This window comes from Pseudomonas sp. HMSC067G02, assembly GCF_001813485.1.
GTDB classification, from domain to species: domain Bacteria; phylum Pseudomonadota; class Gammaproteobacteria; order Pseudomonadales; family Pseudomonadaceae; genus Pseudomonas; species Pseudomonas aeruginosa.
In genome coordinates this window covers 34,504-87,443 of sequence record NZ_KV812685.1, presented here as the reverse complement: position 1 = coordinate 87,443, position 52,940 = coordinate 34,504, and the positions used below count along the sequence as shown (strand labels likewise).

The following is a 52,940-nucleotide window of genomic DNA, read 5'->3' as shown; positions in this document are numbered from 1 at the left end:
GTCCGCAAGACCTCGCCGAGCGGCGGCTCGTTACATCCGGTCGAAGTCTATCCGATCGTCCTCAACGTCGACGGCATCGAGAGAGGGATCTACCACTATTCCGTTCGCCGCCACGGCCTGGAGCGCCTGTGGACGGGGGATGCACACGAGTGGATCGCCAAGGCCTGCGGAGACCAGGAATGGGTTCGGGAAGCCGCCGTCATCTTTCTCTGCTCCGCGTTCCTTCCGCGCACGGCCTGGAAATACGACTTTTCGCGCGTCGCCCGGGCCGTGATGGCCGAGATCGGCTTCAGCGGGCAATCGCTTCTGCTCACCGCGTCATGGCTAGGCCTTGGCGCCTTCACCACCATTGCCCTGCGCGATGAACTGTTCGAGGACCTGCTCGGCTTCGACCCTCTGCGCGAACCGGTATTCGCCGTCTTCGGAGTCGGTGCCCTGGAACCGGACATCGTCGACCATTCGCGTCCTCGAACGGAAAACCAGGACGAAGCGGGCGCCCTGTAGAAGATGGACATCGTGCATTCCCATGGACACGACCCGGGCGTACTCGATCCCCGGACCGATCGCCTGTTCGTCGTCGCGCTCAGCCAAAGCCCAGCCAAGGTCATGCTGCGCGCGGCGGATGGCGCGCACCTGGAAATAGCGCTGCCGGCAAGCGGAGCTCCGGACAGACCGGCCGGGACGCGCTGCTACATGAATCTGGAACGCACGGTGGTGGAGCTTCGCGAACGCTTGAAGCCGCGTGATTGCGGCGCGGCGGTGATCGATCGGGTCAACGCCTATATCTCTCCGCCAGGATGCGGAGCGCCGCTGCATTTCGACATTCGTACCGTATGGATCGTGCAACTGTTCGGCTGCAAGACCTGGAGGCTGGGCGACAAGCCCGCGGTGGAACAGCCAAGCCACAACTGCGTCCTGCCCAATGGCGAGCGCCACGTCATCTACGACGGGCGGGAGCTCGAGGCGCCGACGCGGATGCGAACCTATAACCTGTTTCCGGGCGACTGGCTTCTGGTGCCAAAGGGCGTATGGCACGAAACGACAACGACCGCAGGCTCCGTGTCGGCCACCCTCGCGGCGCCGGAAGGCAGCTAGCCGACGCCTGCTGGGAGGATGTCCTCACCGGGTCGTCATCGGCAGACGCGTCACACCGTGCTCGGTGGTCACCGGACCGCTCGCCACGAAACCGAACCTCTGGTAGACCGGCACAGCCCCCAGCGCCGCGCTGACAGTGAAGACACCCGAATATCCCGCCTCGAGACAAGCCTCGCGCGCACGTGCCCAGAGGGCACGCGCCAGCCCCTGGCCCTGGGCCTCTTCCGCGACGAATAGCATGAGCAGATGATGGTCGTCGCGAGTGGCGACGACGCCAAGCATTTTCCCCCGCTCCTCGGCGACGAAATAGCGGCAGGTTCCACGCATACCCTCCAGGATTCGCGGAGTGCCAAGGGCTCGCTGAAGGAAACGCCGCCCCTGTGGAGGGAAATCACGGGCAACATGCTCGCGAGTCAGCCGGCGTACGAACGCGCCGATCATCTCTGCGTCCTCCACCCGGGCCAGGCGAATATTCACCCGATTGGCAGACATGCCCGCCCTCCCGTCGGTCGTCGGCAAACCATGTTTCCACAGTATTGCCCAGGCGACGCCGGCCTGCCATGCCGGCAGGCCGGACAGCGCAGGCATGGCGCCTGGAGGGAGGCAAGGTAAAGAAAGAAGGTGGCGTCCCCGACAGGAATCGAACCTGTACCGACCCCTTAGGAGGGGGCCGTTCTATCCATTAAACTACGAGGACGAATCGCGCCGGTGCTTTTTGCCATGCCGGCTTTCGACAGAAAGACCATCTCCATCGGAGTCCAGCGGCGCAATGCACGATGCGCTGACGGGGCGGCATGTTAACGGCAGAGAAAGCGTTTGTCATGCCACTGCCACCAAGGCTGCGCATAATTTTCCGCAACCCTGGAGGTGCAGCATGAACCAGACCGTCGCCATTCCCGCCGCACAGGACCTGCCGGACGCCCCGCGCCAGCCGCGGATACCGGACTCCCCCTTCGCCAGCTTCGATGTGCGGATCGCCAGCGAGCACGACGCGCCGCGCCTGTCGTTGCTGCTACAGCAACTCGGTAGCGCCGATCCGCGCCCGGACCCGGCGTTGCTGGCCATCCAGCTGCAACGACCGCGCGACGACCGGGTCACCCTGGTGGCCGAGCGCGGCGAGCGCCTGCTCGGCACCTGCACCCTGCATCTGATCGAACACCTGGCGCACGATTTCGCCCGCTCGGCAATTCTCGAAGACATGGTGGTCGACCGCCACGCCCGCGGCCAGGGCGTAGGCCGCGAACTGATCGGCCGGGCCGTGGAGCGAGCGCGCAGTTGGGGCTGCTACAAACTGGCGCTTTCCAGCCACCAGGACCGGGAAACCGCGCAGCGCTTCTATGCCGCGCTGGGATTCACCAGCCACGGCGTAAGCCTGGCGCTGCATCTGGGCTGACCTCATCATGCATTTTGCAATCGGCAAAATGCCAATCCTTGCAAAGTGCATGTCAGAGAGCCCCATACACATATATAGACCATTGATTTAAAAGGATTTTTTATAGGAAAAAGTTGGCACAACCGCTGCTACAAGACCCTCAGGATCAAACCTTGGCCATCTGCCTGGCAAAGCTACGAAATGGAGGTGAACATGAGCAGCTCACGCAACCTGGTCGGCACCGGACTTCTTTCCCTGCTGGCTCTCGTAGTCTTCCAGAACAGCGCACTGGGCGACGAGGACAGGACGCAGGAACGCAACGGCGAAAGGCCGGTAGTGCTGGACAGCAACGCAACGCCGCAGTGGGCACCCGCTGCGCAGCGACTGGTGATCCAGGTGCCCGAAGAATCCCCGCGCATCGTCACCGTAGGCGAGGACGAGCGCGGCACGGCGCTGGTAACCGCGGCCGACGAACAGGCCTGGACATTCTGACGAAGCAAGCGCCGGGAGACCGGCATCCAACGACGCTACACCGCCGCACAGGTCCCCGGGATGCTGGCGGGCGGAAGGGAGAAAGAACATGTGGATCCTGGCTTTGCCGCTGACCGCCCTGGCCCTTTCGGTCGGCGTCTACGGGCTGCTCTGGCTGATAGAGCGCGGAGGAGAAGAATATCCAGCGAGGCTTCCGCTGAGCGACAAGGGCGCCACGGAACCTCGGCGCCACTGAGCCGGCACAAGGAACAGCGAGCCCGACGGAGAGGGCTCCGGGAGTGAAACCATGTCACGATCCGCCGTCATTCTTCTGTTCGTGGTGATCGCCAGTGCGATCCTGGCGCTGAGCCTGCCGCCCGATGCCACCCTCCTCGCCTGGTGCGCCTGGGGACTGCTGGGCATATCCGGCGCCTGGCTGCTGTTTGCGCTGGTGGTAGGTCGGCGAATCCGCTTCGATCCCAGCCTGGACTGATTTCGCCCACAACACCTTGCCGGGCGCTACAGCGTCGCTCACAGCGGCAGGCACATGCCGTCGTGTGCCAGTTCCACCCCCTCGGGCAACGCAGCGGGGTGGTCCAGCAGCCAGGCGTCCAGCGCATGCCCGACGTGAGTCAACACGGCCCGCCGGGGACGCAGCGATTCGATGCACTCCAGTGCCCGCGTCAGGTCGTTGTGGTTGCGCGGCGGCCGCTCCTGCGGCGGCATCGAGCAGTCCAGCACCAGCAGGTCCAGCGGCGCCGCGAGCAATCGCGAGGCGCTGTCCGCCGGCAGCCCGACGGTATCGGTGAGGTAGGCCAGACGCCGTATCGTTCCTTCCTCGGAAGCCCCCTCCAGCAAGTAGCCGAAGGTCGGCTTCGAGTGGACCAGCGGTAGCGCGGTCGCCGCCAGCGCGCCCCACTGGCGCCGCTCGAAGGCGCCGAAGGGCTGGCTGAAATCGAGGATGCCCGGATGCTTGTAGAGGTCGGCGAGGCCCTCCGGGTCGGCCGGGCCATGCACCGGGATCACCAGGCCCTGGCCCCAGCGCAGGTGCAGCAGGCCTTGGGCGTGGTCGGCGTGGTAATGGGTCTGGAGGATGCCGTCGAGGCTATGGGGCGGGAAGCGCTCGCAGAGATCGACCAGGCCGCTGTCGATCAGCCAGCGCTGGCCGGCGCACTCCAGCAGCGCGCTACAGGGACGGCGACGCAGGCCGGCGTCGGCGCGGGCGTTGCGACAGGCCGGGCAATCGCAACCGTAGACCGGCACCTGGCGGGCATCGCCGGTGCCGAGCAGGGTCAGGCGCATGCGCGGTCGCTGCCGAGACGGGCCAGGAGGCTGCGTAGCGTGTCGTCGAGGTCACCGGAGTTGTCCAGTTGGAACAGCGGGCCCTCCAGGCCGGCGGCGAACTCGGCGTTGCGCGCCAGGCGCGCCTCGATTTCCTCGGGGCTTTCCCGGCCGCGCGCCAGCAGGCGCTGGCGCAGCACCTCGGGTTTCACCCCGAGCAGGACCGCGAGCAGATCCGGATAGCGCCGGCGGGCCTGCGCCAGGTAGCCGCGCGAGCCGTTCACCAGCACGTCGTAGCCCTGCGCCAGCCACTCGTCGATCTGCACCGGAATGCCATAGCAAAGGCCGTTGGCGCGCCAGCTCATGGCGAACGCCGAGGCCCGCTCGAGGGTGTCGAACTGCGCCGGGGTCACCGCCTGGGCGTCCTCCCCCACCGCTTCCGCGGAGCGCGTGATCACCCGCCGCACGATACGGCAGCCGCGCAGCGCCAGGGGCTCGCGCGCGGCCTGCAACAGGCTGTCCTTGCCCGAGCCGGAAGGCCCCATCAGATAAATCAGTCTGCCTGTCATCAGAACACTCTCTGCCCGCCGCGCCAGACTTGACGCACCACCGGCTGGTTGTTGCCGAGCGCCCGCGCCTGCAGCAGATCGGCGCGCAGGCCGACGCGGATTTCGCCACGATCGGTCAGCCCGGCGGCCAGCGCCGGGGTACGGCTGACCATCGCCACCGCGCGCGGCAGGTCGTAACGGATCGCATCATACTCGCTGTGCTCGCCGGCGAGCAGCAAGGCCGCATGCAGCAGGCTGGCCGGATAGTAGTCGCTGGAAAGGATATCCAGCACGCCGATTCCCGCCAGTTGCGCCGCCGCCACGTTGCCCGAGTGGGAACCGCCGCGGACCACGTTGGGCGCGCCCATCAGCACCTGCAGGCCGTGCTCGTGGCTGGCCCTGGCGGCCTCCACGGTGGTCGGGAACTCGGCGATGGCCATGCCGTAGCCGGCCGACTCGCGGACATGCGCGAGGGTCGCGTCGTCATGGCTGGCCACCGACAGGCCGCGTCCCTGGCAGACATCGACGATGGCCGCACGGGCGGCGTCGCTGTAGCGCTCGGAGTTGGCTACCTGCTCGACGATGAAGGCGTCCATCTCGGCATCGCTCAGGTGGTACTTGCCCTGGTAGTACTCGCGGTACTTCTCCAGCCTGGCGAACTGGCGCTGGCCGGGGGCGTGGTCCATCACCGAGACCAGTTGCACCAGCGGATGCTCGACCAGTTCGCGGAACACCTCCAGCGTCTGCGGATGGCTGACCTCACAACGCAGGTGCAGGCGATGGTCGGCGCGCGCGTCGCCGCTGGCGGCGGCCTCGCCGATGGCCTCGAGCATCTTCGGCAACTGCTGCATGCGCTTGCCCTTGGGGTTGACGTCGCCGATGGACAGCGCGTCGAACACCGTGGTGATCCCCGCGGCGACGATCTGCGCGTCGTGCGCCAGCACCGCCGAGGCCGACGGCCAGTCGACGCCGGGACGCGGGGTCATGTGCTTCTCCAGGTTGTCGGTGTGCAGCTCGACCAGGCCGGGCAGCAGGTAGTCGCCCCCCAGGTCCTCGGCCCCGGCCAGGTGACTGCGGCCTTCGTCGACCGCGGCGATCAGGCCGTCGCGCAGCAGCACGCTGCCGACGAAGACCCGCTCGGCGCTGACTACCCGGGCATTGCTGAGAACGCGTTCAGACGACATGGGCTTGCTCCTGGCGGGAAAGCTCCTGGCTCATGTCCAGGTAGCGGCTGGCCACCGCCTCGCGGGCGGCGCGGTCGTGGAAGATGCCGATCAAAGCGGCGCCGGCGCCCTTGGCTTCGCCGATCAGTTCCAGCACTACCTGGCGGTTGGCTTCGTCGAGGGACGCGGTCGGCTCGTCGAGCAGCAGGATCGGCCACTCGACCATGAAGCCGCGGGCAATGTTGACGCGTTGCTGCTCGCCGCCGGAAAAGGTGCCCGGCGCCAGTTGCCAGAGGCGTTCCGGGATGTTCAGCCGGGCCAGCAGGCTGCGCGCCCGCAGTTCGGCGCTGTCGCGGCTCCAGCCACGGGCCAGGGCCGGCTCCATGACCACGTCGAGGGTCGCCACCCGCGGGATCACCCGCAGGAACTGGCTGACGTAGCCGAGGGTCTGGCGGCGCACGGCGAGCACCTCGCGAGGCTCGGCGCCGACCAGTTCCAGCCAGTCGCCGGCGTGGCGCAGGCGGATGCTGCCGCCGGCCGGCAGGTAGTTGCCGTAGAGCGTGCGCAGCAGGGTGCTCTTGCCGGCGCCGGAGCGTCCGTGGAGCACCAGGCATTCGCCGCCGGCGACATTGAAGTTGAGCCCGCGCAGCACATTGAGCACTACGCCCTGTTGCTGGTGCAGGGTGAAGGTCTTGCTGAGGTCGCGGACCTCGATCAGGTTGTTCATCGCTACTTCTCCGGGCGCCCGTCGCGCGGACCGGCGCCGACGCTTTCGGCTCAGGGTTGCAGGACCGACGACACCAGCAATTGCGTGTACGGATGCTGCGGGTCGTCGAGAATCTGGTCGGTGAGACCGGCTTCCACCACCCGCGAACGGCGCATGACCATCAGGCGGTCGGCGAGCAGGCGCGCCACCGCCAGGTCGTGGGTGACGATCACCACCGCCAGGTCCAGCTCGCGCACCAGGCCGCGCAGCAGGTCGAGCAGGCGCGCCTGCACCGACACGTCGAGGCCGCCGGTGGGTTCGTCCATGAACACCAGGCGTGGCGCCGAGACCAGGTTGCGGGCGATCTGCAGGCGCTGCTGCATGCCGCCGGAAAAGGTTCGCGGCAGGTCGTCGATGCGCAGCGGATCGATCTCCACCTGTTCCAGCCAGTCCAACCCGGCCTGGCGCAGCCGACCGTAGTGGCGCACGCCCTGGGCCATCAGCCGTTCGCCGATGTTGGCGCCGGCGGACACGCCCATGCGCAGGCCGTCGCGCGGGTTCTGCTCGACGAAGCCCCACTCGGTGCGCAGCAGGGTGCGCCGCTCGGCTTCGCTGGCGGCGTAGAGGTCCAGCCAGCGGTCGCCGTCGTCGCGGTAGGCGACCGTGCCGGCGTCCGGCGGGCAGCGCCCGGAGAGCAGCGAGAGCAGGGTCGACTTGCCCGAGCCGGACTCGCCGACGATGCCCAGCACTTCGCCGGGGTAGAGATCGAAGTCGACCTCCTGGCAGCCCTTTTCCGGCCCGTACAGGCGGGTCAGGCCGCGCACCGAGAGCAGCGGCCGGTCGCGTGCGTCGAGGCTCGCATCGATGGATTCGCAGACCGCGTTCATTGCGCGTCCTCCCCTTCTTCCTGGCGGGCACGCCGCTGCGTGCAGTAATCGGTGTCGGAACAGACGAAGCGCTTGCCGCCACGGTCGTCGACGATCAGTTCGTCCAGGTAGGACTCGTGGCTGCCGCAGAAGGCGCAGCTTTCCTCCCAGCGCTGGACCTCGAAGGGGTGGTCCTCGAAATCCAGGCTCGCCACCCGGGTGAACGGCGGCACCGCGTACAGGCGCTTCTCGCGACCGGCGCCGAACAGCATCAGCGCCGGGTTCATGTCCAGCTTGGGGTTGTCGAACTTGGGAATCGGCGAGGGATCCATCACGTAGCGCTCGTCCACCGTCACCGGGTAGGCATAGCTGGTGGCGATGTGGCCGAAGGTGGCGATGTCCTCGTAGAGCTTCACGTGCATCACCCCATAGTCGTTGAGCGCATGCATGGTCCGGGTCTCCGCCTCGGAAGGCTCGATGAAGCGCAGCGGCTCGGGGATCGGCACCTGGTAGACCATGATCTGCTCGCCGCTCAGGGCGGTTTCCGGTATCCGGTGGCGGGTCTGGATCACCGTCGCCTCCGGGGTCCGTTCGGTGGTGGCGACCCCGGCGGTACGGGCAAAGAAACGCCGGATGGATACCGCGTTGGTGGTGTCGTCGGCGCCCTGGTCGATCACCTTGAGCACATCGTCGGCACCGAGGATGGCCGCGGTCACCTGCATGCCGCCGGTGCCCCAGCCGTAGGGCAGCGGCATCTCGCGGCCGCCGAAGGGCACCTGGTAGCCGGGGATCGCCACCGCCTTGAGCAGGCCGCGGCGGATCATGCGCTTGGTCTGCTCGTCGAGGTAGGCGAAGTTGTAGCCCTGCTCCGGCGCGGCGCTGGCTTGCGGGGAAAGGCTCATGCGCGCTTCTCCTGGACAGTGGGTTGCGCGGATTCGGCGACGCCGGGACGACGCAGCTTGCGAATCAGCTCCAGCTCGGACTGGAAATCGACGTAGTGCGGCAGCTTCAGGTGCGAGACGAAGCCACCGGCCTCGACGTTGTCGCAGTGCATCAGGACGAACTCTTCCTGCTGCGCCGGCGACACCACCTCCTCGCCGTATTCCTCGGCGCGCAGGGCGCGGTCGACCAGGGCCATGCCCATCGCCTTGCGCTCGGCGTAGCCGAAGGCCAGGCCGTAGCCACGGGTGAATTGCGGCAGCTCCTCGCGGGAACCGACGAACTGGTTGACCATCTCGCACTCGGTGACCTCGATCTCGCCCACCGGCACCGCGAAGCCCAGTTCCTCGGGCTCCAGCCAGACCTCGCAGGCGCCGATGCGGATCTCCCCGGCGAACGGATGGTTGCGGCCGTAGCCGCGCTGGGTCGAATAGCCCAGGGCGAGAAGGAAGCCCTCGTCGCCGCGTGCCAAGGCCTGCAGGCGCTGGGCGCGGCCGGTGGGGAAGTCGAGCGGCTCGCGGGTGATATCCGGCACCGCGCCGGGCAGTTCGTACTCCGGCGTCATCAGGCCTTCCCGGTCGAGCAGGCCGAGCACGCGCGGACAAGGCTCCAGGGACGCGCCCCGCTCCACTTCGGGGCCGGGGTAGTCGCCCTCGGCGAGCAGGCTGAAGTCGAGCAGGCGATGGGTATAGTCGAAGGTCGGACCGAGCAGTTGCCCGCCCGGCAGGTCCTTGTAGGTCGCCGAGATCCGTCGTTGCAGGCGCATCCCGGCGGTATCCAGCGGCAGGCTGGCGGCGAAGCGCGGCAGCGTGGTGCGGTAGGCGCGGAGAAGGAAGATCGCTTCCATCAGGTCGCCGGCCGCCTGCTTGATCGCCAGTGCCGCCAGTTGCTCGTCGTACAGCGAACCCTCGGTCATCACCCGCGACACGGCCAGCGGCATCTGCTGGCGGATCTGCTCCACCGACAGCTCCGGCAGCGCGGTATCGCCGCGGCGCTTGCGCGCCAGCAGGCGATGGGCGTTGTCGATGGCCTTCTCGCCACCCTTGACGGCTACGTACATCAGGCCACCTCCTCGACGGGTTCGCTGACCCGGGTACTGCGTGGCAGGCCGAGGATGCGCTCGCCGGCGGCGAAGAAGGCATCCAGGCCCCTGGGGAATTCGGTGCGTGCGGCGCGCTGCGCCCAGAACCCGGCGCTCACCGGCAACGCCACCTGGCGCACCTCGGCGATACCCGGTCCGCGCCACTCCAGCGAGTCGCCACCATCGAGGCCGGCGAGCTGGATCAGCAGGGTGCAGGACTGGTCCGGATAACGGTCGCTGCCGCTGTCGAAGCCGCTCAGGTCGTCCAGCTCGCCTTCGTCGAGCAAGGCGAACAGCGCCTGCTCGCGCTCGGCGACGATCGGGCAGCCGCAATGGAAGGCCAGGTTGGCGCGCAACGTCGGGCTGTCGAGACCCGGCGCCAGCCACAGCGGGGTGTCGGAGTCGAGGAAGCTCAGGCACAGCGCGTAGCTGGCCGGTTGCAACGCGGCCAGCGCCGGTGCGCGGTCGAGGTTGCGTACCAGCCCCGGTTCGGCGAGGGCCTTGAGCGCCGCGCGGAAACTCCGCTGGGCGTCCAGGACCGGGTCCTGGAACGCCGGTTGCAATAGCGCGGCGGTATCCGCCGGGCTGGGAAGCGAAGCGCTGGTCATCAATCTTCTCCTCGGACCAGGGTGAAGAACTCCACCTTGGTAGTGGCGATTTCCGCCTCCTGGGCGGCACGGCGCTCGGCCTGGGTACGGGCCAGCGGTTCGATCAGGCGCGCCTGCCAGGCCGCCGCATCGGCGCCCTGCAGGTGCGCGTCGGCCAGGGCGGCCAGTTCGGCGTGGCGCTTGTCGCGCCCGGCGACATAGCTGTAGCCGGTACGTCCGTCAGCGAGGCGGACCACGCAGCGGGTCACGGTCATCTCGCCGAGGTTGAACGGGCTGCCGGTGCCACCCATGCGTCCGCGCACCAGGGTCATGCCGGTCTCGGCGGCGCGCAGCAGGTGATAGTCGGCATCGCGCAGGGCGTCCGCATGGGCGTCCAGCTCCTCGCGACGGGCGCGGGCGAGCACGCCCATCCAGCGCTGTCGTGCGGCGATGGTGGGATCGGAATGCAAGGCGGTCATGGGCTTCTCCTAGGGGGCGACCTGGTACTGGAAGCGATCGGCGCGGCTGATCGACTGGGCCAGTTCCACCGGTTGGCCGGTACGGTCGCGGGACAGGGTGAGGACGGTGAGCAACGGCGCATGGCGGGGCATCAGCAGGCGCGCCGCCTCCTCGCGATTGGGCAGGCGCGCACCGATCAGGCTGTAGGTGCGGGTCAGCGGCAGGCCTTTGTCGGCCAGGTAGCGACGCAGCGAACCGCCCTGGTAGTCGGCGAGCAGCTCGCTGCGGGAAACGGCGTAGCAATGGCGGATCAGGCTCACTGGCTGGCCGTCGAGGTAACGCAGGGTGGTCAGTTCCAGCACCCGCCCGCCCTCGCCGATCCCCAGGTGGGTGGCCTCGGCGGCGCCGGCCGGACGCTGGCGCGCCTCCAGCAGCCGGGCCTCGACCCGGTGGCCCTGGGCCGAGAGCGACTCGGTGTAGGCGTTGGCGGCGCCCATCGGGTAGATCGTCGGCGCCTCCAGGACCTGGGTGCCCTTGCCCTGGCGCCGCAGCACGCGGCCTTCGAGCACCAGTTCGTCGAGCGCCCGGCGCAGGGTATGGCGGTTCACCGCGAAGCGCTGGGCCAGCTGGATCTCGCCGGGCAGGTAGTCGCCGGGGCGGTAGGCCAGCAGTTCCTGGCGCAGCCGTTCGGCCAGTTCGCGGTACAGCGGTTCGCTTTGTCTAGACAAGTGCATGGTTTGGAAAGGGCGCACCAGGCGCCCTCCTCGCGTCGTCAGATGAACAGCTTGCGCAGGCGTTGTGACAGAACGTCGATCAGGCTCACCACCACGATGATCACGATCAGCACGGCGCAGGTCTGGCCGAACTGGAAGCCGCGGATGGCCTCCCAGAGGATCACGCCGATGCCGCCGGCGCCGACCATCCCGACCACGGTGGCGGAACGCACGTTGGACTCGAAGCGGTACAGCGAATAGGAGATCCACAGCGGCAAGACCTGCGGGATGACCCCGAAGATGACCTCCTGCAGGGCGCTGGCACCGGTGGCGCGGACGCCTTCGACCGGACCGGGGTCGATCGCCTCGACCGCCTCGGCGAAGAGCTTGGCGAGCACCCCGGTGGTGCTGATGAACAGCGCCAGCACGCCGGCGAACGGGCCCAGGCCGACGGCGACCACGAAGAGCATGGCGAAGACCATCTCGTTGATCGAACGGCAGGCATCCATCACCCGCCGCACCGGCTGGTAGACCCACCAGGGCACGATGTTCTCGGAGGCCAGGATCGACAGCGGGATGGCGCAGACGATGGCCAGCACCGTGCCCCAGAGGGCGATCTGCACGGTGACCAGCATCTCGCTGAGGTAGAGCTTCCAGTTGCCGAAGTCCGGCGGGAAGAAGTCGGCGGCGAAGGTCGCCATGTTGCCGGCGTCGCGGAACAGCACGGCCGGGTTCATTTCCGCGCCCTTCCAGGACCAGGCGAGGATGGCGAGGAACAGGCCCCAGCCGACCAGGCGACCCCAGGATGGCTTGCCGGTGGCGGCCGCCGCGGCGGTGGTGCTCAGAGTGCTCATATCGGGAATCTCGACAGCGGTATTGGCGAATCGGGTGGGCGCGGCGCCGGCCGCGCCCGGGGTGGATCAGCCGGCGTTGGCGGCGGTCTTCTGCTCGCGCTCGGCCATGCGTTTCTCCAGCTTGGCCAGCTCCTCGTCGAGGGCCTTCAGCTTGGCGGCCTTCTCCTCGGCGCCGAGGTTGGCGTTGTTCGCCACGTCGGTGCGCTGCTTGAACAGCTCGAGCTGGCGGATCGGCAGCAACTGGTCGTCGTCGGAGGGCTGGAACTTCGACCATTGCAGGTCGGCGAGGACCTTCTTCTGCTCGGCGTTGGCGCCGTACTTGAAGAAGAAGTCGCGCAGCTTGTTCTTCTGCTCGTCGCTCAGGTTGTTGCGCCACACCAGCGGGTCGCCCGGGATCAGCGGCGACTTCCAGATCACCTTGAGCTGCCTGGCCTTCTCCGGCTGGGTCAATTCCAGGCGCTCCATGCCCTCGGTATTGAAGGTGGCGACGTCGACCTGCTTGTTGGCCACCGCCAGGGCGTTGACCTCATGGCTGGAGTTGAGGGTGCGCTTGAAGGCCTTGACCGGGTCGACGTTGTTCTTGGCGAACACGTAGTAGCCGGGCACCAGGTAGCCGGAGGTGGAGTTCGGATCGCCGTTGCCGAAGGTCAGGCTCTTGGCGTTCGCCAACATGTCCTCGACGCTGTCGATCTTGCTGTCCTTGTTGGCGATCAGCAGGCTCCAGTAGCCCGGCGCGCCGCTGGCGGCGACGGTCTGGGCGAAGATCTCGCCGTGGGCGCGATCCACCGCTTCCATGGCGGCCTTGTTGCCGTACCAGGCGATGTCGACCTTGTCGAAACGCATGCCCTGGATGATCCCGGCGTAGTCGGGGGCGAAGAAGGCCTTCACCTGGTAGCCGGTCTGCTGGCTCATGTCCTTGAGGAAGGGCTCCCAGATGCTCTTGAGGTTCTGCGACGACTCGGTGGAGATGATCCCGAAATTGATCACCGGCTGGTCGGCGTGCGCCATCCCGGCAAGGGAGCCGGCGAGCAGGGCGGAAGCCGCGAGCACACGACTGAAGCGTTTCAACATGGAGAGAACTCCTGGGCAGGGTTTGGCGGGTTTTTATGCGGTTCGAATGACGTCAGGCGCGCGCGAGGGTCAGTTCCCGCTGGCTCTCCGCCCCGCGCCGGGCACGGTCGGAAAACAGCAGCGGGGTATCCCCTTCGGCGCCGTAGAGTTCGTTGAGGAAGCCTTCGGAAAGGTGCTCGCTGCTGCCGTCGAAGAGGATCCGGCCGCCCTTCAGGGCCACCGCGCGCGGGCAATAGCGCAACGCGTAGTCGACCTGATGCAGGGTCACCACCACGGTCTTGCCGTCGTGGCGGTTGATGTCGGCGAGGATGTCCATCACCTTGCGCGCCGACTCCGGGTCGAGCGAGGCGATCGGTTCGTCGGCGAGAATCACCTCGGCCTTCTGGGTCAGGGCGCGGGCGATGGCTACGCGCTGCTGCTGGCCGCCGGAGAGGGTCGAGGCGCGCTGCCCGGCGAGATCGGCCAGGCCGACCCGCGCCAGCGCTTCCAGGGCCTGGCGCTTCTGCTCGGCGCTGAACAGCCCCAGCGAACCGCGCCAGCGCGGCATGCGACCGAGGAAGCCGAGCAGGACGTTGTCCAGCACGCTGAGGCGGTTGACCAGGTTGAACTGCTGGAAGATGTAGCCGATGTCGGCGCGCAGGCGGCGCACTTCGCCGCTCAGGCGACCGGACGCCTGCAGGCGGCGACCCAGCACGTCGATGCTGCCGCCGTTGTCGCGGTCGCAGCGGGCGAGCCCGGCGACGTGACGCAGGAGCGTGGATTTGCCGGAGCCGGATGCACCGATCAACGCCACCATCTCGCCCGCCTGGATCTCCAGCTTCAGGTTGAAAAGCGCCTGCTTGCGGGCAAAGGTCTTGTTCAGGCTGTCGACACAGATCACCGCGCTCATCGTTCTCCCCTCCAATCGGTTGCACGAAGACGCCAGCGGCGCCATCTGGTGTAGACCAAGATAGGAGGAGACTGTGTCAGACCGGTGAAGTGACGATGACAGTCGAGTGACAATCCATTGAACGACCGGTGGTCAGAAGGCCATCATCTAACCCCAGTAGAAAACTAGGCTTTTGTTGAATCGCTCGCATTTCAGATAGCTGGTACTGGCAAAACGCCGTCACGCAACGCACAATTGACGTCAACTAATTGTTGTTTCCGAAATAACAGACTGAACGGCTGGCGGAAATCGTGGTCATAGGCCCGAGAACAATGAACGCTTCCTCGGCACCGCTTTTCCCTGACTCTACAGGTTCAATGTATGCGCCCACTGAAACAGGCAACTCCTACCTACTCCAGCCGTACCGCTGACAAATTCGTCGTTCGTCTGCCCGAGGGCATGCGTGAGCAGATCGCAGAAGTCGCTCGCAGCCATCACCGCAGCATGAACTCCGAGATCATCGCCCGACTCGAGCAGAGCCTGCTCCAGGAAGGGGCGCTGCAAGACAATCTCGGTGTTCGCCTGGACAGCCCGGAACTCAGCCTGCACGAGCGCGAGCTGCTGCAGCGTTTCCGCCAGCTGACCCACCGTCAGCAGAACGCGCTGGTCGCCCTGATCGCACACGATGCGGAGCTGGCCCAGGCCTGAGCGCCGAAGCCCACGCGTAGCGCTTGAAATGGCCGGCATTCGCCGGCTTTTTCTTTATGGATGGCCCAACCATGGGCGAGTAACCGCAAGGCGGTTATCCGCCGGCCCCTGTAGCGGTGGCGTTATCCCTCCAACGCCACGAGGGAGAGCCGAATGAGCTATCGCCTGGCCGCCGATGCCCTGGTCTGGCTGCACCTGGGCTTCATCCTGTTCGTCCTGTTCGGCGGCCTGCTGCCGTTGCGTTGGCCACGCCTGGCCTGGCTGCACCTGCCGGCGGTGGCCTGGGGCTGCGCCGTTGAGTTCCTCGGCCTGCCCTGTCCGCTGACCCCGCTGGAGAATCGTCTGCGCCGGGCCGCCGGGGACGCCGGCTACAGCGGCGGCTTCGTCGAGCACTACCTGTTGCCGCTGATCTATCCCGCCGGCCTGACCCCGGCGGTGCAATGGATCCTTGGCGCCATCGTTCTGCTGGTCAACCTGATCGCCTACCTGTATCTGTGGCATCGCCGCAGTAGCCGCTGAGCCACGGATGCCACGTCATTCCGTATCTGGATAGTGCTGCGCCGGCAGCGAGGCGAATCGTAGGCTGATCTCCCCTGCCCAGCCCGGAGTGTTTCCCATGCATCCCTATTTCAGCCTCGCCGGCCGCGTCGCCCTGGTCACCGGCGGCAGCCGCGGCATCGGCCAGATGATCGCCCAGGGTCTTCTCGAAGCCGGCGCCCGCGTCTTCATCTGCGCACGTGACGCAGAGGCCTGCGCCGACACCGCCACACACCTCTCGGCCTACGGCGATTGCCAGGCGATCCCTGCCGACCTTTCCAGCGAAGCCGGTGCCCGGCGCCTGGCGCAGGCGCTCGGCGAACTCAGCGCGCGGCTGGATATCCTGGTGAACAACGCCGGCACCAGTTGGGGCGCAGCGCTGGAAAGCTATCCGGTGTCCGGCTGGGAAAAGGTCATGCAGCTCAATGTCACCTCGGTGTTTTCCTGCATCCAGCAACTGCTGCCGCTGCTGCGCCGCTCGGCCAGCGCGGAAAATCCGGCGCGGGTGATCAACATCGGCTCGGTGGCGGGCATCAGCGCCATGGGCGAACAGGCCTATGCCTACGGGCCGAGCAAGGCCGCGCTGCATCAACTGTCGCGGATGCTGGCGAAGGAACTGGTCGGCGAGCACATCAATGTCAACGTGATCGCTCCCGGACGCTTCCCGAGCCGCATGACCCGTCACATTGCCAATGACCCGCAGGCACTGGAAGCGGACAGCGCGTCGATTCCCATGGGCCGCTGGGGTCGCCCGGAGGAGATGGCGGCGCTGGCGATCAGCCTGGCCGGCACCGCCGGCGCCTACATGACCGGCAACGTGATCCCCATCGACGGCGGTTTTCATCTCTGAGCGCCGCCAATCCGGGTAACATGACGCCCCCGACCGCTCGCCTCGTCCCGCCATGACCCACAGCGTTTCTCCCATCGGCTACATCCGCTCCTGCTTCATGGAGAAGTTCGCCATCCCGCGCCAGCCGCTGCTCGCGCCGGCGGCGCGGGGGACCCTGGAACTGCTGCCGCCGTTCGACCAGGCGGAAGCGCTGGAGGGCCTGGAGCAGGTCAGCCATGTCTGGCTGCTGTTCCTCTTCCACCAGACCCTGGAAGACAAGCCGCGGCTGAAGGTGCGCCCGCCGCGCCTGGGCGGCAACCGCTCGCTGGGAGTCTTCGCCACCCGCGCCACCCATCGGCCGAACGGCATCGGCCAGTCGGTGGTGCGCCTGGAGGGCTTCGAAGCGGGGCGCCTGTGGCTGTCCGGGATCGACCTGCTCGACGGCACCCCGGTACTCGATATCAAGCCCTACGTACCCTACGCCGACGCCGTGGCCGACGCCCGCAACGGCATCGCCGACGCGCCGCCGCCGGGCATCGCCGTGGAGTGGAGCGAGCAGGCGCGGCGCCAGGCCCATGAGCACGGCCAGCGGTTGCGGCAGCCGGTGGCCGAGCTGATCGAGCAGTGCCTGGCCCAGGACCCGCGTCCGGCCTACCAGAAGCCGGAGCCCGGGCGCCGCTACGGGGTGCGCCTGTGGGACCTCGACGTGCATTGGCACTACCCGCGCCCGGACCTGATCCGCGTGCTGGACGTCGCCCGCGGCGACTGAACCTTCTCAGCGCAGCGGATTGAGCGCCAGCGCGTCGCTTTCGAAGACTTCCTGTTCGAGGATCAGCGGCTCGACCAACGGCCGGCTGTCGCGGAAATGCGCGGTGCGGGTGTGCGCCTCGTAGGCCGCGTCATCGCGATAGATCTCGTAGAGATAGACCAGGTCAGGGTCCTGTCGGTCGCGGGAAACGTCGAACACCAGGCAGCCGGGCTCGGTGGACACGGAAGCGGCGGCGTTGACCTGGATGGCATCGATGAAAGCCTCGGCGCAGCCGGGCCTGAGGCGGGTCTTGATAAAGATGCAGTACACGGAAACTTCCTTTTGTTTTAGATTTACAAAATTATTGTATACAAAAAAAGGAAGCAAGCCCATGTCCGACCGCCCTGCCCGCCCCTCCCGTCTCAACGGCCTGCGTCACCTCGCCCTGCTGGTGCCCAACCTGGAAGAATGCGAGCGCTTCTATGTCGACGTGCTGGGCATGGAAGTGCTGAACCGCGCCAACGAAGACCTGGTGTATCTCACCTGCGGCAACGACAACCTTTCCCTCGGCCGCGCCCACGCCGCCAGCAACGGCCTGCAGACCATGGATCACTACGGCTTCGTCGTCGACAGCGTGGAGGAACTGGAAGCCTGGTACCGTTACCTGAAGGCGCTGGGCGTGACCCTGCTCGACCAACCCTTCGACCACGGCGACGGCGCGCGCAGCTTCCACCTGCTCGACCCGGCGGGCAACAAGGTGCAGCCGCTGTACCATCCGGCGGTATCCGGGCAGCGCCTGGCCTGAGCCTCGGGCAGCCCTCTCCCCCTCTCCCTGAAGGGAGAGGGGCGACTCGGTACACTCAGTGCCAGCAACCTCGCTGGCTCCTCATCTCCACTTCTTGACTTTCATCAAGCGCGTTCCGCCCCCGCTCCTCCTAGCATCCGGCAACGGAAGCGATTCCACCGCCAGGCGCAGACCCCACCGCAGCGCGGCGTCCCTTTTTTCGCCGGTAGCCAGTAGTAGATGGAACCTATGCGCGCCCTTCGTTTTTCCGCCGGATCGTGGCGGTGTGTCTTCGCCTGGATGCTCCTGCTGGTCGGCCTCGCCGCCCAGGGTGCCGAACTCAGCGAGTTGGAGCGTCTGCGCATCGCCCAGGTATTCCCCGCGGTCGAGCGGATCGGCGACCCCGAAGGCGACTACGGCGTACGCCGCCTGAGCAAGGGCGAGGAAACCCTCGGCTACGCCTTCCAGACCCTCAGCGTCACCGACATCCCGGCCTACTCCGGCAAGCCGATCAACCTGCAGGTGATCCTTGATCCGCAGGCGGTTATCCGCGACGCCTACGTCCTCGAACACCACGAACCGATCCTGCTGATCGGCATCCCGGAAGAGAAGCTGCACGCCTTCAGCGCCAGGTACGACGGCGTGCGCGCCGACCAGCGGGTGGTGGTCGGCCGCTCCAGCGACCCGCAGGCGGTTACCGTCGACGCGGTGAGCGGCGCCACGGTGACGGTGATGGTGGTCAACGAGATCGTCATGCGCGCCGCGCATACGGTGGCGGTTGCCCTCGGCCTGATCGAGGACCGCGGCAATGTGCGGCCCAAGCCGGCGCAGGTGCGCCAGCAGCCGGCAGCGACGGCGAGCTGGAGCGAATTGCTCGGCAACGGCGCGATCCGCCGCCTGCAGTTGAGTCGCGGGCAGATCGACGACGCCTTCAAGGGCAGCGAGGCCGAAGGCATCGGCGAGGCCGACGCGGCGCACCGCGACGAGCCGTTCATCGATCTCTACAGCGCCCTGCTCAACCCTCCCGCGGTGGGCCGCAGCCTGCTCGGCGACAACCAGTACCGCGAACTGATGGCGTCGCTGAAGCCAGGCGAATACGCCTTCGTCGTGCTCGGCGACGGCGAGTATTCCTTCAAGGGTTCCGGCTACGTGCGCGGCGGCATCTTCGATCGGGTCCAACTGCGCCAGTTCGGCGACATCATCAGCTTCCGCGACCTCGACTACCAACGCCTGTCGGACGTCTACGCCGAAGGCATGCCGGAGTTCCGCGAGATGGCGATCTTCGTCGCCCGCGCCAGCCAGCGTTTCGATCCGGGCTCGCCCTGGACCCTGGAGTTACTCGTGCGGCGCCAGACTGGCCCGGTGGCGGGGGTATTCACCAGCTTCGAGCTGGCCTGCCAGACGCCCGAGGAATACCTGGAGCGGCCGCAGCCGACCGCGGAGGAACTGGCCGCCCTGGAAGAGGCTGCCCGGCCGCTGTGGCTGCGGGTCTGGTACCAGAAGAGTTTCCAGATCGGGGTCCTCTGTACCGCCCTCGTCCTGCTCCTGGCGATCCTCTTCCTCCAGGACCGCCTGGTGCGACGGCCGCGCCTGATGCAGCGACTGCGCACCGGCTACCTGGCGTTCACCCTGGTCTACCTGGGCTGGTACAGCCTCGGCCAGCTATCGGTGGTCAACGTGCTGACCTTCGTCCACGCGCTGTTCGAAGGCTTCCGCTGGGAGCTGTTCCTCAGCGACCCGCTGCTGTTCATCCTCTGGACCTTCACCGCAGCCAGCCTGCTGCTCTGGGGCCGCGGCGTGTTCTGCGGCTGGCTGTGCCCGTTCGGTGCGCTACAGGAACTGCTCAACGAACTCGCGCGCAAGCTCCGCGTGCCGCAGTTCCAGGTGCCGTTCGCCGTGCACGAGCGGCTCTGGGCGATCAAGTACATCATCCTGCTGGTGCTCTTCGGTCTCTCCCTGGAATCCCTGGCGCTGGCCGAGCAGGCCGCGGAGGTGGAGCCGTTCAAGACCGCCATCACCCTCGGCTTCGACCGCCAGTGGTGGTTCGTCGCCTACGCCGTCGCGCTGCTGGTGGTCAACCTGTTCACCCGCAAGGTCTATTGCCGCTACCTCTGCCCGCTGGGCGCGGCCCTGGCGATCCCGGCCAAGGCGCGCCTGTTCGACTGGCTCAAGCGCCGCGCGGAATGCGGCAAGCCGTGCCAGCTCTGTGCCCGCGAATGCGAGATCCAGGCGATCCATCCGGACGGCCGCATCGAGGCCAACGAATGCCACTACTGCCTCGACTGCCAGATGACCTACCACGACCAGGACAAGTGCCCGCCGCTGGTGAACAAGCGCAAGAAGCGCGCGAAGAGCGCGCCGGCGGACAACGCGCGAATACCCGCGGAGAACCTCTGACCTGGCTCCCTTTCCCCTGACTGCCCTTGAGGACGACACGAGATGAGCGACGACACGAAAAGCCCCCACGAAGAAACCCACGGCCTGAACCGCCGCGGCTTCCTCGGCGCCTCGGCGCTGACCGGAGCCGCCGCCCTGGTTGGCGCCAGCGCCCTGGGCAGCGCGGTGGTCGGCCGCGAGGCCCGGGCCGCGGGCAAGGGCGAGCGCAGCAAGGCCGAGGTCGCCCCCGGCGAACTGGATGAGTACTACGGGTTCTGGAGCGGCGGACATTCCGGCGAAGTACGCGTGCTCGGCGTGCCGTCGATGCGCGAGCTGATGCGCATACCGGTGTTCAACGTCGACTCGGCCACCGGCTGGGGCCTGACCAACGAGAGCAAGCGGGTCCTCGGCGACGGCGCACGTTTCCTCAACGGCGACTGCCACCATCCGCACATCTCGATGACCGACGGCAAGTACGACGGCAAGTACCTGTTCATCAACGACAAGGCCAACAGCCGGGTCGCGCGCATCCGCCTGGACGTCATGAAGTGCGACCGCATCGTCACCATTCCCAACGTCCAGGCGATCCACGGCCTGCGCCTGCAAAAGGTGCCGCATACCCGCTACGTGTTCTGCAACGCCGAGTTCATCATCCCCCATCCCAACGACGGCTCGACCTTCGACCTGTCCGGCGACAACGCCTTCACCCTGTACAACGCCATCGACGCCGAGACCATGGAAGTGGCCTGGCAGGTGATCGTCGACGGCAACCTCGACAACACCGACATGGACTACAGCGGCAGGTTCGCCGCCTCCACCTGCTACAACTCGGAGAAGGCCGTCGACCTCGGCGGCATGATGCGCAACGAGCGCGACTGGGTGGTGGTGTTCGACATCCCGCGCATCGAGGCCGAGATCAAGGCGAAGCGCTTCGTCACCCTCGGCGACTCGAAGGTGCCGGTGGTCGACGGCCGGCGCAAGGACGGCAAGGACAGCCCGGTGACCCGCTACATCCCGGTACCGAAGAATCCCCACGGGCTGAACACCTCGCCGGACGGCAAGTACTTCATCGCCAACGGCAAGCTCTCGCCGACCTGCACCATGATCGCCATCGAGCGCCTCGGCGACCTGTTCGCCGGCAAGCTGGCCGACCCGCGCGACGTGGTGGTGGGCGAGCCGGAACTGGGCCTCGGCCCGCTGCACACCACCTTCGATGGCCGAGGCAACGCCTACACCACGCTGTTCATCGACAGCCAGTTGGTGAAGTGGAACCTCGCCGACGCGGTGCGCGCCTACAAGGGCGAGAAGGTCGACTACATCCGCCAGAAGCTCGACGTGCAGTACCAGCCGGGGCACAACCACGCCACCCTGTGCGAGACCAGCGAAGCCGACGGCAAGTGGATCGTGGTGCTCAGCAAGTTCTCCAAGGACCGCTTCCTGCCCACCGGTCCGCTGCACCCGGAGAACGACCAGTTGATCGACATTTCCGGCGAGGAAATGAAGCTGGTCCACGACGGTCCGACCTTCGCCGAACCGCACGATTGCATCCTCGCCCGCCGCGACCAGATCAAGACCCGCAAGATCTGGGACCGCAAGGACCCGTTCTTCGCCGAGACGGTCAAGCGCGCGGAAAAGGACGGCATCGACCTGATGAAGGACAACAAGGTCATCCGCGAGGGCAACAAGGTCCGCGTCTACATGGTCTCGATGGCGCCCTCCTTCGGCCTCACCGAGTTCAAGGTGAAGCAGGGCGACGAAGTCACCGTGACCATCACCAACCTCGACGAGATCGAGGACGTGACCCACGGCTTCGTCATGGTCAACCACGGCGTCTGCATGGAGATCAGCCCGCAACAGACCTCGTCGATCACCTTCGTCGCCGATAAGCCCGGGGTGCACTGGTACTACTGCAGCTGGTTCTGCCACGCCCTGCACATGGAAATGTGCGGGCGGATGCTGGTGGAAAAGGCTTGATCCACTCAGCGCGGTCGATGGCCGGGCGCCGGGCGGGGCCGCTCCTCGCCCTGCTCCTGCTCGGCCTCGCCACGGCCCGCGCGGAGCCGGTCGACGGCCTGCCGCTGCGGGCCGACGGCGATGGCCGCTGGAGCCTGGCGGCGGGCCGCTACGCCGGCAACTTCGTCATCGACCGACCGCTGCACCTGCGCTGCGAGGCCGGCGCCGAACTGGACGGCGGCGGCCACGGCAGCCTGCTGACCCTGACCAGCCCCGGGATCACCGTCGAGGGCTGCCGGCTGCGCAACTGGGGGCGCAACCTGACCGAACTCGACGCCGCGATCTTCGTCGGCAAGGCCGCCAGCGGCGCCGTGATCCGCGGCAACGACCTGCGCGGCGCGGGCTTCGGCGTCTGGCTCGACGCCACGGCGGGCGCGCAGGTGCTCGACAACCGCATCGAGGGCGACGAAAGCGTGCGCTCCCAGGATCGCGGCAACGGCATCCACCTCTATGCGGTGAAGGACGCCCTGGTCCGCGGCAACCGGGTCAGCCACACCCGCGACGGGGTCTACATCGACACCTCCAACGACAGCAGCATCGAAGCCAACCGCTTCGAGGACCTGCGCTACGGCGTGCACTACATGTTCACCCACAACAGCCGGGTGACCGACAACCTGACCCGGCGCACCCGCACCGGCTACGCGCTGATGCAGAGCCGCAAGCTGACCGTGACCGGCAACCGCTCCATCGACGACGAGAACTACGGCATCCTGATGAACTACATCACCTACTCGACCCTGGCCGGCAACCGCGTCGAGGGCGTGCGCAGCGGCAGCACCGGTGACGCGATGATCTCCGGCGCCGAGGGCAAGGCGCTGTTCATCTACAACTCGCTGTTCAACCGCATCGAAGGCAACAGCTTCGCCGACAGCGCCCTGGGCATCCACCTCACCGCCGGCTCGGAGGACAATCGCATCGCCGGCAACGCCTTCATAGGCAACCGCCAGCAGGTCAAGTACGTCGCCAGCCGCGAGCAGGAGTGGTCCGCCGACGGCCGCGGCAACTACTGGAGCGACTACCTGGGCTGGGACCGCGACGACGACGGTCTTGGCGACGTCGCCTACGAGCCCAACGACAACGTCGACCGGCTGATCTGGCTGTACCCGCAGGTACGCCTGCTGTTGAACAGCCCGAGCATCGAGTTGTTGCGCTGGGTCCAGCGCGCCTTCCCGGTGGTGCGCTCGCCCGGCGTGCGCGACAGCCATCCGCTGATGCGGATGCCCGCCGCGGAGCCGAGGCCATGAGCCTGGTCGAGATCGACGGCGCGACCCTGCGCTACGGCGCCCTCACCGCCCTGAGCGGGCTCGACCTGCGCCTGGAGCCCGGCGAGGTGCTCGGCCTGCTCGGCCACAACGGCGCCGGCAAGACCACCACCATCAAGCTGGTCCTCGGCCTGTTGGCCCCCAGCGAAGGCCGCGTGCGGGTCCTCGGCCACGATGCAAGAAGCCTGGAGGCGCGCCGCCAGCTCGGCTACCTGCCGGAGAACGTGACCTTCTACCCGCAGCTCAGCGGCGCGGAAACCCTGCGCCACTTCGCCCGCCTCAAGGGCGTGGCGCCGGCCGAAGCCGCGCGCCTGCTGGAACAGGTCGGCCTCGGCCATGCCGCCAGGCGGCGCCTGAAAACCTACTCGAAGGGCATGCGCCAGCGCCTCGGCCTGGCCCAGGCGCTGCTCGGCGAACCGCGCCTGCTGCTGCTCGACGAACCGACGGTGGGCCTCGACCCGCTGGCCACCGTCGAGCTTTACCAATTGCTCGACCGCCTGCGCGGCCAGGGTACCGGGATCGTCCTCTGCTCCCATGTGCTGCCCGGCGTCGAGACGCACATCGACCGCGCCGCGATTCTCGCCGGCGGCCGCCTGCAAGTGGCCGGCAGCCTCGCCGAACTGCGCCGCAAGGCGGCTCTGCCGACCCGCGTGCGCCTGGCCAGCCCACATAACCCGCAGTGGCTCGAACGCTGGCACCGGGCCGGCCTGGCGGCGCGGAGACTGGACGGCCAGCGCATCGAGGTACTGCTGGACGATGCCGAGCGCGACGGCGTACTGGAAGCGCTGCTGGCCGCGCGCGAGTTCGAGCTGGAGATCCTGCCGCCGTCGCTGGAGGACCTCTATCGCCACCACATGTCCCCCGCCCCCGCCGGAGCCACGCCATGCCCGTAGTCTGGACCATCGCCCGCAAGGAACTGGCCGACGGCCTGCGCAATCGCTGGCTGCTGGCGATCAGCCTGCTGTTCGCCCTGCTCTCGGTGGGCATCGCCTGGTTCGGCGCCGCCGCGGCCGGCCAGGTCGGCTTCACCTCGGTGCCGGCGACGGTCGCCAGCCTGACCAGCCTGGCCACCTTCCTGATGCCGCTGATCGCCCTGCTGCTGGCCTACGACGCCATCGTCGGCGAGGAGGAAGGCGGCACCCTGCTGCTGCTCCTGACCTACCCGCTGGGGCGCGGCCAGTTGCTGCTCGGCAAGTTCCTCGGTCACGGCCTGATCCTCGCCCTGGCCACCCTGATCGGCTTCGGCAGCGCGGCGCTGGCGATCCTCGTGCTGGTGCCGGAGGTCGAGGCGGCCATCCTGCTGGGCGCCTTCGGCCGCTTCATGGGTTCCTCGCTGCTGCTCGGCTGCGTGTTCCTCGCCCTGGCCTACGCCCTGAGCAGCCGCGCCAGCGAGAAATCCAGCGCCGCTGGGCAGGCGCTCGGCCTGTGGTTCTTCTTCGTCCTGCTGTTCGACCTGGCCCTGCTGGCGATCCTGGTCCTCAGCCAGGGTCACCTGAGCCCGCGGCTGTTGCCCTGGCTGTTGCTGCTCAACCCGACCGATCTCTACCGGCTGATCAACCTGTCCGGCTTCGACGCAGCCGCCGCCGGCGGGGTGGTTCCCCTGGCCAGCGACCTGCCGGTGTCCGCCAGCGCCCTCTGGCTGGCCCTGGCCCTCTGGGCCTGCGCTGCCCTGGCGCTGGCCCACGGCCTGTTCCGCCGCCGCCCCATCTGACTCACGAGGTTCCGCCATGCAACGTCATACCCTCCCCCTGCGCCCTCTGCTCGGCACGCTCCTGCTCGGCCTGCTGCTGGCCGGCTGCGATGCGTCGCGGGACGACGCCACGGCACTCGGCCCGGTGCCGATCGCCAGCGGCGACGAATGCCACGTCTGCGGCATGCTCATCGAGGAAATGCCCGGTCCCAAAGGCGAGGCGGTGCTTCCCGGCGCGGTGCGCAAGTTCTGCTCCACCGCCGAACTGTTCGGCTGGTGGCTGCAACCGGAAAACCGCCAGGGCCAGGCGCGCCTGTATGTCCACGACATGAGCCAGGCCGACTGGCGGCACCCCGACGACGCCCGCCTGATCGACGCCACCCGCGCCTACTACGTGGTCGGCATCCAGCGGCCGGGCGGCATGGGCGCCACCCTCGCCTCGTTCGCCGACGAAGAGGCCGCGACGCGCCTGGCGGCCGAGGAAGGCGGCCGGGTACTGCGCTTCGACGAGATCGACCAGGCGGTGCTGCAAGGCGTGGGCGGCGACCACCCGCACCGGCACCCGGCGCACTGAGCGGGGGCCGGAAAGCAGAAAGCCCCTGCCGCGGATACGGCAGGGGCTTTCTTCGCCTGGCGCGACGAGGCGCGGCGGAGGCCTACTTCTCGACGAAGGCGCGCTCGATCAGGTAGTCGCCCGGCTCGCCCATGCGCGGCGAGATCTTCAGGCCGAAGCTGTCGAGCACGGCGCTGGTCTCTTCCAGCATGCTCGGGCTGCCGCAGATCATCGCACGGTCGTCCTGCGGATTCATCGGCGGCAGGCCGATGTCCTCGAACAGCTTGCCGCTGCGCATCAGGTCGGTCTGGCGGCCCTGGTTGCGGAACGGCTCGCGGGTCACCAGCGGGTAGTAGATCAGCTTCTCTTTCACCTGGTCGCCGAAGTACTCGTGTTCCGGTAGGACCTTGGTGATGAAGTCGGCGTAGGCCAGTTCGCTGACCCAGCGCACGCCGTGGACCAGGATCACCTTCTCGTAGCGCTCGTAGGTTTCCGGGTCCTGGATCACGCTGAGGAAGGGCGCCATGCCAGTGCCGGTGCTGAGCAGGTAGAGGTGCTTGCCGGGCAGCAGGTCGTCGTGCACCAGGGTGCCGGTCGGCTTGCGGCTGACCATCAGCTCGTCGCCTTCCTTCAGGTGTTGCAAGCGCGAGGTCAGCGGGCCGTCCGGGACCTTGATGCTGAAGAACTCCAGGTGCTCTTCGTAGTTCGGGCTGGCAATGCTGTAGGCGCGCATCAGCGGGCGACCGTCGACTTCCAGGCCGATCATCACGAACTGGCCGGTCTTGAAGCGCAGACCCGGGTTGCGGGTGGTCTTGAAGCTGAACAGGGTGTCGTTCCAGTGGTGCACGCTGAGAACGCGCTCGGTGTACAGATTGCTCATCAAAGACTCCTAGGAAAACGCGGGCGCACACCAACAGCAGCAGACGTGACGCAGTTGCGCGGCATTTTATCGGTTGCCAAAATATCCGCAAAATGAATTGTCTGGATAATGCTTATCCAGAATATGGATATGGGATAACACGATATCGGTCGGCCGCCGGCCGCCGAGGGCTCCCATCGCTCCCGCGGACGGGGCGCAAGGATAACCGAGCCAACCCCGCCGACGGAACGGCAAAATGTCGCGGGGCCTTTCGCTCTAGACGAGGAAGCCTGGATGAAATTCACCCTCCGCCAGCTCGAGGTGTTCGTCGCCGTGGCCCAGCAGGAGAGCGTCTCCCGTGCCGCCGAGGGGCTGTCGCTGTCGCAGTCGGCGACCAGCACCTCGCTCGGCGAGCTGGAGCGGCAGTTCGACTGCAAGCTGTTCGACCGCGCCGGCAAGCGCCTGACCCTCAATGCCCTCGGCCGCCAACTGCTGCCGCAGGCGGTGGCGCTGCTCGACCGCGGCGAGGAAATCGAGAACCTGCTCAACGGCAAGACCGCCTTCGGCTCCCTCGACCTCGGTGCCACCCTGACCATCGGCAACTACCTGGCCACGCTGCTGATCGGCGCTTTCATGCAGCGCCAGCCGGACTGCCGGGTGCGCCTGCACGTGCACAACACCGCCCAGGTGGTGCAGCAGGTCGCCCACTACGAGCTGGACCTGGGCCTGATCGAGGGCGACTGCCGGCATCCGGACATCGAGGTGCAACCCTGGATGGAGGACGAACTGGTGGTGTTCTGCGCCCCCCAGCATCCGCTGGCGCGGCGGGGCGGCGCCGATCTGGAACGGCTGACGCGGGAGGCCTGGATCCTCCGCGAGCAGGGCTCCGGCACCCGCCTGACCTTCGACCAGGCCATGCGTCATCACCCGCGGCCGCTGAACATCCGCCTGGAGCTGGAGCACACCGAGGCGATCAAGCGTGCCGTGGAGTCCGGCCTGGGCATCGGCTGCATTTCCCGCCTGGCCCTGCGCGACGCTTTCCGCCGCGGCAGCCTGGTGCCGGTGGAAACGCCCGGCCTGGACCTGCGCCGGCAGTTCTACTTCATCTGGCACAAGCAGAAGTACCAGACTGCGACCATGCGCGAGTTCCTCGACCTGTGCCGCAGCGAGACCGCCGGGATCAGCCGCAGCGACGAGATCGTGCTGCCGCTGATTCCCTGACTCAGTTGGCCAGGTACAGGTTGCCGTCGCGGTACTGGCGGTACGAGGTATAGGGCAGCGCGAGGGTGTCGATCACCCCGGACAGCGCGAAGTCGAGGGCCAGCACCTCGAGGATGCCGTCGGCTTGCGCCGGCGCCACCGGCGATCCGGTCTTCACGTTGAGCCGGCAGAAGGTGTAGCTGACCCCGCTGTACACCCGCGGCAGGCTGGTGCAGGCGGTCGCCTTCAGGCGCAGGTCGTGGGCGGCGCTGGCGTCATCGCGTACCAGCGTGTTGACGGAACCGCACCCGCCGAGCGTGGCGAGCCCCAGAAGCACCAGCAAAGAAAGCCCCGAACGAAACATTCCTTCATCTCCCTGTGCGAACGCCAGCCGAGTATGGCCGGCCTTGCGCCGCTTCACCAACCCTTGACGTTGTCCCAGCGCCAGTTGCGGTACTGGTACAGCAGCGTACCCAGCAACGCATAGGTGGCGGCCATGCCCAGCAGCACCAGGGCATGGTCGCTGACTTCGCGCAGCGGCAGGTCCATCTGGTTCATCTCGGCGATGGCGCGGATCGCCCAGGTCGAGGGGATCGCGTCGGCCAGCCAGCGTACCCAGTCCGGCATGGCCTGTTCCGGCCAGCTGTAGCCGGCCATGTAGAACAGCGGCAGGGTGATGAAGGTCATGGTCAGGTACACCGATTCCTCGGTGGGCAGCAGCTCGGCGATGAACTCGCTGAGGGCGATCACCGCGATCAGGAACGGCAGGACGATCCCCAGCAGCATGAAGAACGAGGCCGACTGGCGATAGCCCAGCAGGTGCGGCCAGATCACGTAGAAGAGCATCGCCAGCACGGTCCAGATCAGCAGTTGCGCGCTGTAGCGGCCGAAGCGGGTCGACAGCGGCTGGCGCATGTAGCGCGGGGTGCCGCCGCGCAGCATGATGTTGCCGCGGGTGCAGCCGAGCAGCAGGCTGTGTTGCAGGATCAGCGACAGCAGCCCCGGAAGAACGATCGCGGCGAAGCTGATGCCGGGGTTGAACAGGTCGGTCAATTGCCCTACCAGCGGGCTCAGCACCACCTGCGCCTGGGTCGCGGTGAAGCCTTCGCGTTCCAGCAGGGCAGCGTTGTAGCGGTTGGTCAGCGCGCTGTAGACCGCCGAGATGTCCTGCTGGATCTGGCCGTTGGCCATGCGGTTGGTGGCATCGCCGAAGTACGGGATCACCAGCGCCTCGCCGCGCAGCAGGCGCTTCTCGAAGTTCAGCGGGATCACGATGATCGCGTACAGCTCGCGCCAGGCCAGGTCGCGCTTGGCCTGCGGCAGGCTGTCGTAGCCGACCACGGCGACCTTCGGCGCCGAATCGAGCAGCCGGACCAGCTCGCGCGACACGTCGCTGTGGTCCTCGTCGACCACCGCCACCGGCAGGTCGAGGGCGGTGTGGTTCATGTACGGCAGCGAGGTGATGCACACCGAGGCCACGACCATCAGCCACATCGGCTTGGACAGCATGGCCTTCAGGGTTTCCCGGAGGATCTGCAGGTAGTTCTTCATATCGGGCTCAGGTCCAGGCGACTGCGCAGGCGCATCTTGGCGATCATGTAGGCGATCAGCGGGTACAGCGCCAGCTTGGCGCAGGTGTAGAGCGCCGAACTGGGCGGCGCCTGGCGCAGGAACTGGTCGAACAGGCCGTGCAGGGTGTGGGTCAGCGGCTCGGCCTCGGCGATCACCCGCGCCAGGGTCGGCATCGCCAATTCCGGGATCAGCACTCCCGAGTAGGTCTGGGCGACGCCGATCAGCATGCCCACCAGCGAATAGGCAGTGAAGCGGTTGGCGGTGAAGACGAACAGCACCAACCCGACGCTCTGCGCGGCAATCACGTAGAACAGCGTGATCATCAGCATCGCCAGCGGGCTGCCGTTGATGCGCGCGCCGGAGAACGCCACCAGCAGGAAGATTTCCAGCATCAGCAGCGCGGTGAACAGCAGCGTGTAGGGCGCCAGTTTGCCCACCAGGCGTACGCCGAGGGCCTTGGCCCGCAGGATGTGCGGCGAGGAGGCGCGCAGTTCCGGCGCCTCGCGGGCCAGCACATGGACCATGGTGACGATCACGAACAGCTGTAGCAGGTGCACGATGGCGGCGAACTGCTGGTAATAGATGTAGTTGCCGCTGGCATTGAACAGGCTGTCGTAGGACACGCTGATGCTCGCCAGGTGCGGCAGCGCCGCCGGCATCCCGGCGGCCAGGCGCGGACGCAATTCGCCGTTGAGGCTGGCGACCAGCGCCGAGAAGTCCTGGGTGGCGGCGTAGCCGGCCGAATACAGCAGCGCGTTGTAGTACAGCTCGGCCTTCGGCGCGCGCCCGCCGAGCACGTCGGCCTCGAAGTCCGGCGGGATGTAGAGCAAGGCGTAGGCATCGGCCCGACGGATCGCGTCGAGCCCCTCCTGGACGCCGGCGGGAACGGTGATCACCTGGGCGTGGGAGGTCGCGTCGAGTTCGCGGATCAACTTGCGCGACAGTTGGCTATGGTCCTTGTCGATCACCGCCAGCGGCATGTCCAGCAGGGTACCGGCCTGGTAGACGCCGCTGATCACGCCGAACAGCAGCAGCGGCCAGCACCAGCCGAGCCAGTGGATGGTCCAGCTGCGGCAGGCGATCCGCGTCTCGGTGTTGAACGCCTGGACGAAACGGCTGGCGTTGCGCTTCAGCGCGGCCCACGCCATCGCTCAGTTCGTCCAGCGCCACAGCGCGCTCATGCCCGGGCGCAGGCCGGGTGTCGGCTGCAACGGGTAGAAGCGGGTCTCGAAGGTCTTCAGGTCGAAATCGCCGGTGGCGCGGGTCGCGCGCCTGGTCGAGAAATCGCCCAGCGGGGCGATGTAGCGCAGCTCGGTCTCGACCTCGGCGCCGCCCAGGCCGGGCACCTGCATGACGATGCGGTCGCCCTTGCGCACCTTGGCCAGGATGTCCTCGCGCAGGTTGAAGACGAAGTAGCTGTCGTCCAGCCGCACCAGCGTCAGCAGCGGACTGTAGGCGTTGATCAGTTCGCCCTGTTCGGCGGGGATCGGCCCGACCTCGCCGTTGACCGGCGCGCGCACCTGCAGGTCGTCGATCTGCGCCTGTAGCTCGGCGATCTGCGCGTCGGCCCGGCGCACCGCGGCCTGCAACGCCTGGCGGCGCTCCTCGCGGTCGCCCTTGAGGCCTTCGTCGAGATTGGCCCGCGCCTCGGCGACGCGGTCGCGGGCGACATCGCGCTCACGCCGCGAGAGGTCGAACTGGGTCCGCGAGAGGAAGCCGCGCTCGACCATCTGCTGGTTGCGCTGGAAATCCGACTCGGCGTTGCGCAACTCGGCCTCGGCCTGTGCCAGGCTGGCCTTGAGCGCGCGGATGCTCTCCTCGCGGGTACCGTGGAGCGACTCATCGAGCTGCGCCTGGGCCTGGTTGCGCGCCGCGTGCAGGGCATCGAGCTGGGCTTCCAGCTCGGGGCTGTCGAGGCTGATCAGCAGGTCGCCCTGCTTCACCTCGTCGCCGCGCCGCACGTGCAGCACCTGGACCCGGCCCTTGGCCTTGGAGGAAACGATGACGTTGGTGGCGTCCGCCTCGCCCTGCAACAGCAGGGGCGGATTGTGCAGGCGCAGGTAGAGGGTGATGGCGACGATCGCGAGGATCAGCAACGGGGTAAAGAGTTTCCATCCCTTCATGGGGCAGGCTTCCTGAACACGACCGGGCGATGGTAGTACATTGCCAGGCCGTTGCGCTGGCCGGCGCGCCGGGCGGAAGCGCGCCGGAGACTGGCTCCGGCGCGGCGACGAATCAGGCTTCCCCTTCGGCGTCCTCGCTCGCCACCCGCCGCGCGGCGGCGCCGTCGGACTTCGCCGAAGGGAAGCGCGCCGAGGCGAAGCGCACCACCAGGATCGCCAGCGCCAGCAGGAGCAACGCCACCGAGACCAGGATGATGCCATCGTCCGGCGTATGGTTGTGCTGGATGTCGGCGATCATCAGGCGGGTCAGCGCGGTCATCGCCACATAGATCAGGAAGCGTACCGGCATGTGGTTGGTCTTAAAGTAGATACCGACCATCGCGCCCAGCTCGAGGTAGATGAACAGCAGGAGGATGTCATCGATCGACGCATGCCCCTTGTTCACCATCCCCAGGAAGGCCGCGCCCGCCGCCCAGAACACCGTGGCGCCGATGGCGAACAGGGCCAGGTAGTGGAACGCCTCCACCAGCAGGTTGCCGAGGCTCTCCGCCTGGTGGTGCATGCTTGCGCGCAGGCGCTCGGCCCAATTCTGTTTCATAGCTTCTCCCGACAAAGACGGCGGCCACCTGGCCCGAAGCGTGCAAGGCCCAGGCCAAGGCACGTGCGCAGATAGACGTCCGCACGTCGGCGCAGGGTACAGCCCGGCGGTGACAAAGAACTTTCCGGGCGGCACCCAGTCCCAACCAGCACGACAGCATTCAGGTGGTCCGCCATGACCGACAGCAGCCCTTTCCAGCTCCTCACCGAGGCCTTCCAGGCCGAGTACCGGGTCAACCTCAGCCTGGAGCGGCCGGACGGCAGCATCGTCCTCACCCTCTCCAACGAACGCGGGGTCGCCGCCAAGCGCCTGATCCGACCGGCGCAACTGCATGACCTGGAACAGTTGCAGCGGATGATCGAGAGCATCCGCTTCGGCATCGCCATCGAAAACGGCACCAGCGCGCCGCAACTGTTGCAGGAGATGACCCAAGGCAAGGCACGCTGGCCGATAGCTATCTGATGGCAGCGGCGACCTGCGCGCGTCCTTCGCCGGCGCCGAAATAGGCGGCCAGCACCGCCAGGTCGCGGTCTTCCAGCACCCCCGCCAGCTGGCGCAGGCGCAGCCAGGCGTTGAGGTAGGCGTAGCGCGCTTCCGCCAGGTCGCGGCGGGCGCCGTAGAACTGCTGTTCGGCGTCCAGCACGTCGCGATTGACCCGCTCCCCGCCGGCGACGCTGCGCCGCGTCGCCGTCACCTGTTCGCGCGCCGCCGCCACCGCCATCTCATAGGCACGCACCTTGGCCAGGCTGCTGGCGGTCAGGTCGAACTGGCTGTGCAGGTCATTGATCACACTGGCCACCTGGGCATCCAGCTCGGCCTGGGCCTGGGCGTACTTGTCGCCGGCCTGGCGGGTCGCCGCCGACACCCGCCCGCCCTCGAACAGCGGCAGGCTGAGACGCAGGCCGACACTGTCGGTGTCGTATTTCTGCTCGTAGGTGCTTTCCGAAGCCGAGTGCGTCTTGCTGCTGCTGGCGTAGAGGCTGAGCCTGGGCAGGTGGCCGGCACGATTGCGCTCCACCTCGTAGGCCGCCGCCTCCAGCGCATAGCGCTGGGCGCCCAGCTCGGCGCTGCGTTGCAGGGCCACCTGGCGCCAGCCCTCGAAGGTCGCCGGTTGCAGGCGCAACGCCGGGAAACGCTCGATGGGCGCGGCCAGTTCGCGATCCTCCAGTGCCTGCCCGAGCATCGCTTCCAGCGTACGCCGCGCCGCCGCCGCACGATCGCCGGCGGCGATCTCCTCGGCGCGGGTCAGGCTCAGCCGGGCGCGGGTCTCCAGCAGGTCGGTGCGGGTGCCCTCGCCTTCCTCGAAGGCACGCTGGTTGAACGCCAGCTGGGTTTCCAGGGCGCGCCGCTGGGCCTCGGCCAGGACCACCTGCTCGCGGGCGAACAGGGTTTCGCTGTAGGCGGCGAACAGGCGCACCGCCAGTTCCTGGCTGCGCCCGCGGAACTGTTCGTCGGCGAACAGCGCCTGGGCCTCGCCCTGGCGGTAGCGCGCGTAGGCCTCGTAGTCGAACAGCGGCTGCTCCAGGCTGAGGGTCGAGGCGTAGCTGCGATAGTCGCGCTCGACGCGGGCGTCGCCCTGGCTGACGGTGGAGTCGTTGCGCGCCTTGTTGTAGTCGTAGCGCAGGCTCGGCAGCAGGCCGGCACGGCCGATGGCGCGGTTTTCGCTGCCGGCGCGGCGCTCGTGGAGCGCCGCCTGGAAGGTCGGGTCGTGGCGCACCGCCAGTTGGTAGGCGTCCAGCAGGCCCAGCGCCTGGGCCGAGGAGGCCGAAAGCAGCGCGGAGGACAGCAGGCAGGCTCGCAGGCGATTCATTCTTCCCCCAGCGCCAGGTGGGTACGGTCGGCCAGCGGCTTGAACAGGTAGTTCAGCAGCGAGCGCTCGCCGCTGCGGACGAAGGCCTCCACCGGCATCCCCGGGCGGATCTCCAGGCCGGCCAGGCGACGTACGCCCTCCTCCCCTACGCGGATGCGCACCCGGTAGTACGGCGCCTCGCTGCGCTCGTCCAGCAGGCGGTCGGCCGAGACCAGGGTCACTTCGCCCTCCACCCGCGGCGTAGTGCTCTGGTTGAAGGCGCTGAACATCAGCTCCACCGGCAGGCCGACGCGGACCTTGTCGACCATCTCCACCGGCAGCCGAGCGTCCACCAGCAGCGGCTGGCGCTCCGGGAGGATTTCCATCAGTTGCTGGCCGGGCGCGATCACGCCGCCCTCGGTGAACACTTCCTGGCCGACCACCAGGCCGGCGACCGGCGCCCGTACCTCGCTGTTGGCCAGGTCGAAGCGCGCGCTGGCCAGGCGATTGCGCAACTCCTCGGCGCGCACCTGGGCGTCGGCCAGGCTGGCGCGCACCTCTTCCTGGAACTTCTCCCGCCGCTGGGCCATGCGCAGGCGCAGTTCGAGGATCTGCCGGCGGGTACTGCCGAGGCTGCCGAGGTCGCCGGCGATCTCGCCGTTGACCTGGGCCAGCAGGCGCTCGCTGTCGAGCAGGCGGTTGCGCGGCACGTAGCCCTCGCTGGCCAGTTGGCGCAGGCCGCGCAATTGTTCCTCGAGGGCGGCGCGCTGCTGCTCCTTGCTGCGCAGCGCGGCTTGCAGGCCGTCCAGTTGCGCCTGGCTGCCGGCGACCGTCTCGGCGAGACCATCGAGTTCCAGGCGCAGCGCCCGCCGACGGCTGTCGTGCAACTGCCGCTGCTGTTCCAGCAGGGTCGGCAGGCGCGGGTCGTCCAGCGCCAGCAGCTCGGCGGGAAACTCGATCCGCGCCTTTTCATCGCGCTCGGCGCTCAGCCGCGCCAGACTCGCCAGCGCCGCCAGGTACTGGGCGAACAGGCCATCGGCCTGGGCCCGGGCCTGGGTAGCGTCCATCTCCAGCAGCACCTGTCCTGCCTCCACCCGCTCGCCTTCGTGCACGCGGATGTGCCTGACCAGGCCACCGGTAGGGTGCTGCACGGCCTTGCGGCTACCGGCCACCATCACCGTGCCGGAGACCCCGACCCCCTTGTCCAGCGGGGCCAACCCGGCCCACAGGAGAAAGCCGACGAAGCCGAGCAGCACCAACCCCCAGCCGAGCCGGGAAAAACGCTTCTCGTCCAGTTCCAGCGCCGCGCCGCCGACTTCGCGCAACCGCGCCTGGCCGCTCATCGCGCCGCTCCTCCCGGCACACCGCCGACCGGCATCCCCGGTCCCGGCCGGTAGCCGAAACCGAACGCCGGCGTCGGCCGTGTCGGCGCCGGGGCCGCAGCGGCCGGCGGCGAGGCGCTGGCAAGCACCTCGGCGGTCGCGCCGAAACGCTGCAGGCGTCCGCCATGCAGCAACAACAGCTTGTCGGTCAGCGCCAGCACCGCCGGCTTGTGGGTGACCAGCACCAGGCTGCTGCCGTGCCGGCGCATCGCCGCGATGGCCTCGGCCAGGGCCGCCTCACCCGCCTCGTCGAGGCTGGCATTGGGTTCGTCGAGCACGATCAGCGCCGGTCGCCCGTACAGCGCGCGGGCCAGGCCGATGCGCTGGCGCTGGCCGCCGGAGAGTCCGGCGCCGCCGTCGCCAAGGCGCGTGTCGTAGCCCTGCGGCAGGCGCAGCACCAGGTCGTGCACGCCGGCCAGGCGCGCCGCCGCCACCACCTTCTCGGCATCCACCTCGGCGAAGCGCGCGATGTTCTCGGCGATGCTGCCGGCGAACAGTTGCACGTCCTGGGCCAGGTAGCCGATGTGCGGCCCCAGTGCCGCCGCGCTCCACTGCCGCAGGTCGGCGCCGTCCAGGCGCACCGCGCCGGACAGCGGCTGCCAGGCGCCCACCAGCAAACGCGCCAGGGTCGACTTGCCGGAACCGGACGGCCCGATCACGCCGAGCGCTTCGCCAGGCTCCAGGGCGAAACCGAGGTCCTGCAACAATGCCTGCTCGCGTCCCGGCGCGGCCGCGCAGAGCCGCTCGACGCGCAACGCGCCGCGCGGCGCCGGCAGCGGCATGCCCAGGGCAGCCGGCGGATTCTCCTCGAGCAGCCGCGCCAGCCGCTGGTAGGCCTGCCGCGCGCCGCTCCACTGGCGCCAGACCGCGATCAACTGGTCGATGGGGCTGAGCACGCGGCCCATCAGGATCGAGCCGGCGATCATCATCCCCGGGGTGATCAGGCCTTCCACCGCCAGCCAGGCGCCGAGGCCGAGCACCAGCGACTGCAAGGCCAGGCGCACGCCCTTGGAGGTCGCGCCGATCGCCGCGCTGCGCTCGCTGCCGAGGTTCTGCCGGGCAAGGAAGGCCTGGTGCTGGGCGAACCAGCGCGCACGCATGGCCGGCAACATGCCCATTGCCGCCAGGGTTTCCGCCTGGCGCAGGTTGGCCGAGGCCTGCTGGGTGGCGAGGATCGACAGTTGCCCGGCCTCGGCCAGCGGTTCGCGCGAGCGGCTTTCGTTGACCCAGGCGAGCAGCACCAGCAACAGCGCCCCAACCAGGGCGAGCAGGCCGAGCCAGGGGCTGAAGAGGAAGATCACCAGCAGGTAGAGCGGGAACCAGGGCGCGTCGAAGAAGGCGAACAGGGCGTTGCCGGTGAGGAACTGGCGCAGGTTGGTCAGGTCGTTCAGCGCCTGCCCGGCGGCCTGCTCGCCGCGCTCCAGGCTGGCGCGGAACGAGGCGTCGTAGATGCGCTGGTTGAGTTGCATGTCGAGCTGGCCGCCGAGGCGGATCACCACCAGGCTGCGCACCCACTCCAGGGCGCCGAGCAGCAGGTAGAGGCCGAGCACCATGAGGGTCAGCATCAGCAGGGTCATGTGGTTGCCGGAGCCGAGCACCCGATCGTAGACCTGCAGCATGTACAGCGACGGCGCCAGCATCAGCAGGTTGATCACCGCGGTGAACAGCGCGACGCTGCGCAGCGCCGGGCGGAAGCGGCCGAGGGTGGCGAGGATTTCATTGCGCGGCGAGGCCGGCCGGAGCTTCATCGGAGTCGGGTCCTGTGGGTGTCCGGGCCGCGAGCGGGCCCGGAGGACATTGCGGCAGTCTCCGCTTGCCGGGCACGGCCGGCGGAGGAACAATCCGGGGGCCGCCGTCGCCACGGGTGCGAAGCGCAGCGACGGCGGTTCGTGCGCCGGAGAGGAGCGCCAACTCCTCTCCGGCCTTTAGCGCAAGCAGTCCACGAACGCTATCGTGGACAGTTGCTCAGGCCGCCAGGGCCAGGTCGTGCGGCAGTTCCTGCACGCCGACCACGCCGATTTCCGCCGCTGCCGCAGCCGGGGTGGCATGGGCGACGCCGGCCGCGGCCAACTGGTCGAAGGTGGAGTTGATCGACAGGCTCGGGTCGACCGCTTTCAGCAGCGCGTCGATCTGCCCCTGCAGGGCGCTGCTGTCACCGCTCATCAAGCCGTAGACCACCTTGTGCACGGTGCCGTCGCGGCCCTGGGCGATCGGCGAATCCAGGCCCAGGTTGCTGAAGCTCACCTCCTGGCTGTCCAGGGCGTAGCCACCGCTGGAGGCGCCGCCGGTCAGGGTGTCGCCGAGGGCGATGCTGTCCAGCTTGCCCCACAGGGTGTGGCTGGGGTTGCTGAACAGGGTGTAGTGGAGGTCGCCGCCGGCGATGAAGGCCGCGTCGCTGGCGGTGCTCTTCAGCGCGTACTGGCTGCCGTCGAACGGACCGGGGTTGAAGCCGCCGGTATTGCTGCCGTCCACCACCTGGCCCGGACGATGGTTGACGTCGCCGAAGTAGGCCGACCAGTCCGCCAGGTAATCCGCTACGGTCCAGCCGCTGTAGGTGGTGCTGTAGGAAATCGAAATGCTCATGCCAAAACTCCAATTCAACGAGTGGTGAATGCCGGAGCGCACGGATGCCCGCTCCGGTTTTGCCCTTCACTGGGCAAAACGGGGATCAGAACTGGTATTCGAGGGTGCCTTGCAGGGTCCGCCCGCGACCGAGGGTGAAGGCCAGCACGTCGCCCAGCGGCACCAGGTAGGCGCGGTCGGTGACGTTCTCCATGGCCAGGCGCAGGGTCAGTTCGTCGCTCACCCGGTAGCTGCCGTACAGGTCGTAGACGGTGTATTCCTTCCAGTCCGCCGGGTACACGCCGGCCTGCGACACCGTGGCGCCGCCAGCCACCGAGTAGCCTTCGCTGTAGCGGGCACGGGCGCCGACGTCCAGCCTGCGGTCGAAGAAGCGCATGCCCAGGGTCAGCGAGCCGCGGTCCATCGGCATGTGTTCGGCGGAGCCGAGCACCGCGCTGCAATGGGTGGCGGCGTTGGCCTGCTCGTCCGGCCGCATGTCGATCACCGGCGGGCGGCGACCGCTGCCCTTCACCGTCTGGGTGACGCCGCCGAGCCAGGCGGTCTTCGAACAGAAGTCGTTGCTGCCGATCATGTGCGTGTAGGAGAGCTGCCCGTAGGCCAGCCCGGCATCGTAGTCGAGCTGGTACTCGACGCCACGGAAGCGCGTGCTGTCGAGGTTGTTGACGTAGGCGCTGTTGCCGATCCCGGCCATGCCGTAGCCCGGCGGCTGCATGCCCATGCCCATGAAGATGAAGTCGTCGACCCGGGTGTCGAAGTAGGCGACCTTCAGGCCCAGGCGGTCGTCGCTGAACCAGAGGTTCTCCTTCAGCACGTTGAAGCCGACTTCCCAGGCCTTCGAGCGCTCCGGACTGAGGAACGGATTGGGGTACATGTTTTCCGCGCCGCCGCCGTGGGGGCGGCCGGTGATCAGGCTCTCGGTCACCGCCGGCGGGCGCCAGCCCTTGCCGTAGGTGGCGAACAGCTGCAACCAGTCGACACCGGGCTTGACCGACAGGCCGAAGGTCGGCGAGAAGCGCCCCTCCTCGCGGTCGACGGCGTATTGCAGCGGCATGTCGGTCTGCCGGGTAGTGCCAAGGATGAAGGTGCGCGCGTTGAAGCCGGTGTCGCCGCGCAGGCGGTAGCGGTCGTAACGCAGCCCGGCGTTGAGGTTGAGCCAGTCGTCGTAGTCGTAGTCGAGACGGGCGAACAGGCTGCCGAGGGCGCGATCGCCCTTGGGGGTCATGCCTTCGGCCGCGGGGAAGTCGACCGCCGAGGTGCTCGCCCGCGGCTGGCTGGAGTCCGGCCGCACCTTGTCGTAGAAGAACTCCAGGCCATAGTTGGCGCGCAGCGTGGAGAGCTCGTCGAGAGCGAAGGTCGAGGTGTTCTGCGCCTGCGCGCCGTAGGTGTCGGTCTGGTAGGTGATCGAGTAGCCGGGGGTGATACCGCGTTGCAGGGTCTGCTGGCGGTTGCGGTTGTCGACGTAGTAGAGCTTGGCCTTGAAGTCCACCAACGGGTTGTCCGGCGCGTAGCCGTAGTCGATGGCGAAGTTCTGCGCACGCACGTCGCTGCTGCCGAGCTTTTCCCAGAGCGCCTGGTTCTCGGTGTTGAGCATGTTGGCGTCGTCGTAGGACACCTGGGTGGTCAGGTAGCTGAACTGCAGGCGCTGGTCCTGCGGCAGGGCGACGCCAAGCTTGGCCAGTCGCGAGCGCATCACGTAGCCGGAGTAGGCCACCGGCGAATGCTTGACCCGCTGCCCGGCCTCGGGATTGAACCAGGCGCCGGTGCGCAGCTCACCGATGCTGCCCTTGGTCCCCGGGTCGTAGTCGCCCAGGTGGCGCTCGCTGGCGGCGACCAGCATGTCCCAGGCCTCGGTGCCGATGGCGAAGGCCGCGCTGCCGATGAAGTGGGTGCCGTTGGCGTCGCCGCCCAGGCCGCTGGTGAGGCGCACCCGGCCACCGACCTGCTTGCCCGGCTTGACCAGGTCGCGGGCCTCCAGGGTGCGGAAGTTGGCGATCCCGCCGATCACCCCGGCGCCGCCCATGGCCGAGCTGGCGCCCTTGTCGATGACCACCTCGCTGAGCAGCTCGGGATCGACGTAGAGCGTCCCGTTGCGCTGCTGGTGGCCGCTCTGCTGGTAGTTCTGGCGCATGCCGTCGACCGACATGTTGACCCGCCCGTAGTCCTGGATGCCACGGATGTTCACCGACAGGCCGGGGTCCTGCTGGCTCACCGAGGAGTACACCCCGGGGGTTTCCTCGAGCATGTCGGCGGCATGCCGCCGCGGGTTGCGCTCGATCTGCTCGCGGCCGATCACGCTGACCGAATGCGGCGTCTGGTAGACCCAGTCGTCCGGACGCGCGGCGGAGATCACCGAGGGCGACATCTGCACCAGGTCGTCCTGGCTGACGCGGATCAGGCTCAATTGGTCCTTGCCGGAGAAGCGGTATTCCACCGGGCTGCCCTGGAGCATCTGGCTCAGGCCGTCGGCCAGCACGTATTCGCCGTGCACCGCCGCGCTGCCGAGACCGGCGAAACGCTGGCTGTCGAAGAACACCTGGACCCCGGCCTGCTCGGCGAATCGCAGCAGGGCGCGGTTCAGCGGTTGTGCCGGGATGTCCAGCCGGACCCGGCGCAGCGCGGTCTGCTGCTGGCTCGCCGAGTCCGCCCCGTCTTGCGCATGCAGCGGTAGCGCGGCCGTTCCAAGCAGGACCAGGCCCAGCCCCAGGGCCAGTTGCGCCCCCTTGCGACCGCCTCGCACGGCACTCCATCCACGATGTTTCATGACAGCGCCTACACTCCATCGTTTTGTGTAATAAGAATCAGTCTCGTTAAGAGAACGATGGAGGCAGGGAAAGTCAGTAACGGAAATCGAGAAAATTTTTCGCCGGCGGGATCCACGGCTCGAAAATGCGCTTCCCGGCCCCTGCCGGAACAAGCGCGCGGGGCGACTGCCCGGCCCGTGGTCGAGGCTCTCGGAAGCGATCGCGCCGCTCAGTACAGCAGCGTCACTCCCGCCAGGCCCAGGCTGCGCACGCCCAGCTCATCGCTGATCGACTGCAACGAGGCCTCCAGGTCGGCGACCCGGAATACCCCGCTGACCCGCCGCTGCGCCAACGCACCGGGAGCCACCAGCAAATGCCCCGGCCGGTAGCGATTGAGGCGCGCCACCACCTCGCCCAGCGGCTGCTCGTCGAAGACCAGCAGGCCGCGCCGCCAACTGGTCAGGTCGTCGAGGCGACCGCCCAGCGGCGCCTCGACGCCGCCCTCCGCGCTGTAGCGCAGGCTCTCGCCCTCGCCCAGCTCGCGGCGCCCGACGGTCCCCGTGCGCGGATGCGCCAGGGCCACCGCGACGCGGTGTTCGAGCACCCCGACCTGGACGCTGCCGTCGTCGTTGCGGCTGACCAGGAACCGAGTGCCCAGCGCGCGAGTGCTGCCGCCGGCGCTTTCCACCACGAAGGGCCGGGTCTCCCGGCCCGCGCGTGGGGCGGCGCGGAAGATCGCGCTGCCTTCGAGCAGGCGCACCCGTCGCTCGCGGCTGTCGTAGGCGACATCGATGGCGCTCTGTGCGTCCAGCTCGACCTCGCTGCCATCCACCAGCCGCAGGATGCGCACCTCGCCCTTGCCAGTGGCGTGGTCGGCCAGCCAGCTCACGCCGGCGTCGCGTTCGTTCCAGGCGCTGCCCAGGGCCAGCAGCACCGCCGCCGCCGCGGCCCAGCCGCGCCAGCCCTTGCGCCGCCCCCCGGCGCGGCGCGGCGCGCTGGCGACCGGCGTCTGAACCATCGTCCGCGGTTCGGCCAGCGATCCCAGCTGTTTCCAGGTCCGTTGCGCCAGCGCCAGCGCGGCCGGGTGCCGGGGGTCGGCCGCCAGCCAGCCGTCCAGCGCTTCGCGCCGGGACCGGTCGAGGTCGCCGCCGTCCAGGCGGATCGCCCATTCGGCGGCCTGCTGGCGGATCTGCTGTTGTTCCTGGGGGCTGTTCACGTGCGGCTCTCGTTGGTCGTTATAGAGGTTCAGACGCGCGAACCGGCAAGACTCGGTAATCCATTCAGCGGGAATCCTCGAGTGCCTGCATCACATGGGCCAGGGCGCGGGCCAGGTGCTTCTGCACCGAGCTATCGGAGATTTCCAGGCGTCTCGCCACCTCGGCATGGGTCAGCCCCTCCAGACGGTTGAGGCGGAAGATCTCACGGGTGCGCGGCGGCAGTTCGGCGACTATCTCGCGCAGGCGGGCAAGCGCATCGGCATCCACCGCGGACTCCTCGGGGCCGGGCTGGTCGGCGACGAACCCGGCGAGGTCGTCGTTGGGGCGGGTCTCGGTGCGGCGCCGCCGTTCCTGCCGGTAATGGTCGATGGTGAGGTTGTGCGCGGTGCGGTAGAGATAGGCGTCGACATGCTCGATCGGCTCCTTGTGCCGCTGCTCGGCCAGGCGCAGGAAGCTTTCCTGCGCCAGGTCCGCCGCCAGGTGCGGATCGCGGGTCTTGCGCAACAGATACGACTGCAACTGCCGGGCATGCCTGAGAAACAGTGCCTTGAGATCCTGCTCCGCCAACGGCGCATCCACCCACGTCCTTTCAGAAGGGCAGCAGCATATTTTTTATGATAATGATTTTCAATCGTATTCTTGTGAGATGCCGGGCTCAGCCGAACACCGAGCCGCCGCCGAGGTAGGCCAGGCCCGCGCCAAAGGCCGCCAGCGCCAGCGGCGGGCGCATCGGCGCGTCGTTGATGGCGAAGGCCAGTTGCGCCAGCGGAAACAGCAGCAGGCAGAGCAATGCGCAGGGGATCGAACGGCGGCCGCCGCTGGCCACGGACCAGACGTAGCCGATGAGCAGGAGGGCGAAACCGAGGTCTTGCATGCCGGGCATCCTTGCGGGGCGGAAGGTATGCGCCGCGCAACGGGCGGCAGGCGCGCAACCTTAGCAGAAGCGCGGGAGCCGAGGAAAACCCGGCGCGGCCCGTGCCGCGCCGGGTTCGCTCAATTGCCGCTGCAACCGCTGCCCCAGGCCTTGTACTCGACGGTATGCCGCTCGCCCTGCGAGTCCTCGTAGACCAGGCGCGCCGGGACGATCCCACAGGCGCTCCACAGGTCGGTCTTGTAGATCACCCGGGCGATGTCCAGGCGCCCTTCCACGTAATGCTGGCGGAGCGATTTCGAGTCCGGGTTGGGTCCGTAGGGCTGCTGCTGCGCCTGGGCCAGCGGCGCCAGGCCGAGCAGCGCGACAAGTGCCAACGGGATCACTCTCATGAGGATGTCTCCTTGGTAGAACGTTCAGCCTGAAACTACGCTGCGGAGACTGTCAGGCTCATGAGCCCGGCGTGACATTTCTGTCAGACGACGACCGCCCCGGCAATGCGCCAGCAATCCTGGCGCTATCCACGGACGGCAAGACGCCATATACTGTATGGATAACCAGTCAAAGCAACCTTGCGACTCAGAAGGCACAGAGGTGATGAATGGCCGTCGAAGTGGTGTACCGCAGCAGCCGGGATCAGGAGCGTTTGTTCATGGACAAGGCTGAAGCCGATCGTTACGACAAGATGCTGGAGCTGGCGGAAACGCTGGCCGAGGTGCTGCAGAAGGCGGTGCCGTCGCTGAAGGAGGAACAGGTGGAAGAACTCGGCATCTTCATGGCGAAGAACCGCGACGCCTTCGCCCGCGCCTTCAAGAACCAGCCGGACGCCCTCAACGAACTGTTCGAGGAAAACGCCGCGGACGAATGAGCCGCCGCTGCAAGCAAAGCGCAAGGAGCCGAAACATGCCGCGACAACTTGCCGGCCTGCTGTGCGTCCTCCTCGGCCTCGCCGGCGCCCCTGCCCTCGCCTGCCCGTTCCGGGCCACGGACGCCGAGACACCGGCAGTCTCTGCCGGCGCCGCGCAGGTCCTGGCCCTGGGCGGCACCGGCAGGCTGCAACTCGACCTGCAACGGGCCCCCGCCACCCTGCTGCACAGCGGCGACCTGCTGATCGCCCGCTACGCCGAGGGTCACTACCTCGCCCACCGCCTGCTCGAAGGCAACGAGATGGGCGCGGACGAGGGCGAACGGCTCGACCTTCCGCGACAGGTTCGCCTGCTCTTCGGAGCCCTGCCGCTGGACGGCCTGCCCGACGCCGAGCGCGAGCGTCTCCAGGCGCAGCGCCAGGCCCTCGGCCTGTGCGACCGGCGCGCCAGCGCCAGCCGCTACCGCGTGGCCGGCACCGAGGTCTATCGCCTGCGCGGCAGCCAGGCCGGCAAGCCCTACCACGCGCTCTACCTGCTCGACGGTCCCCAGGTGCACTACCTCGACAGCTCCGGCAGCGACGCCTTCGTCGAACAACTGCTCGCCAGCCTGCGACGCCGCTGAGTCCGCGCGGCGCTTGTCCGACCCGCGCCCGGCTTGCCGGAAACCGGCGCTTGCCGTACAACGCCCGGCAGCCCCATCGACCAGGAAGGCCCCATGCCCGCTCTCCCCGCCTCCCCCGTCCGCTCCCGACGCTGGCGCCTGGACCGGCGCAGCCTGCTGCTGGCACTGCTGCTGTTCGGCCTGCTGGTCCTGCTCGCCACCCTGGGCCGGCATTGGGGCTGGATACGCAGCTTCGGCGGCGACCTGCTGGCGGTGGTCTGGCTCTACTACCTGATGGGCAGCGCGCTCAGGGCGCCGGCCGCCTGGCTGGCATCCGCCGCCTTTGCCGTCGGCGCGCTGCTGGAACTGGGCCAGTACCTGGCGGCGCAACTGCATTGGCAATTCTCCAGCCCCGTACTGCGCATCGTTCTCGGCAGCACCGCCGACGGCTTCGACCTGCTCGCCTATGCCCTCGGCGCGCTGCTGGCATGGTGGCTGGAGCGCCGGCGCTGATCAGCCGTCGGGCTGCTCCAGGGCGTTCACCAGTACCTTGAGGAAACGCGCCGCCTCGCCACCGGTGGCGGCGCGGTGATCGAAGGTCAGCGAGAGCGGCAGGATCGGGTGGATCGCCATCTCGCCGCGCCAGGCCACTACTTCGTCGCGGATGCCGCCGGCGCCGAGGATGGCCACCTGCGGCGGCACCACCACGGGGTTGGCGTAGCGGCCGAACAGGGTGCCGAAGTTGGATAGGGTCAGGGTCGCGCCGAGCATTTCCGCCGGCGGGATCGAGCGTGCCTGGACGTCTTCGCGCAGGCGCCGCATACCGGCGCGCAGGTCCTCCGCCGAACGCGCACCGACGTCGCGCAGCACCGGCACGAACAGGCCGTCCGGGGTGTCCACGGCGATCCCCAGGTCGAGCCGCTCATGCAGTTTCAGCGACAACGAGGCGCCATCGAACCAGGCGTTGAGGGTCGGCTCGGCGCGACAGGCCTCGGCCAGCGCCTGGGCCAGGCGGATCAACGGGTCGCGTGCGGTCTTCCAGCGATGCAGGTCGGCGTCGCCGTAGATCGTCACCGGCACCACCTCGGCATGCGAGCGCGCCATGTTCAGCGCCATGCTCCGCCGTACCCCGCGCAAGCGCTCGCCGCCGAAGCGTTCGCGGGCGCCCTGGGCGGCGGCCTCGACGTCGCCGCGGGTGATCAGGCCATCCGGGCCGGAGCCGCTCAGGCCGGCCAGCTCGACGCCCTGCTGGCGGGCGAACTGGCGCACCGCCGGGGTCGCGCGCGGTGCCAGGTGCTCGCGGGTGGATGGTGCGGCGCCGATGAAGAAACGGTCCTCCAGGGCGCTACCGCCGCCCTCCAGGCGCCCCACCACGGTACCGGCGTCCGCCTCCTCGCCCTCGAAGCCCACCAGCGGTTCGCCGACGTGGAGAATGTCGCCCTCGGCGCCGAACAGCTTGCCCACCACCCCGTCGTAGGGCGCGGGGATGTCCACCAGCGCCTTGGCGGTTTCCACCGAGACCAGGCGCTGGTCGGCGCACACGCTGTCGCCGGCCTTGACGTGCCATTCGACGATTTCCGCTTCCTGCAGGCCCTCGCCCAGGTCGGGCAGCTTGAAGTGCTTCATGGTCGTCTCCCCTCGGCTCAGGCGTAGCCGAGCACGGTGTCGCAGGCCGCCAGGATGTCCTCCACGGCGGGCATGTACAGCGCTTCCAGGCGGTACAGCGGCGGCGGGATATCGGCCGCGGCGACCCGCTGGATCGGCGCCCGCAGATCGAACAGGACGCGCTCGTAGAGGCTCGCGGCGATTTCCCCGCCGAGGCCGCCGCTCTTCGGCGCCTCATGGACGATCACGCAGCGACCGGTCTTGCGCACCGAAGCTTCGAGGGTGTCGAGGTCGAGCGGCTTGAGGCAGGCGACGTCGATCACTTCGGCCTCGATGCCGCGCTGCGCCAGGCGCTCGGCGGCCTGCAGGGTCTCGTGGACGCTGGCGCCCCAGCTGACCAGGGTCAGGTCGCCGCCTTCGCGGAGGGTGAAGCAACTGTCCAGCGGCAGGCGCCGGGCGTCGTCCGCCAGCGGCTGCGGGTTCATCCGGTAGAGCCGGGTCGGTTCGAGGAAGATCACCGGATCGGGATCGTCGATCGCCGCCAGGAGCAGGCCGTAGGCCCGCGCCGGCGACGACGGCACCAGTACGCGGACGCCGGGGATGTGCGCGAACATCGCCTCGGTCGCCTCGCTGTGGTGCTCCGGCGCGCGGATTCCCGCGCCCATCGGCGTGCGCAGCACCAACGGGCAGGCCAGGCGGCCGCGGGTGCGATTGCGCAGGCGGCTGGCATGGGACACCAGTTGCTCCATGGCGGCGTAGATGAAGCCCATGAACTGGATCTCCATCACCGGCTTCAGGCCCTGGGCGGCCATGCCGATGGACAGCCCGGCGATCATGTTCTCCGCCAGCGGCGTATCCAGCACCCGCTTGAAGCCGAAGCGCTCGCGCAGGCCGAGGGTGGCGCGAAACACCCCGCCGTTGACCCCGACGTCTTCGCCCAGCACCACCACCGCCTCGTCCTCGGCCATGGCCCGGTGCAACGCCAGGTTGACCGCCTCCAGAAGGGCCAGGCGTTTCGCTTCGCCGTTGCGCTCATTCATGTTCGGCCCCTCCCTGCCGCCGCGCGGCGCGTTCCAGCAATTGCTCGCGCTGCTCCTCCAGGGCCGCCGGCCAGCGCGCGTAGACATGCTCGAACAGTGCCTGCGGCGCCTGCGCGGCGAACGTCTCGAAACGCTCCACCGCCTCCTGCACCCGCGCCTGGCACTCGCCCACCAGCGCCTGCTCGCGCTCCTCGTCCCACTGGCCGCGGCCGGCGAGGAAGGCGCGCAGGCGCTTGATCGGCTCCTCGCGCCAGGCCTGGTTGACCTCCTCGGCGGAACGGTAGCGGCTGGCGTCGTCGGCCGTGGTGTGGTCGCACAGGCGATAGCTGATGCACTCCAGCAGGGTCGGCCCCTTGCCCTGGCGCGCGCGCTCCAGGGCCGCGCGGACGCGTTCGGCGACCGCCAGCACGTCGTTGCCGTCCACCTGTTCGCCGGGGAAGCCGGCACCCACCGCCTTCTCCGCCAGGGTCGGCGCGCCGCACTGGATGCGCCGCGGCACCGAGATCGCCCACTGGTTGTTGTTGACCACGAAGAGCACCGGCAACTGCCAGGCGCCCGCCACGTTCAGCGCCTCGAGGAAATCGCCCTTGCTGGTGGCGCCGTCGCCGCAGGTGGTCACCGCCACCCGGTGCTCGCCGCGGATGCGGAACGCCGAGGCGACCCCGCAGGCATGCAGGGCCTGGGTGGCGATCGGCACACAAATGGGAAAGTCCTGCGCCGCCAGCGGTTCGGCGTAGTCGCTGCCGCGCTCGTCGCCGCCCCAGTAGAGGAGGATGTCCTCCATGCGCACACCGCGCATCAATTGCACCGCGGTATCGCGGTAATAGGGCACCAGCACGTCTTCGGCGCGCATCTGGCTGCCGATGGCCACGCCGATGGCTTCCTGGCCGAGGGTTGGCGCATAGGTGCCGATCCGTCCGGTACGCTGGAGGGCCACCGCCTTCTGGTCGAACAGGCGGGTCAGGAGCATCTGCCGGTAGAGGCCGACCAGCGCATCGCTGTCGCCGGCCCAGGCGGGCAACTCGCCGAGGGGCCGACCGTCGCTGTCGAGGTAGCGGGTGAAAGGCGGGTCGATCCGGTTGTGAACCATCGCAAACCTCCTCCGCACGCCGGGTAGGCGTGCCGCTCAGGGTCGCGCCGCGGGTGGCGGCGTGCACGCGCGGCACCGCGGGGGTGGCCCGCACTGCCGCTGGCGAGGCCCGCTGGCGGCCTCGCCGGAAACGCCGGCCCGTCACTGCGGGCCGTAGAGAATCCGTTCCGCCAGACGGTCGGCGATCCGCGCCGGCGACTGGTGGTCGGCCTGGGCATGGGCATAGATCTCGGTGAGCCGCGCGGGAATCCGCGCCAGGTGCGCGGTGATGCTGTGCGGATCGGCGCCGCGGTGCTTGAGGGCGACGTAGATCAGGCCGCCGGAGTTGATCACGTAGTCCGGCGCATAGAGGATGCCGCGCGCCTCCAGCTCGTCGGCGACCTCCGGCCGCTCCAACTGGTTGTTCGCCGCCCCGGCCACCGCCGCGCAGCGCAACTGGCTGACGCTCTGGCTGGTGAGCACGCCGCCCAGCCCGCAGGGCGCGAGGATGTCGCATGGGGTGGAAAGCAATGCCTCCGGCGCCAGCGGATGGGCGCCGAGCTGCTCGACGGCCAGTTGCACCCGGCCGGGATCGAGGTCGCAGACCAGCAGCTCGGCGCCGACCGCCGCCAGTTGCTCGGCCAATGCGTAGCCGACGTGGCCGAGCCCCTGCACCGCGACCCGCAGGCCTTCCAGGTCGTCGCTGCCGAGGCGCGCCTGGGCGCTGGCGCGAATCCCGGCGAACACGCCGAGGGCGGTATGCGGCGAGGGGTCGCCGGCCTGGGTGGTGCTGGTGACGTGGCGGGTCTGCTGGGCGATGCAGTCCATGTCGGCGCTGGAGGTACCGCTGTCCACCGCAGTGATGTAGCGTCCGCCGAGGCTTTCGATGAAGCGCCCGAAGGCCTCGAACAGCGCGCCGCGATTGTCCAGGTGCGGCGGGCGGATGATCACCGCCTTGCCGCCGCCCTGCTCCAGCCCGGCCAGGGCCGCCTTGTAGCTCATGCCCTGGGCCAGGCGGATGGCGTCGCCGATGGCGGCTTCGTCGTTGGGGTAAGGCAGGTAGCGACAACCACCCAGTGCCGGGCCGAGTCGCGTGCTGTGGATGGCGATAATGGCCTTGAGTCCCGTGGCCGGGTCTTGGGCGAGGTGGAGACCCTCGAGCCGGGCCGCGTCCATCATGTCGAACATGCTGGGGCTCCCCTGCTTGCTGCTTGTTGTCCGGGCCGGGCCGTTGCCGCCCGGCACCTTCAGTATAGGCAGGCGTCGGCGAAACGCCCGCAAGGCCGACGACCAGGCGGCAGCGCTCGCCGAGCCGGGTACTGGACGAAGCTTCGGCGGACGGTTACAACCTTGGGGTCCGCCCGCTCGAAACCGGCCCCGGCGTGCTCCGAACGGCCCGTCCGCAGCGATCCAGGCGCACCAGGAGGAAAGCCATGGACCCGCGTCAAGCCTGCCTCGATTGTCTCGCCCAGGAACCGCCAGCGCTGTTCGAGGCGGCCCTGTGGATCGCCGCGGAGCACCTCCCGGCGTATTCGCCCGCCCACGCCCTGCGCGAGCTCGACGAACTCGTCCGGCAGATCGGCGCGAGCCTGGACGACCGCGCCTCGGCCAGCGAGCGCGCCCAGGGGTTGCTGCGGCGAATGAGCGAACAGGGTTTCTGCGAGGACGACGACTTCCCCCTGCAACCGCGCTCGGCCCTGCTTCCGCTGGTGCTGCAGCGGCGCCAGGGACAGCCGTTGTCGCTGGCGCTGGTGGCCATGGAACTGGCGCGGCGGCTGGACATTCCGCTGGTCGGAGTGAACTTCCCGGGACGCTTCCTGCTGCGCGTGCCGCAGGCCGACCATCTGCTCGACCCGGCCACCGGACGGCGCCTCTATCCCACCGACTGCCGCGAACTGCTGCTGCGCCTGCAGGGGCCGAAGAGCGAGCTGCAGGCCGCCTACCTGAAGCAGGCCTCTCCCGGGGAAATCCTCCAGCGTCTGTCGCGCAACCTGCGACAACTGCACAGCGCCGCCGGCGAGCCGCTGGCCGCGCTGAAGGATGCCCAGCGGGTGATCGAACTCGGCCCGGTGGGCGCCGCCGACCACGAGGCCCGCGCCGGCCTCTATCGGCAACTGGATTGCCCGCAGGCGGAACGCTACGACCTGGAACGCGCGCTCTTGCTCAGCGACGATCCCACCGAGCAACTGCGCCTCGGCCAGCGCCTGGGCGAACTCGCCCCGCCGACCGGCCGCGCCCTGCACTGAGGCCGCTCAGGCGAGCAGGCCGAGGGCCTTGGCCCGCGCCACCGCCTGGGTCCGGCGGGCCACCCCGAGCTTGCCGTTGATCCGCCGGGCGTGGGTCTTCACCGTGTGCAGGGAAATGAACAGTTGCTCGCCGATCTCCTGGTTGGAGCAGCCCTGGGCGATCAGGCCGAGCACCGCCAGTTCCCGGCAACTGAGCGGACTGAGCCCCTCCTCTTCTTCCCCCGGCAGGGCGGCGAACAGTTGCGGCTGGCGATCCCGCAGTCGCCGCTGCGGCAGTTGCAGGCCCAGCCGCTCCGCCAGTTCCAGGCCGCTGCGCAGGGTTTGCTGGGCCTGGGGCAATTGTCCGGAGAGGAACTGGCACTCGGCGATACCCATGCGCACTTCGCAGAGCAGCGTCTGCCGCCCCTGCGCCTCGAGAATGGCGAGCAGCCCGCGCAGCCGCGCTTCGGCGGCGGCAGCCTCACCGCTGTAGAGTTCGGCCAGCGCCAATTGGTGCTCTACCCGCGCTTCCAGCTCCGGTTCGGAGGGCGGCGACAGGCGCGCCCGTCCCGGCTGGAAGTAGGCGCGGACCCGCAGCAGGATCTCCCGCGCCTGCGCCGGCCGTCCCTGCTGCAGGGTCAGGGCGGAGCTGACCAGCAGTAGCGCGCCGCGATACAGCGGATCGGGGACATGGCGCTGCTGCATCAGCCGCTCGACCTCCAGCAGGCGGTTGAACGCCGCGTCCAGGTCGCCCTGCCCGGCTTCCAGCAAGGCCAGTCCCAGGTAGCCGTAGAGCGCCCAGGGATCGAGATTCTCCCGTGCCTGCTCCAGCCCCAGCCGATACCAGTGCCCGGCCTCGACCTCGCGGCCCTGCTGCAGGCACAGGCGCGCGCGGCGCAGGGCGATCCGGCCGAGCATCGGGCTGCCCTGCTGGCCGAGGTCCTCCAGGTAGCGCTGGGCGCGATCGAGGACGCCTTCCGCGCGCAGCAGTTCGCCGCGCTGCTCCAGCCACTGCGCCCGCTCCAGTTCGATCAACGCCTCGAAGATCAGGCTGTCGTGCTCGCGCGCCAGGCGCAAGGCATCGCGGCCGATCAACCGCGCCTGGTCCATCCGCCCCTCGATCATCGCCAGTTGCATCAGCGCCGAGCGGCAGATCAGTCCCTGCGACCAGGCATCCTCCGGCAGTTGCTCCAGCGCCTCGCGCAGGTAGTCGGCGGCGCCGCGCTCGCCGCGGCAGTGCAGGAGGATCCCGAACAAGCCCTGCCATTGCGCCAGCAGCACCCGCTGGCGGGACGCCGAGGGCATCGGCAGGAAGCGCGCCAACTGGCCGATGCAGTCCTCGGCTTCGGCCAGGCGTCCGGCGTAGAGCAGCGTCCAGGCATTCAGGATCACCAGGCGCGGCGTGCTGGCCAGCAGCGCCGCCGGCAGTTCGTCGCGCAGGGCCAGGACCATGCCGATGTTGTGGCCGTGCAGCAATTGCTCCTCGGTGAGCTTCTGCAACAATCCGGCGGCGGTTTCCGGTTCGTCGGCGGCCAGCGCCTGGTCGACCGCCTCGCGGGTCTCGCCGTGTTCGGCGAACCATTCGCAGGCTTCCCGGTGGAAGTCCCGCTGCGGGCGCTGCGGCGCTTCGCGCCAGGCCTCGCGGATCGCCGGCGGCAGGCTGTAGCGCTGGTTCGTATCGGCCAGCAGGGGGAAGCCCCGCGCCAACAGGTCGTCCAGCCCGTGGGGCAGTTCCTCGAACAGCCGGCGGAACAGCTCCGGACCGACTTGTGGCAGCCAGGCCAGGGCACGCGCGGCGTCGGCCAGCGGCGGCGGCAGCTCGTCGAGCAACTCGTGCTGGAGGTATTCCTGCAACAACGGTCCGGCCGTCTCTTCGCCGACCAGCAGGCGCAAGCGCAACGCGGCGCACCAACCGCCGCTGCGTTCCAGCAGTGCCCCGGCCGTAGCGGCATCGGCGCTGCGCCCGTGCAGGCGGAGCAGTTCGGCGACCTCGTCGGCATCGAACGCCAGCAGGCCGCCGTCGACCTCCAGCAACTCCCCTTCCAGCAGCAACCGCGCCAGGTTGCACTGCGGCCGCCGCCGGCTCGCCAGCCACCAGCCCACCCGTGGCGAGGCCGCGCTCAACAGGCGATCAAGGCAGGCGTCGAGGGCGGGGTCGGGGTGTCGTGGGTAATCGTCGAGCAGCAGCCACAGCGCGGAAGCGTTACGCAGCCGCCGGCACAGCTGCGCTTCGTCGCTGTCCTCGGCCAAGCCGAGGGCGCCGGCCAGACGGCGGCGGAAGGTCGCGGGGTCCAGCGCTTCCCCGCCCAGCGCCAGCCAGACCACCTGCACGCCAGGCGGCGCCCGCCGCGCGCATTCTCCGAGGAGGACGGTCTTGCCGCTGCCGGCGGGCGCGCAGAGCAGTCGCAGGCGGCATTCGCCGCGCAGCAGCGGCTGGTGCAAACGGGGCCGCGGCAGGTGCTGCGGCGGCAGCCGCGGCAAGGCGGCGGGCAGCTCGGTCGGCTCGGTCATGGCAGTGCTCTTGTTCTGTCGAAGCGCCTTGCCGGGAGCCTAGACCGCGCCTGCCCCGCTGCTGAACGATGATTGCGCCGGGTGATGGGCCGTCATAACGAACGAGCGCGTCGGCACAAGCCGCCACGCTCGTCGCGACTGGCCGGGACTCAGCGTACCCCGGCGTTGCGCAGGGCGGCCGGCGTGTAGTCGGCGGACGAGGCCTTGAAGCCGAACTCGTAGCCGCGCTTCTCCTCGTTGTTCATGCCCAGCGCCAGGTAGCGACCGGCGATCACGTCGTAGAGCGCCTCCAGGGTGTAGCCGGCGACCTTCTGGTCGTAGTGGTACTGCGCGTGGCCCTCGCCGACCCGCCAGAGCTGGCCGCGACCGTCGTAGTGGTCGACCAGGGCGATCTGCCAGCTGTCCTCGTCGATGTACATGTGGCGCTTGGCGTAGATGTGCCGCTCGCCCGGCTTCACCGTGCCGACCACTTCCCACACCCGGTGCAGCTCGTAGCGGGTCAGGTCCTGGTTGA

59 protein-coding genes and 1 tRNA gene (1 of these 60 running past the window's edge) are annotated in these 52,940 nt (G+C 68.6%); 23 read left to right on the top strand and 37 right to left on the bottom strand.

Annotated elements, in window-relative coordinates; translation table 11 throughout:
- Window positions 1–504, top strand: the end of a protein-coding gene (locus tag HMPREF2914_RS16785; RefSeq protein ID WP_003130266.1) for a SagB/ThcOx family dehydrogenase. 687 nt of this gene lie to the left of the window's left edge; 504 of the gene's 1,191 nt are visible here — the last part of the coding sequence; its start codon lies beyond the left edge, outside the window; the stop codon is at window positions 502–504.
- A 3-nt stretch (window positions 505–507) separates the two neighbouring features.
- Complete coding sequence (locus tag HMPREF2914_RS16780) at window positions 508–1,095, top strand: JmjC domain-containing protein (protein ID WP_003130264.1); 588 nt, start codon at window positions 508–510, stop codon at window positions 1,093–1,095.
- 24 nt (window positions 1,096–1,119) lie between these two features.
- Here the strand turns inward: HMPREF2914_RS16780 and HMPREF2914_RS16775 are convergent, their stop codons facing one another.
- On the bottom strand, window positions 1,120–1,587 hold the full coding sequence (locus HMPREF2914_RS16775) for a GNAT family N-acetyltransferase (protein ID WP_003130262.1): 468 nt from the start codon (window positions 1,585–1,587) through the stop codon (window positions 1,120–1,122).
- Window positions 1,588–1,717: 130 nt separating this feature from the next.
- Window positions 1,718–1,792: transfer RNA gene (locus HMPREF2914_RS16770), tRNA-Arg, on the bottom strand.
- Window positions 1,793–1,969: 177 nt separating this feature from the next.
- On the opposite strand from HMPREF2914_RS16770, the gene HMPREF2914_RS16765 reads away from it, so the two are divergent.
- The 4 genes from HMPREF2914_RS16765 to HMPREF2914_RS16750 all read left to right on the top strand — a co-directional run bounded on the left by HMPREF2914_RS16765 (window position 1,970) and on the right by HMPREF2914_RS16750 (window position 3,431).
- Window positions 1,970–2,488 carry a GNAT family N-acetyltransferase gene (locus HMPREF2914_RS16765; protein WP_022579681.1) on the top strand — a complete coding sequence of 173 codons (519 nt, stop codon included), beginning with the start codon at window positions 1,970–1,972 and terminating at the stop codon, window positions 2,486–2,488.
- Window positions 2,489–2,680: 192 nt separating this feature from the next.
- Entirely contained in the window at window positions 2,681–2,959 is a 279-nt protein-coding gene (locus HMPREF2914_RS16760) for a hypothetical protein (protein ID WP_023092625.1), read from the top strand.
- 88 nt (window positions 2,960–3,047) lie between these two features.
- Window positions 3,048–3,194 carry a hypothetical protein gene (locus tag HMPREF2914_RS16755; RefSeq protein WP_003130258.1) on the top strand — a complete coding sequence of 49 codons (147 nt, stop codon included), beginning with the start codon at window positions 3,048–3,050 and terminating at the stop codon, window positions 3,192–3,194.
- Between the two features lie 51 nt (window positions 3,195–3,245).
- Entirely contained in the window at window positions 3,246–3,431 is a 186-nt protein-coding gene (locus HMPREF2914_RS16750) for a PA3371 family protein (RefSeq protein ID WP_003091768.1), read from the top strand.
- Window positions 3,432–3,469: 38 nt separating this feature from the next.
- On the opposite strand, the gene phnP is transcribed toward HMPREF2914_RS16750, so the two are convergent.
- From phnP to phnC, 13 genes are all read right to left on the bottom strand, one after another.
- Complete coding sequence (gene phnP / locus HMPREF2914_RS16745) at window positions 3,470–4,240, bottom strand: phosphonate metabolism protein PhnP (protein ID WP_003109294.1); 771 nt, start codon at window positions 4,238–4,240, stop codon at window positions 3,470–3,472.
- Window positions 4,231–4,788, bottom strand: a complete 558-nt coding sequence (phnN, locus tag HMPREF2914_RS16740) for a phosphonate metabolism protein/1,5-bisphosphokinase (PRPP-forming) PhnN (RefSeq protein ID WP_003109293.1) — start codon at window positions 4,786–4,788, stop codon at window positions 4,231–4,233. The genes phnP and phnN overlap by 10 nt, the downstream gene beginning before the upstream one ends.
- The gene (locus HMPREF2914_RS16735; protein ID WP_003091776.1) at window positions 4,788–5,951 is read right to left on the bottom strand and encodes an alpha-D-ribose 1-methylphosphonate 5-triphosphate diphosphatase; all 1,164 of its coding nucleotides are present in this window, start codon (window positions 5,949–5,951) and stop codon (window positions 4,788–4,790) included. The genes phnN and HMPREF2914_RS16735 overlap by 1 nt, the downstream gene beginning before the upstream one ends.
- On the bottom strand, window positions 5,941–6,657 hold the full coding sequence (gene phnL, locus HMPREF2914_RS16730) for a phosphonate C-P lyase system protein PhnL (protein ID WP_003091778.1): 717 nt from the start codon (window positions 6,655–6,657) through the stop codon (window positions 5,941–5,943). The genes HMPREF2914_RS16735 and phnL overlap by 11 nt, the downstream gene beginning before the upstream one ends.
- A gap of 50 nt (window positions 6,658–6,707) precedes the next feature.
- A complete protein-coding gene (gene phnK, locus HMPREF2914_RS16725; protein ID WP_003091781.1) occupies window positions 6,708–7,523 on the bottom strand; it encodes a phosphonate C-P lyase system protein PhnK in 816 nt (271 codons plus the stop codon).
- Window positions 7,520–8,404, bottom strand: coding sequence for an alpha-D-ribose 1-methylphosphonate 5-phosphate C-P-lyase PhnJ (locus tag HMPREF2914_RS16720; protein ID WP_003091784.1), 885 nt, complete (start codon window positions 8,402–8,404; stop codon window positions 7,520–7,522). The genes phnK and HMPREF2914_RS16720 overlap by 4 nt, the downstream gene beginning before the upstream one ends.
- Window positions 8,401–9,501, bottom strand: coding sequence for a carbon-phosphorus lyase complex subunit (locus HMPREF2914_RS16715; protein WP_003091786.1), 1,101 nt, complete (start codon window positions 9,499–9,501; stop codon window positions 8,401–8,403). The genes HMPREF2914_RS16720 and HMPREF2914_RS16715 overlap by 4 nt, the downstream gene beginning before the upstream one ends.
- On the bottom strand, window positions 9,501–10,130 hold the full coding sequence (gene phnH / locus HMPREF2914_RS16710) for a phosphonate C-P lyase system protein PhnH (protein ID WP_003138236.1): 630 nt from the start codon (window positions 10,128–10,130) through the stop codon (window positions 9,501–9,503). Before phnH ends, HMPREF2914_RS16715 begins: the two co-directional genes overlap by 1 nt.
- Complete coding sequence (phnG, locus tag HMPREF2914_RS16705; protein ID WP_003091790.1) at window positions 10,130–10,588, bottom strand: phosphonate C-P lyase system protein PhnG; 459 nt, start codon at window positions 10,586–10,588, stop codon at window positions 10,130–10,132. The genes phnH and phnG overlap by 1 nt, the downstream gene beginning before the upstream one ends.
- Window positions 10,589–10,597: 9 nt before the next feature.
- Window positions 10,598–11,320 (bottom strand): phosphonate metabolism transcriptional regulator PhnF, encoded by a 723-nt coding sequence (phnF, locus tag HMPREF2914_RS16700; RefSeq protein ID WP_003091792.1) that lies wholly within the window; start codon window positions 11,318–11,320, stop codon window positions 10,598–10,600.
- A gap of 20 nt (window positions 11,321–11,340) precedes the next feature.
- On the bottom strand, window positions 11,341–12,135 hold the full coding sequence (gene phnE, locus HMPREF2914_RS16695; RefSeq protein WP_003091793.1) for a phosphonate ABC transporter, permease protein PhnE: 795 nt from the start codon (window positions 12,133–12,135) through the stop codon (window positions 11,341–11,343).
- A gap of 66 nt (window positions 12,136–12,201) precedes the next feature.
- Window positions 12,202–13,206 carry a phosphonate ABC transporter substrate-binding protein gene (gene phnD / locus HMPREF2914_RS16690; protein ID WP_003091795.1) on the bottom strand — a complete coding sequence of 335 codons (1,005 nt, stop codon included), beginning with the start codon at window positions 13,204–13,206 and terminating at the stop codon, window positions 12,202–12,204.
- A gap of 52 nt (window positions 13,207–13,258) precedes the next feature.
- The gene (gene phnC / locus HMPREF2914_RS16685) at window positions 13,259–14,095 is read right to left on the bottom strand and encodes a phosphonate ABC transporter ATP-binding protein (RefSeq protein WP_003091798.1); all 837 of its coding nucleotides are present in this window, start codon (window positions 14,093–14,095) and stop codon (window positions 13,259–13,261) included.
- Between the two features lie 360 nt (window positions 14,096–14,455).
- On the opposite strand from phnC, the gene amrZ reads away from it, so the two are divergent.
- The 4 genes from amrZ (at window position 14,456) to tsaA (ending at window position 16,917) form a co-directional block, all read left to right on the top strand.
- Complete coding sequence (gene amrZ, locus HMPREF2914_RS16680) at window positions 14,456–14,782, top strand: transcriptional regulator AmrZ (protein ID WP_003091802.1); 327 nt, start codon at window positions 14,456–14,458, stop codon at window positions 14,780–14,782.
- 153 nt (window positions 14,783–14,935) lie between these two features.
- Window positions 14,936–15,301: a DUF2784 domain-containing protein gene (locus HMPREF2914_RS16675; RefSeq protein WP_003091804.1), complete on the top strand. Its 366-nt coding sequence runs from the start codon at window positions 14,936–14,938 to the stop codon at window positions 15,299–15,301.
- A 97-nt stretch (window positions 15,302–15,398) separates the two neighbouring features.
- On the top strand, window positions 15,399–16,169 hold the full coding sequence (rhlG, locus tag HMPREF2914_RS16670; RefSeq protein ID WP_003138231.1) for a 3-oxoacyl-ACP reductase RhlG: 771 nt from the start codon (window positions 15,399–15,401) through the stop codon (window positions 16,167–16,169).
- Window positions 16,170–16,221: 52 nt separating this feature from the next.
- Window positions 16,222–16,917, top strand: a complete 696-nt coding sequence (tsaA, locus tag HMPREF2914_RS16665; protein ID WP_023092624.1) for a tRNA (N6-threonylcarbamoyladenosine(37)-N6)-methyltransferase TrmO — start codon at window positions 16,222–16,224, stop codon at window positions 16,915–16,917.
- A 6-nt stretch (window positions 16,918–16,923) separates the two neighbouring features.
- Here the strand turns inward: tsaA and HMPREF2914_RS16660 are convergent, their stop codons facing one another.
- Entirely contained in the window at window positions 16,924–17,226 is a 303-nt protein-coding gene (locus HMPREF2914_RS16660; protein WP_003091811.1) for a heme-binding protein, read from the bottom strand.
- 61 nt (window positions 17,227–17,287) lie between these two features.
- On the opposite strand from HMPREF2914_RS16660, the gene HMPREF2914_RS16655 reads away from it, so the two are divergent.
- The 7 genes from HMPREF2914_RS16655 (at window position 17,288) to HMPREF2914_RS16625 (ending at window position 25,595) form a co-directional block, all read left to right on the top strand.
- Window positions 17,288–17,701, top strand: a complete 414-nt coding sequence (locus HMPREF2914_RS16655; protein ID WP_003098688.1) for a VOC family protein — start codon at window positions 17,288–17,290, stop codon at window positions 17,699–17,701.
- 228 nt (window positions 17,702–17,929) lie between these two features.
- Window positions 17,930–20,077, top strand: a complete 2,148-nt coding sequence (gene nosR, locus HMPREF2914_RS16650; protein WP_023092623.1) for a transcriptional regulator NosR — start codon at window positions 17,930–17,932, stop codon at window positions 20,075–20,077.
- A 42-nt stretch (window positions 20,078–20,119) separates the two neighbouring features.
- Entirely contained in the window at window positions 20,120–22,030 is a 1,911-nt protein-coding gene (nosZ, locus tag HMPREF2914_RS16645) for a TAT-dependent nitrous-oxide reductase (RefSeq protein ID WP_003138228.1), read from the top strand.
- Window positions 22,027–23,313, top strand: a complete 1,287-nt coding sequence (locus tag HMPREF2914_RS16640; RefSeq protein WP_023443487.1) for a nitrous oxide reductase family maturation protein NosD — start codon at window positions 22,027–22,029, stop codon at window positions 23,311–23,313. The genes nosZ and HMPREF2914_RS16640 overlap by 4 nt, the downstream gene beginning before the upstream one ends.
- Window positions 23,310–24,224, top strand: coding sequence for an ABC transporter ATP-binding protein (locus HMPREF2914_RS16635; RefSeq protein WP_015502557.1), 915 nt, complete (start codon window positions 23,310–23,312; stop codon window positions 24,222–24,224). Before HMPREF2914_RS16640 ends, HMPREF2914_RS16635 begins: the two co-directional genes overlap by 4 nt.
- On the top strand, window positions 24,215–25,042 hold the full coding sequence (locus tag HMPREF2914_RS16630) for an ABC transporter permease (protein ID WP_003122216.1): 828 nt from the start codon (window positions 24,215–24,217) through the stop codon (window positions 25,040–25,042). The genes HMPREF2914_RS16635 and HMPREF2914_RS16630 overlap by 10 nt, the downstream gene beginning before the upstream one ends.
- A gap of 16 nt (window positions 25,043–25,058) precedes the next feature.
- A complete protein-coding gene (locus tag HMPREF2914_RS16625) occupies window positions 25,059–25,595 on the top strand; it encodes a nitrous oxide reductase accessory protein NosL (protein WP_003091829.1) in 537 nt (178 codons plus the stop codon).
- A gap of 82 nt (window positions 25,596–25,677) precedes the next feature.
- On the opposite strand, the gene fpr is transcribed toward HMPREF2914_RS16625, so the two are convergent.
- A complete protein-coding gene (gene fpr, locus HMPREF2914_RS16620) occupies window positions 25,678–26,454 on the bottom strand; it encodes a ferredoxin-NADP reductase (RefSeq protein ID WP_003091832.1) in 777 nt (258 codons plus the stop codon).
- 273 nt (window positions 26,455–26,727) lie between these two features.
- Between fpr and HMPREF2914_RS16615 the strand changes: the two genes are divergently transcribed.
- A complete protein-coding gene (locus HMPREF2914_RS16615) occupies window positions 26,728–27,654 on the top strand; it encodes a LysR family transcriptional regulator (RefSeq protein WP_003091833.1) in 927 nt (308 codons plus the stop codon).
- Between the two features lies 1 nt (window position 27,655).
- Here HMPREF2914_RS16615 and HMPREF2914_RS16610 read toward each other — a convergent pair whose 3' ends face one another.
- The 5 genes from HMPREF2914_RS16610 to HMPREF2914_RS16590 form a co-directional block, all read right to left on the bottom strand.
- Window positions 27,656–27,997, bottom strand: coding sequence for a YceK/YidQ family lipoprotein (locus HMPREF2914_RS16610; protein WP_022579686.1), 342 nt, complete (start codon window positions 27,995–27,997; stop codon window positions 27,656–27,658).
- A gap of 53 nt (window positions 27,998–28,050) precedes the next feature.
- Complete coding sequence (locus tag HMPREF2914_RS16605; RefSeq protein ID WP_003098675.1) at window positions 28,051–29,184, bottom strand: ABC transporter permease; 1,134 nt, start codon at window positions 29,182–29,184, stop codon at window positions 28,051–28,053.
- Window positions 29,181–30,353: an ABC transporter permease gene (locus HMPREF2914_RS16600; protein WP_003098671.1), complete on the bottom strand. Its 1,173-nt coding sequence runs from the start codon at window positions 30,351–30,353 to the stop codon at window positions 29,181–29,183. Before HMPREF2914_RS16600 ends, HMPREF2914_RS16605 begins: the two co-directional genes overlap by 4 nt.
- Before the next feature lie 3 nt (window positions 30,354–30,356).
- Window positions 30,357–31,328, bottom strand: coding sequence for an HlyD family secretion protein (locus tag HMPREF2914_RS16595; RefSeq protein WP_003091837.1), 972 nt, complete (start codon window positions 31,326–31,328; stop codon window positions 30,357–30,359).
- Between the two features lie 112 nt (window positions 31,329–31,440).
- On the bottom strand, window positions 31,441–31,926 hold the full coding sequence (locus HMPREF2914_RS16590; protein ID WP_003091838.1) for a phosphate-starvation-inducible protein PsiE: 486 nt from the start codon (window positions 31,924–31,926) through the stop codon (window positions 31,441–31,443).
- A 174-nt stretch (window positions 31,927–32,100) separates the two neighbouring features.
- Between HMPREF2914_RS16590 and HMPREF2914_RS16585 the strand changes: the two genes are divergently transcribed.
- Window positions 32,101–32,388 carry a DUF3509 domain-containing protein gene (locus HMPREF2914_RS16585; RefSeq protein WP_003098669.1) on the top strand — a complete coding sequence of 96 codons (288 nt, stop codon included), beginning with the start codon at window positions 32,101–32,103 and terminating at the stop codon, window positions 32,386–32,388.
- Here HMPREF2914_RS16585 and HMPREF2914_RS16580 read toward each other — a convergent pair.
- From HMPREF2914_RS16580 to HMPREF2914_RS16540, 9 genes are all read right to left on the bottom strand, one after another.
- Window positions 32,381–33,736 carry a TolC family outer membrane protein gene (locus HMPREF2914_RS16580; RefSeq protein WP_015502553.1) on the bottom strand — a complete coding sequence of 452 codons (1,356 nt, stop codon included), beginning with the start codon at window positions 33,734–33,736 and terminating at the stop codon, window positions 32,381–32,383. The two genes, HMPREF2914_RS16585 and HMPREF2914_RS16580, sit on opposite strands and share 8 nt — an antisense overlap.
- Window positions 33,733–35,058, bottom strand: coding sequence for an HlyD family type I secretion periplasmic adaptor subunit (locus tag HMPREF2914_RS16575; RefSeq protein WP_017149244.1), 1,326 nt, complete (start codon window positions 35,056–35,058; stop codon window positions 33,733–33,735). The genes HMPREF2914_RS16580 and HMPREF2914_RS16575 overlap by 4 nt, the downstream gene beginning before the upstream one ends.
- Window positions 35,055–36,845 (bottom strand): type I secretion system permease/ATPase, encoded by a 1,791-nt coding sequence (locus HMPREF2914_RS16570; RefSeq protein WP_023092621.1) that lies wholly within the window; start codon window positions 36,843–36,845, stop codon window positions 35,055–35,057. The genes HMPREF2914_RS16575 and HMPREF2914_RS16570 overlap by 4 nt, the downstream gene beginning before the upstream one ends.
- 217 nt (window positions 36,846–37,062) lie before the next feature.
- Window positions 37,063–37,680, bottom strand: a complete 618-nt coding sequence (gene hasA, locus HMPREF2914_RS16565; protein WP_003091842.1) for a heme acquisition protein HasA — start codon at window positions 37,678–37,680, stop codon at window positions 37,063–37,065.
- Between the two features lie 85 nt (window positions 37,681–37,765).
- Window positions 37,766–40,441 (bottom strand): heme uptake receptor HasR, encoded by a 2,676-nt coding sequence (gene hasR, locus HMPREF2914_RS16560; protein WP_031278642.1) that lies wholly within the window; start codon window positions 40,439–40,441, stop codon window positions 37,766–37,768.
- Window positions 40,442–40,650: 209 nt separating this feature from the next.
- Entirely contained in the window at window positions 40,651–41,637 is a 987-nt protein-coding gene (locus tag HMPREF2914_RS16555; protein ID WP_003138216.1) for a FecR family protein, read from the bottom strand.
- 64 nt (window positions 41,638–41,701) lie between these two features.
- The gene (locus HMPREF2914_RS16550; protein ID WP_003107536.1) at window positions 41,702–42,217 is read right to left on the bottom strand and encodes an RNA polymerase sigma factor; all 516 of its coding nucleotides are present in this window, start codon (window positions 42,215–42,217) and stop codon (window positions 41,702–41,704) included.
- Window positions 42,218–42,293: 76 nt separating this feature from the next.
- Window positions 42,294–42,512, bottom strand: a complete 219-nt coding sequence (locus HMPREF2914_RS16545; protein WP_003112066.1) for a hypothetical protein — start codon at window positions 42,510–42,512, stop codon at window positions 42,294–42,296.
- Window positions 42,513–42,631: 119 nt separating this feature from the next.
- Entirely contained in the window at window positions 42,632–42,901 is a 270-nt protein-coding gene (locus HMPREF2914_RS16540; RefSeq protein ID WP_003091850.1) for a DUF2790 domain-containing protein, read from the bottom strand.
- A gap of 209 nt (window positions 42,902–43,110) precedes the next feature.
- Here HMPREF2914_RS16540 and HMPREF2914_RS16535 point away from each other — a divergent pair, with 209 nt between their 5' ends.
- From HMPREF2914_RS16535 to HMPREF2914_RS16525, 3 genes are all read left to right on the top strand, one after another.
- Window positions 43,111–43,377, top strand: coding sequence for a YebG family protein (locus tag HMPREF2914_RS16535; protein ID WP_003091854.1), 267 nt, complete (start codon window positions 43,111–43,113; stop codon window positions 43,375–43,377).
- Window positions 43,378–43,412: 35 nt separating this feature from the next.
- Window positions 43,413–43,997: a hypothetical protein gene (locus tag HMPREF2914_RS16530; protein ID WP_023092619.1), complete on the top strand. Its 585-nt coding sequence runs from the start codon at window positions 43,413–43,415 to the stop codon at window positions 43,995–43,997.
- A gap of 93 nt (window positions 43,998–44,090) precedes the next feature.
- The gene (locus tag HMPREF2914_RS16525; protein WP_003107529.1) at window positions 44,091–44,489 is read left to right on the top strand and encodes a DUF2809 domain-containing protein; all 399 of its coding nucleotides are present in this window, start codon (window positions 44,091–44,093) and stop codon (window positions 44,487–44,489) included.
- Here HMPREF2914_RS16525 and HMPREF2914_RS16520 read toward each other — a convergent pair whose 3' ends face one another.
- From HMPREF2914_RS16520 to HMPREF2914_RS16505, 4 genes are all read right to left on the bottom strand, one after another.
- Window positions 44,490–45,602: a dihydrolipoamide acetyltransferase family protein gene (locus tag HMPREF2914_RS16520; RefSeq protein ID WP_014603957.1), complete on the bottom strand. Its 1,113-nt coding sequence runs from the start codon at window positions 45,600–45,602 to the stop codon at window positions 44,490–44,492.
- Between the two features lie 17 nt (window positions 45,603–45,619).
- Window positions 45,620–46,621, bottom strand: a complete 1,002-nt coding sequence (locus HMPREF2914_RS16515; RefSeq protein ID WP_003091856.1) for an alpha-ketoacid dehydrogenase subunit beta — start codon at window positions 46,619–46,621, stop codon at window positions 45,620–45,622.
- Entirely contained in the window at window positions 46,614–47,711 is a 1,098-nt protein-coding gene (gene pdhA, locus HMPREF2914_RS16510) for a pyruvate dehydrogenase (acetyl-transferring) E1 component subunit alpha (protein WP_003091858.1), read from the bottom strand. The genes HMPREF2914_RS16515 and pdhA overlap by 8 nt, the downstream gene beginning before the upstream one ends.
- 141 nt (window positions 47,712–47,852) lie before the next feature.
- Window positions 47,853–48,878, bottom strand: coding sequence for a Leu/Phe/Val dehydrogenase (locus HMPREF2914_RS16505; protein ID WP_003091859.1), 1,026 nt, complete (start codon window positions 48,876–48,878; stop codon window positions 47,853–47,855).
- Between the two features lie 245 nt (window positions 48,879–49,123).
- Between HMPREF2914_RS16505 and HMPREF2914_RS16500 the strand changes: the two genes are divergently transcribed.
- Complete coding sequence (locus HMPREF2914_RS16500; RefSeq protein ID WP_003091860.1) at window positions 49,124–49,936, top strand: SirB1 family protein; 813 nt, start codon at window positions 49,124–49,126, stop codon at window positions 49,934–49,936.
- 6 nt (window positions 49,937–49,942) lie between these two features.
- Here the strand turns inward: HMPREF2914_RS16500 and HMPREF2914_RS16495 are convergent, their stop codons facing one another.
- Window positions 49,943–52,426: a LuxR C-terminal-related transcriptional regulator gene (locus tag HMPREF2914_RS16495; protein WP_009313639.1), complete on the bottom strand. Its 2,484-nt coding sequence runs from the start codon at window positions 52,424–52,426 to the stop codon at window positions 49,943–49,945.
- Between the two features lie 149 nt (window positions 52,427–52,575).
- Window positions 52,576–52,940: DUF1329 domain-containing protein (locus tag HMPREF2914_RS16490; RefSeq protein WP_139148071.1), on the bottom strand; the 365-nt coding region annotated here is incomplete at its 5' end.

Bases quoted from the DNA above. Each gene is read 5' to 3' on its own strand.
- HMPREF2914_RS16515 (WP_003091856.1), bottom strand. From the start codon at position 46,621: ATGAATGAGCGCAACGGCGAAGCGAAACGCCTGGCCCTTCTGGAGGCG.
- hasA (WP_003091842.1), bottom strand. From the start codon at position 37,680: ATGAGCATTTCGATTTCCTACAGCACCACCTACAGCGGCTGGACCGTA.
- HMPREF2914_RS16775 (WP_003130262.1), bottom strand. From the start codon at position 1,587: ATGTCTGCCAATCGGGTGAATATTCGCCTGGCCCGGGTGGAGGACGCA.
- amrZ (WP_003091802.1), top strand. From the start codon at position 14,456: ATGCGCCCACTGAAACAGGCAACTCCTACCTACTCCAGCCGTACCGCT.
- phnK (WP_003091781.1), bottom strand. From the start codon at position 7,523: ATGAACGCGGTCTGCGAATCCATCGATGCGAGCCTCGACGCACGCGAC.
- HMPREF2914_RS16540 (WP_003091850.1), bottom strand. From the start codon at position 42,901: ATGAGAGTGATCCCGTTGGCACTTGTCGCGCTGCTCGGCCTGGCGCCG.
- HMPREF2914_RS16605 (WP_003098675.1), bottom strand. From the start codon at position 29,184: ATGAAGAACTACCTGCAGATCCTCCGGGAAACCCTGAAGGCCATGCTG.
- HMPREF2914_RS16535 (WP_003091854.1), top strand. From the start codon at position 43,111: ATGGCCGTCGAAGTGGTGTACCGCAGCAGCCGGGATCAGGAGCGTTTG.
- HMPREF2914_RS16735 (WP_003091776.1), bottom strand. From the start codon at position 5,951: ATGTCGTCTGAACGCGTTCTCAGCAATGCCCGGGTAGTCAGCGCCGAG.
- HMPREF2914_RS16780 (WP_003130264.1), top strand. From the start codon at position 508: ATGGACATCGTGCATTCCCATGGACACGACCCGGGCGTACTCGATCCC.
- HMPREF2914_RS16750 (WP_003091768.1), top strand. From the start codon at position 3,246: ATGTCACGATCCGCCGTCATTCTTCTGTTCGTGGTGATCGCCAGTGCG.
- HMPREF2914_RS16570 (WP_023092621.1), bottom strand. From the start codon at position 36,845: ATGAAGCTCCGGCCGGCCTCGCCGCGCAATGAAATCCTCGCCACCCTC.
- rhlG (WP_003138231.1), top strand. From the start codon at position 15,399: ATGCATCCCTATTTCAGCCTCGCCGGCCGCGTCGCCCTGGTCACCGGC.
- HMPREF2914_RS16590 (WP_003091838.1), bottom strand. From the start codon at position 31,926: ATGAAACAGAATTGGGCCGAGCGCCTGCGCGCAAGCATGCACCACCAG.
- tsaA (WP_023092624.1), top strand. From the start codon at position 16,222: ATGACCCACAGCGTTTCTCCCATCGGCTACATCCGCTCCTGCTTCATG.
- HMPREF2914_RS16625 (WP_003091829.1), top strand. From the start codon at position 25,059: ATGCAACGTCATACCCTCCCCCTGCGCCCTCTGCTCGGCACGCTCCTG.
- HMPREF2914_RS16505 (WP_003091859.1), bottom strand. From the start codon at position 48,878: ATGTTCGACATGATGGACGCGGCCCGGCTCGAGGGTCTCCACCTCGCC.
- HMPREF2914_RS16635 (WP_015502557.1), top strand. From the start codon at position 23,310: ATGAGCCTGGTCGAGATCGACGGCGCGACCCTGCGCTACGGCGCCCTC.
- HMPREF2914_RS16520 (WP_014603957.1), bottom strand. From the start codon at position 45,602: ATGAAGCACTTCAAGCTGCCCGACCTGGGCGAGGGCCTGCAGGAAGCG.
- HMPREF2914_RS16580 (WP_015502553.1), bottom strand. From the start codon at position 33,736: ATGAATCGCCTGCGAGCCTGCCTGCTGTCCTCCGCGCTGCTTTCGGCC.
- HMPREF2914_RS16530 (WP_023092619.1), top strand. From the start codon at position 43,413: ATGCCGCGACAACTTGCCGGCCTGCTGTGCGTCCTCCTCGGCCTCGCC.
- HMPREF2914_RS16755 (WP_003130258.1), top strand. From the start codon at position 3,048: ATGTGGATCCTGGCTTTGCCGCTGACCGCCCTGGCCCTTTCGGTCGGC.
- HMPREF2914_RS16595 (WP_003091837.1), bottom strand. From the start codon at position 31,328: ATGAAGGGATGGAAACTCTTTACCCCGTTGCTGATCCTCGCGATCGTC.
- HMPREF2914_RS16500 (WP_003091860.1), top strand. From the start codon at position 49,124: ATGGACCCGCGTCAAGCCTGCCTCGATTGTCTCGCCCAGGAACCGCCA.
- HMPREF2914_RS16630 (WP_003122216.1), top strand. From the start codon at position 24,215: ATGCCCGTAGTCTGGACCATCGCCCGCAAGGAACTGGCCGACGGCCTG.
- phnH (WP_003138236.1), bottom strand. From the start codon at position 10,130: ATGACCAGCGCTTCGCTTCCCAGCCCGGCGGATACCGCCGCGCTATTG.
- HMPREF2914_RS16760 (WP_023092625.1), top strand. From the start codon at position 2,681: ATGAGCAGCTCACGCAACCTGGTCGGCACCGGACTTCTTTCCCTGCTG.
- phnD (WP_003091795.1), bottom strand. From the start codon at position 13,206: ATGTTGAAACGCTTCAGTCGTGTGCTCGCGGCTTCCGCCCTGCTCGCC.
- HMPREF2914_RS16675 (WP_003091804.1), top strand. From the start codon at position 14,936: ATGAGCTATCGCCTGGCCGCCGATGCCCTGGTCTGGCTGCACCTGGGC.
- HMPREF2914_RS16720 (WP_003091784.1), bottom strand. From the start codon at position 8,404: ATGAGCCTTTCCCCGCAAGCCAGCGCCGCGCCGGAGCAGGGCTACAAC.
- phnN (WP_003109293.1), bottom strand. From the start codon at position 4,788: ATGACAGGCAGACTGATTTATCTGATGGGGCCTTCCGGCTCGGGCAAG.
- HMPREF2914_RS16715 (WP_003091786.1), bottom strand. From the start codon at position 9,501: ATGTACGTAGCCGTCAAGGGTGGCGAGAAGGCCATCGACAACGCCCAT.
- nosZ (WP_003138228.1), top strand. From the start codon at position 20,120: ATGAGCGACGACACGAAAAGCCCCCACGAAGAAACCCACGGCCTGAAC.
- HMPREF2914_RS16600 (WP_003098671.1), bottom strand. From the start codon at position 30,353: ATGGCGTGGGCCGCGCTGAAGCGCAACGCCAGCCGTTTCGTCCAGGCG.
- hasR (WP_031278642.1), bottom strand. From the start codon at position 40,441: ATGAAACATCGTGGATGGAGTGCCGTGCGAGGCGGTCGCAAGGGGGCG.
- phnE (WP_003091793.1), bottom strand. From the start codon at position 12,135: ATGAGCACTCTGAGCACCACCGCCGCGGCGGCCGCCACCGGCAAGCCA.
- fpr (WP_003091832.1), bottom strand. From the start codon at position 26,454: ATGAGCAATCTGTACACCGAGCGCGTTCTCAGCGTGCACCACTGGAAC.
- phnL (WP_003091778.1), bottom strand. From the start codon at position 6,657: ATGAACAACCTGATCGAGGTCCGCGACCTCAGCAAGACCTTCACCCTG.
- nosR (WP_023092623.1), top strand. From the start codon at position 17,930: ATGCGCGCCCTTCGTTTTTCCGCCGGATCGTGGCGGTGTGTCTTCGCC.
- HMPREF2914_RS16610 (WP_022579686.1), bottom strand. From the start codon at position 27,997: ATGTTTCGTTCGGGGCTTTCTTTGCTGGTGCTTCTGGGGCTCGCCACG.
- phnG (WP_003091790.1), bottom strand. From the start codon at position 10,588: ATGACCGCCTTGCATTCCGATCCCACCATCGCCGCACGACAGCGCTGG.
- HMPREF2914_RS16765 (WP_022579681.1), top strand. From the start codon at position 1,970: ATGAACCAGACCGTCGCCATTCCCGCCGCACAGGACCTGCCGGACGCC.
- HMPREF2914_RS16575 (WP_017149244.1), bottom strand. From the start codon at position 35,058: ATGAGCGGCCAGGCGCGGTTGCGCGAAGTCGGCGGCGCGGCGCTGGAA.
- HMPREF2914_RS16585 (WP_003098669.1), top strand. From the start codon at position 32,101: ATGACCGACAGCAGCCCTTTCCAGCTCCTCACCGAGGCCTTCCAGGCC.
- HMPREF2914_RS16655 (WP_003098688.1), top strand. From the start codon at position 17,288: ATGTCCGACCGCCCTGCCCGCCCCTCCCGTCTCAACGGCCTGCGTCAC.
- HMPREF2914_RS16495 (WP_009313639.1), bottom strand. From the start codon at position 52,426: ATGACCGAGCCGACCGAGCTGCCCGCCGCCTTGCCGCGGCTGCCGCCG.
- pdhA (WP_003091858.1), bottom strand. From the start codon at position 47,711: ATGGTTCACAACCGGATCGACCCGCCTTTCACCCGCTACCTCGACAGC.
- HMPREF2914_RS16615 (WP_003091833.1), top strand. From the start codon at position 26,728: ATGAAATTCACCCTCCGCCAGCTCGAGGTGTTCGTCGCCGTGGCCCAG.
- HMPREF2914_RS16525 (WP_003107529.1), top strand. From the start codon at position 44,091: ATGCCCGCTCTCCCCGCCTCCCCCGTCCGCTCCCGACGCTGGCGCCTG.
- phnC (WP_003091798.1), bottom strand. From the start codon at position 14,095: ATGAGCGCGGTGATCTGTGTCGACAGCCTGAACAAGACCTTTGCCCGC.
- HMPREF2914_RS16545 (WP_003112066.1), bottom strand. From the start codon at position 42,512: ATGCAAGACCTCGGTTTCGCCCTCCTGCTCATCGGCTACGTCTGGTCC.
- phnP (WP_003109294.1), bottom strand. From the start codon at position 4,240: ATGCGCCTGACCCTGCTCGGCACCGGCGATGCCCGCCAGGTGCCGGTC.